The 56,890-nt window shown below is 63.5% G+C and carries 54 protein-coding genes, 1 other RNA gene and 1 pseudogene (1 of these 56 cut by a window edge); 26 read left to right on the top strand and 30 right to left on the bottom strand.

Annotated elements, in window-relative coordinates:
* Positions 1-162: 162 nt before the first annotated feature.
* The 4 genes from GRX03_RS08025 (at position 163) to GRX03_RS08040 (ending at position 2,950) form a co-directional block, all read left to right on the top strand.
* Complete coding sequence (locus GRX03_RS08025; RefSeq protein ID WP_159763704.1) at positions 163-1,422, top strand: tRNA (N(6)-L-threonylcarbamoyladenosine(37)-C(2))-methylthiotransferase; 1,260 nt, start codon at positions 163-165, stop codon at positions 1,420-1,422.
* A gap of 74 nt (positions 1,423-1,496) precedes the next feature.
* Positions 1,497-1,975, top strand: an RNA gene (rnpB, locus tag GRX03_RS08030) — RNase P RNA component.
* 114 nt (positions 1,976-2,089) lie between these two features.
* Positions 2,090-2,596, top strand: coding sequence for a halocyanin domain-containing protein (locus tag GRX03_RS08035; RefSeq protein ID WP_159763705.1), 507 nt, complete (start codon positions 2,090-2,092; stop codon positions 2,594-2,596).
* A 78-nt stretch (positions 2,597-2,674) separates the two neighbouring features.
* Entirely contained in the window at positions 2,675-2,950 is a 276-nt protein-coding gene (locus GRX03_RS08040; RefSeq protein ID WP_368278182.1) for a hypothetical protein, read from the top strand.
* Here GRX03_RS08040 and GRX03_RS08045 read toward each other — a convergent pair whose 3' ends face one another.
* Positions 2,951-3,871, bottom strand: coding sequence for a cobalamin-binding protein (locus tag GRX03_RS08045; protein ID WP_159763706.1), 921 nt, complete (start codon positions 3,869-3,871; stop codon positions 2,951-2,953). It abuts the gene before it with no gap.
* A 35-nt stretch (positions 3,872-3,906) separates the two neighbouring features.
* Positions 3,907-4,206 (bottom strand): DUF6432 family protein, encoded by a 300-nt coding sequence (locus tag GRX03_RS08050; protein WP_159763707.1) that lies wholly within the window; start codon positions 4,204-4,206, stop codon positions 3,907-3,909.
* A 123-nt stretch (positions 4,207-4,329) separates the two neighbouring features.
* Between GRX03_RS08050 and GRX03_RS08055 the strand changes: the two genes are divergently transcribed.
* Both GRX03_RS08055 and GRX03_RS08060 read left to right on the top strand, forming a co-directional pair.
* On the top strand, positions 4,330-5,358 hold the full coding sequence (locus tag GRX03_RS08055) for a phosphoribosylaminoimidazolesuccinocarboxamide synthase (protein ID WP_159763708.1): 1,029 nt from the start codon (positions 4,330-4,332) through the stop codon (positions 5,356-5,358).
* Positions 5,359-5,404: 46 nt separating this feature from the next.
* Positions 5,405-5,818 (top strand): DUF5518 domain-containing protein, encoded by a 414-nt coding sequence (locus GRX03_RS08060; protein WP_159763709.1) that lies wholly within the window; start codon positions 5,405-5,407, stop codon positions 5,816-5,818.
* Here GRX03_RS08060 and GRX03_RS08065 read toward each other — a convergent pair whose 3' ends face one another.
* From GRX03_RS08065 to GRX03_RS08080, 4 genes are all read right to left on the bottom strand, one after another.
* The gene (locus GRX03_RS08065) at positions 5,819-7,276 is read right to left on the bottom strand and encodes a DASH family cryptochrome (protein ID WP_159763710.1); all 1,458 of its coding nucleotides are present in this window, start codon (positions 7,274-7,276) and stop codon (positions 5,819-5,821) included.
* Between the two features lie 71 nt (positions 7,277-7,347).
* A complete protein-coding gene (locus tag GRX03_RS08070) occupies positions 7,348-7,584 on the bottom strand; it encodes a ribbon-helix-helix domain-containing protein (protein ID WP_159763711.1) in 237 nt (78 codons plus the stop codon).
* A 72-nt stretch (positions 7,585-7,656) separates the two neighbouring features.
* On the bottom strand, positions 7,657-8,001 hold the full coding sequence (locus tag GRX03_RS08075) for a hypothetical protein (RefSeq protein WP_159763712.1): 345 nt from the start codon (positions 7,999-8,001) through the stop codon (positions 7,657-7,659).
* A 79-nt stretch (positions 8,002-8,080) separates the two neighbouring features.
* Positions 8,081-8,659: a DNA-3-methyladenine glycosylase family protein gene (locus GRX03_RS08080; RefSeq protein WP_159763713.1), complete on the bottom strand. Its 579-nt coding sequence runs from the start codon at positions 8,657-8,659 to the stop codon at positions 8,081-8,083.
* Between the two features lie 102 nt (positions 8,660-8,761).
* Between GRX03_RS08080 and GRX03_RS08085 the strand changes: the two genes are divergently transcribed.
* From GRX03_RS08085 to GRX03_RS08095, 3 genes are all read left to right on the top strand, one after another.
* The gene (locus tag GRX03_RS08085; RefSeq protein ID WP_159763714.1) at positions 8,762-8,989 is read left to right on the top strand and encodes a hypothetical protein; all 228 of its coding nucleotides are present in this window, start codon (positions 8,762-8,764) and stop codon (positions 8,987-8,989) included.
* Between the two features lie 113 nt (positions 8,990-9,102).
* A complete protein-coding gene (locus GRX03_RS08090; RefSeq protein WP_159763715.1) occupies positions 9,103-10,170 on the top strand; it encodes an mRNA surveillance protein pelota in 1,068 nt (355 codons plus the stop codon).
* A 75-nt stretch (positions 10,171-10,245) separates the two neighbouring features.
* A complete protein-coding gene (locus tag GRX03_RS08095; protein WP_233739901.1) occupies positions 10,246-11,481 on the top strand; it encodes a sensor histidine kinase in 1,236 nt (411 codons plus the stop codon).
* Positions 11,482-11,487: 6 nt separating this feature from the next.
* On the opposite strand, the gene GRX03_RS08100 is transcribed toward GRX03_RS08095, so the two are convergent.
* Positions 11,488-11,697, bottom strand: coding sequence for a DUF7561 family protein (locus tag GRX03_RS08100; protein ID WP_159763716.1), 210 nt, complete (start codon positions 11,695-11,697; stop codon positions 11,488-11,490).
* 169 nt (positions 11,698-11,866) lie between these two features.
* Between GRX03_RS08100 and GRX03_RS08105 the strand changes: the two genes are divergently transcribed.
* Complete coding sequence (locus GRX03_RS08105; RefSeq protein WP_159763717.1) at positions 11,867-13,516, top strand: class I adenylate-forming enzyme family protein; 1,650 nt, start codon at positions 11,867-11,869, stop codon at positions 13,514-13,516.
* 27 nt (positions 13,517-13,543) lie between these two features.
* Here the strand turns inward: GRX03_RS08105 and GRX03_RS08110 are convergent, their stop codons facing one another.
* Together GRX03_RS08110 and hisI are read right to left on the bottom strand one after the other, a co-directional pair.
* A complete protein-coding gene (locus GRX03_RS08110; RefSeq protein ID WP_159763718.1) occupies positions 13,544-14,674 on the bottom strand; it encodes a DUF7118 family protein in 1,131 nt (376 codons plus the stop codon).
* Positions 14,661-15,029 (bottom strand): phosphoribosyl-AMP cyclohydrolase, encoded by a 369-nt coding sequence (gene hisI / locus GRX03_RS08115; protein WP_159763719.1) that lies wholly within the window; start codon positions 15,027-15,029, stop codon positions 14,661-14,663. Before hisI ends, GRX03_RS08110 begins: the two co-directional genes overlap by 14 nt.
* A 218-nt stretch (positions 15,030-15,247) precedes the next feature.
* Here hisI and thsB point away from each other — a divergent pair, with 218 nt between their 5' ends.
* A complete protein-coding gene (thsB, locus tag GRX03_RS08120; RefSeq protein WP_159763720.1) occupies positions 15,248-16,921 on the top strand; it encodes a thermosome subunit beta in 1,674 nt (557 codons plus the stop codon).
* 198 nt (positions 16,922-17,119) lie between these two features.
* Here the strand turns inward: thsB and GRX03_RS08125 are convergent, their stop codons facing one another.
* The 3 genes from GRX03_RS08125 to GRX03_RS08135 form a co-directional block, all read right to left on the bottom strand.
* Positions 17,120-17,797, bottom strand: coding sequence for a sensor domain-containing protein (locus GRX03_RS08125; protein WP_159763721.1), 678 nt, complete (start codon positions 17,795-17,797; stop codon positions 17,120-17,122).
* 119 nt (positions 17,798-17,916) lie between these two features.
* On the bottom strand, positions 17,917-18,531 hold the full coding sequence (locus GRX03_RS08130; protein ID WP_159763722.1) for a class I SAM-dependent methyltransferase: 615 nt from the start codon (positions 18,529-18,531) through the stop codon (positions 17,917-17,919).
* Between the two features lie 29 nt (positions 18,532-18,560).
* The gene (locus GRX03_RS08135; RefSeq protein ID WP_368278187.1) at positions 18,561-19,175 is read right to left on the bottom strand and encodes a class I SAM-dependent methyltransferase; all 615 of its coding nucleotides are present in this window, start codon (positions 19,173-19,175) and stop codon (positions 18,561-18,563) included.
* A gap of 95 nt (positions 19,176-19,270) precedes the next feature.
* On the opposite strand from GRX03_RS08135, the gene endA reads away from it, so the two are divergent.
* Together endA and GRX03_RS08145 are read left to right on the top strand one after the other, a co-directional pair.
* Positions 19,271-20,302 (top strand): tRNA-intron lyase, encoded by a 1,032-nt coding sequence (gene endA / locus GRX03_RS08140; RefSeq protein ID WP_159763723.1) that lies wholly within the window; start codon positions 19,271-19,273, stop codon positions 20,300-20,302.
* A 70-nt stretch (positions 20,303-20,372) separates the two neighbouring features.
* The gene (locus tag GRX03_RS08145) at positions 20,373-23,603 is read left to right on the top strand and encodes a hypothetical protein (protein ID WP_159763724.1); all 3,231 of its coding nucleotides are present in this window, start codon (positions 20,373-20,375) and stop codon (positions 23,601-23,603) included.
* A 33-nt stretch (positions 23,604-23,636) separates the two neighbouring features.
* Here the strand turns inward: GRX03_RS08145 and cobA are convergent, their stop codons facing one another.
* The 8 genes from cobA to GRX03_RS08185 all read right to left on the bottom strand — a co-directional run bounded on the left by cobA (position 23,637) and on the right by GRX03_RS08185 (position 34,969).
* Positions 23,637-24,467 carry a uroporphyrinogen-III C-methyltransferase gene (gene cobA / locus GRX03_RS08150; protein WP_159763725.1) on the bottom strand — a complete coding sequence of 277 codons (831 nt, stop codon included), beginning with the start codon at positions 24,465-24,467 and terminating at the stop codon, positions 23,637-23,639.
* A complete protein-coding gene (locus tag GRX03_RS08155; RefSeq protein ID WP_159763726.1) occupies positions 24,460-24,744 on the bottom strand; it encodes a DUF6360 family protein in 285 nt (94 codons plus the stop codon). Before GRX03_RS08155 ends, cobA begins: the two co-directional genes overlap by 8 nt.
* Positions 24,745-24,746: 2 nt before the next feature.
* Positions 24,747-26,510, bottom strand: coding sequence for a nitrite/sulfite reductase (locus GRX03_RS08160; protein WP_159763727.1), 1,764 nt, complete (start codon positions 26,508-26,510; stop codon positions 24,747-24,749).
* A gap of 321 nt (positions 26,511-26,831) precedes the next feature.
* On the bottom strand, positions 26,832-27,353 hold the full coding sequence (locus GRX03_RS08165) for an HPP family protein (RefSeq protein ID WP_368278190.1): 522 nt from the start codon (positions 27,351-27,353) through the stop codon (positions 26,832-26,834).
* A gap of 61 nt (positions 27,354-27,414) precedes the next feature.
* On the bottom strand, positions 27,415-28,737 hold the full coding sequence (locus GRX03_RS08170) for an MFS transporter (RefSeq protein ID WP_159763728.1): 1,323 nt from the start codon (positions 28,735-28,737) through the stop codon (positions 27,415-27,417).
* Between the two features lie 533 nt (positions 28,738-29,270).
* The gene (locus tag GRX03_RS08175) at positions 29,271-30,563 is read right to left on the bottom strand and encodes an MFS transporter (protein ID WP_233739903.1); all 1,293 of its coding nucleotides are present in this window, start codon (positions 30,561-30,563) and stop codon (positions 29,271-29,273) included.
* A 218-nt stretch (positions 30,564-30,781) separates the two neighbouring features.
* Positions 30,782-32,866 (bottom strand): assimilatory nitrate reductase NasA, encoded by a 2,085-nt coding sequence (gene nasA / locus GRX03_RS08180; protein WP_159764158.1) that lies wholly within the window; start codon positions 32,864-32,866, stop codon positions 30,782-30,784.
* A 522-nt stretch (positions 32,867-33,388) separates the two neighbouring features.
* A complete protein-coding gene (locus GRX03_RS08185) occupies positions 33,389-34,969 on the bottom strand; it encodes a tryptophan--tRNA ligase (protein WP_159763729.1) in 1,581 nt (526 codons plus the stop codon).
* A 110-nt stretch (positions 34,970-35,079) separates the two neighbouring features.
* Between GRX03_RS08185 and GRX03_RS08190 the strand changes: the two genes are divergently transcribed.
* Entirely contained in the window at positions 35,080-35,931 is an 852-nt protein-coding gene (locus GRX03_RS08190; RefSeq protein WP_159763730.1) for an aldo/keto reductase, read from the top strand.
* 20 nt (positions 35,932-35,951) lie between these two features.
* Here the strand turns inward: GRX03_RS08190 and GRX03_RS08195 are convergent, their stop codons facing one another.
* On the bottom strand, positions 35,952-36,446 hold the full coding sequence (locus tag GRX03_RS08195; protein WP_159763731.1) for an Lrp/AsnC family transcriptional regulator: 495 nt from the start codon (positions 36,444-36,446) through the stop codon (positions 35,952-35,954).
* 297 nt (positions 36,447-36,743) lie between these two features.
* Between GRX03_RS08195 and GRX03_RS08200 the strand changes: the two genes are divergently transcribed.
* Positions 36,744-38,939 (top strand): universal stress protein, encoded by a 2,196-nt coding sequence (locus GRX03_RS08200; RefSeq protein ID WP_159763732.1) that lies wholly within the window; start codon positions 36,744-36,746, stop codon positions 38,937-38,939.
* A gap of 11 nt (positions 38,940-38,950) precedes the next feature.
* Here the strand turns inward: GRX03_RS08200 and GRX03_RS08205 are convergent, their stop codons facing one another.
* Both GRX03_RS08205 and GRX03_RS08210 read right to left on the bottom strand, forming a co-directional pair.
* Complete coding sequence (locus GRX03_RS08205; RefSeq protein ID WP_159763733.1) at positions 38,951-39,349, bottom strand: DUF4440 domain-containing protein; 399 nt, start codon at positions 39,347-39,349, stop codon at positions 38,951-38,953.
* 27 nt (positions 39,350-39,376) lie between these two features.
* On the bottom strand, positions 39,377-39,922 hold the full coding sequence (locus GRX03_RS08210) for a CDP-2,3-bis-(O-geranylgeranyl)-sn-glycerol synthase (RefSeq protein ID WP_159763734.1): 546 nt from the start codon (positions 39,920-39,922) through the stop codon (positions 39,377-39,379).
* Between the two features lie 85 nt (positions 39,923-40,007).
* On the opposite strand from GRX03_RS08210, the gene GRX03_RS08215 reads away from it, so the two are divergent.
* From GRX03_RS08215 to GRX03_RS08230, 4 genes are all read left to right on the top strand, one after another.
* The gene (locus GRX03_RS08215) at positions 40,008-40,727 is read left to right on the top strand and encodes a DUF502 domain-containing protein (protein WP_159763735.1); all 720 of its coding nucleotides are present in this window, start codon (positions 40,008-40,010) and stop codon (positions 40,725-40,727) included.
* A gap of 130 nt (positions 40,728-40,857) precedes the next feature.
* The gene (locus tag GRX03_RS08220) at positions 40,858-41,556 is read left to right on the top strand and encodes a DUF120 domain-containing protein (RefSeq protein ID WP_159763736.1); all 699 of its coding nucleotides are present in this window, start codon (positions 40,858-40,860) and stop codon (positions 41,554-41,556) included.
* A complete protein-coding gene (gene ribB / locus GRX03_RS08225; RefSeq protein ID WP_159764159.1) occupies positions 41,540-42,220 on the top strand; it encodes a 3,4-dihydroxy-2-butanone-4-phosphate synthase in 681 nt (226 codons plus the stop codon). The genes GRX03_RS08220 and ribB overlap by 17 nt, the downstream gene beginning before the upstream one ends.
* A gap of 104 nt (positions 42,221-42,324) precedes the next feature.
* A complete protein-coding gene (locus tag GRX03_RS08230; protein WP_159763737.1) occupies positions 42,325-43,257 on the top strand; it encodes a branched-chain amino acid transaminase in 933 nt (310 codons plus the stop codon).
* Here the strand turns inward: GRX03_RS08230 and GRX03_RS08235 are convergent, their stop codons facing one another.
* Positions 43,258-44,028, bottom strand: coding sequence for an RNA methyltransferase (locus GRX03_RS08235; RefSeq protein ID WP_159763738.1), 771 nt, complete (start codon positions 44,026-44,028; stop codon positions 43,258-43,260). It lies immediately after the preceding gene.
* 381 nt (positions 44,029-44,409) lie between these two features.
* Entirely contained in the window at positions 44,410-44,799 is a 390-nt protein-coding gene (locus GRX03_RS08240; RefSeq protein ID WP_159763739.1) for a DUF7471 family protein, read from the bottom strand.
* Between the two features lie 139 nt (positions 44,800-44,938).
* Here GRX03_RS08240 and GRX03_RS08245 point away from each other — a divergent pair, with 139 nt between their 5' ends.
* From GRX03_RS08245 to GRX03_RS08265, 5 genes are all read left to right on the top strand, one after another.
* A complete protein-coding gene (locus tag GRX03_RS08245) occupies positions 44,939-45,457 on the top strand; it encodes a winged helix-turn-helix transcriptional regulator (RefSeq protein WP_368278196.1) in 519 nt (172 codons plus the stop codon).
* A 69-nt stretch (positions 45,458-45,526) separates the two neighbouring features.
* Positions 45,527-46,183 (top strand): nitrous oxide reductase accessory protein NosL, encoded by a 657-nt coding sequence (locus GRX03_RS08250; RefSeq protein WP_159763740.1) that lies wholly within the window; start codon positions 45,527-45,529, stop codon positions 46,181-46,183.
* A gap of 66 nt (positions 46,184-46,249) precedes the next feature.
* Entirely contained in the window at positions 46,250-48,139 is a 1,890-nt protein-coding gene (locus tag GRX03_RS08255) for a NosD domain-containing protein (RefSeq protein WP_233739912.1), read from the top strand.
* Positions 48,129-48,896: an ABC transporter ATP-binding protein gene (locus GRX03_RS08260; protein WP_159763742.1), complete on the top strand. Its 768-nt coding sequence runs from the start codon at positions 48,129-48,131 to the stop codon at positions 48,894-48,896. Before GRX03_RS08255 ends, GRX03_RS08260 begins: the two co-directional genes overlap by 11 nt.
* Positions 48,893-49,717, top strand: coding sequence for an ABC transporter permease (locus tag GRX03_RS08265; RefSeq protein WP_159763743.1), 825 nt, complete (start codon positions 48,893-48,895; stop codon positions 49,715-49,717). The genes GRX03_RS08260 and GRX03_RS08265 overlap by 4 nt, the downstream gene beginning before the upstream one ends.
* 285 nt (positions 49,718-50,002) lie before the next feature.
* Here GRX03_RS08265 and GRX03_RS08270 read toward each other — a convergent pair whose 3' ends face one another.
* From GRX03_RS08270 to GRX03_RS08285, 4 genes and pseudogenes are all read right to left on the bottom strand, one after another.
* Positions 50,003-50,917: an iron transporter gene (locus GRX03_RS08270; RefSeq protein WP_233739904.1), complete on the bottom strand. Its 915-nt coding sequence runs from the start codon at positions 50,915-50,917 to the stop codon at positions 50,003-50,005.
* Between the two features lie 259 nt (positions 50,918-51,176).
* Positions 51,177-52,481: a DUF7405 family protein gene (locus GRX03_RS08275; RefSeq protein WP_159764160.1), complete on the bottom strand. Its 1,305-nt coding sequence runs from the start codon at positions 52,479-52,481 to the stop codon at positions 51,177-51,179.
* A 1,046-nt stretch (positions 52,482-53,527) separates the two neighbouring features.
* Positions 53,528-53,878 (bottom strand): annotated as a pseudogene (locus GRX03_RS08280) (IS6 family transposase); the annotation flags it as partial.
* Positions 53,879-54,138: 260 nt separating this feature from the next.
* Positions 54,139-54,348, bottom strand: coding sequence for a hypothetical protein (locus GRX03_RS08285; RefSeq protein WP_159763745.1), 210 nt, complete (start codon positions 54,346-54,348; stop codon positions 54,139-54,141).
* 318 nt (positions 54,349-54,666) lie between these two features.
* Here GRX03_RS08285 and GRX03_RS08290 point away from each other — a divergent pair, with 318 nt between their 5' ends.
* Positions 54,667-55,845, top strand: coding sequence for a M24 family metallopeptidase (locus tag GRX03_RS08290; protein ID WP_159763746.1), 1,179 nt, complete (start codon positions 54,667-54,669; stop codon positions 55,843-55,845).
* A gap of 172 nt (positions 55,846-56,017) precedes the next feature.
* Entirely contained in the window at positions 56,018-56,167 is a 150-nt protein-coding gene (locus GRX03_RS08295; protein WP_159763747.1) for a hypothetical protein, read from the top strand.
* 50 nt (positions 56,168-56,217) lie between these two features.
* On the opposite strand, the gene GRX03_RS08300 is transcribed toward GRX03_RS08295, so the two are convergent.
* Positions 56,218-56,890: the end of a methyl-accepting chemotaxis protein gene (locus tag GRX03_RS08300; protein ID WP_159763748.1), read on the bottom strand. Its footprint extends 983 nt past the window's final position; 673 of the gene's 1,656 nt are visible here — the last part of the coding sequence; the start codon falls outside the window, past its right edge; the stop codon is at positions 56,218-56,220.

Raw genomic sequence — 56,890 nt, forward strand, 5'->3', positions numbered from 1 at the left:
ATCTATACGTAGTGAGGCCATCCCCATGGGAACCGTTGGCTGATACGAGGGTGGGTTTATATGCGATGGCGGAATTTCGGCGGAACATCTTCGGGAACGTGGTCGTCGACCGGAGTTCCGAAACGCCGTGTTTTAGTCTCCCCGCGCCCGAATACGGGTACGATGGCCCGCTATCACATCGAGACCTACGGGTGTACGTCCAACAGGGGTGAGAGCCGCCAGATCGAGCGGGCGCTCCGCGACGGCGGCCACCACCCTGCCGACGGACCGGAGCAAGCAGATGTCGCGATTCTGAACACCTGTACGGTCGTCGAGAAAACCGAGCACAACATGCTCCGACGGGCCGAGGAACTCGACGAGCAGACGCCGGCCGATCTCGTCATCACCGGCTGTATGGCCCTCGCACAGGGCGAACAGTTCCGTGAGGCGGACATCGACGCCGAGGTGCTCCACTGGGACGACGTGCCCGAACACGTCCGCAACGGCGAGTGTCCGACCGCGACGCCCGACACCGAACCCGTCGTCGATGGGGTGGTCGGCATCCTCCCCATCGCCCGGGGCTGTATGAGCGACTGCTCGTACTGCATCACGAAACACGCCACCGGCCGGATCGACTCTCCGCCCGTCGAGGAGAACGTCGAGAAGGCTCGTGCGCTCGTCCACGCGGGCGCGAAGGAGATCCGAATCACCGGTCAGGACACCGGCGTCTACGGCTGGGACAGCAACCAGGGCGAGAGCCTCCTACCCGAACTGCTCGACCGCATCTGCACGGAGATCGACGGCGAGTTCCGGGTCCGGGTCGGGATGGCAAATCCCAAAGGCGTCCACGGCGTCCGCGAGGAACTCGCGTCGGTGTTCGCCGAACACGACAAGCTATACAACTTCCTGCACGCCCCGGTCCAGTCCGGCAGCGACGATCTGCTCCGGGACATGCGCCGCCAGCACACCGTCTCCGAGTACGTCGAGGTCGTCGAGACCTTCGACGAGTATCTCGACGAGTGGACGCTGTCGACGGATTTCATCGTCGGCTTCCCGACCGAAACCGAACACGACCACGAGCAGTCGCTGGCGCTGCTGCGGGAGACCCGCCCGGAGAAGGTCAACGTCACGCGGTTCTCGAAGCGGCCCGGCACCGACGCCGCCGAGATGGACGGCCTGGGCGGCCAGGTCAAGAAGGACCGATCCTCGGAGATGACCGATCTCAAGATGGAGATCGTCGGCGACGCCTACGAGTCGATGGTCGGCACGGAACGGGAGGTCCTGTTCGTCGAAGACGGCACCGAGGACAGCCTCGTCGGCTACGACAGCGCGTACCGTCAGGTCGCCGTCCCGGGCGCGGAAGACGAGGCCGACCTCGGTGATATCGTCACCTGCGAGATCACCGGCCAAAACACGGTCTACGCCCTCGGCGAGATCTGTTGATCTCGTTTACGACGCCGCGCGGCGATGCTCCGCCGACCGAACGGCTTACACGCTCCGGTTTCGTAGATCCAGACGGCAGAGGGAGACCGGCTTCCGTGTCCCGGCCGCGAGAAGGGACATGAGGAAAGTCCCCCCACCAGTCGGGCAGGTGACCGGACGCAAGTCCGGGGCGGGAGACCGCCGGCTCTGGAACAGAAACGCGACCCCTCTCCCCGACCGATGAGGCGTGCGAACCCCGCGCAAAAGGCATCCGCCGACGAAGCAACGGGGAGTTAACCCGCCGAGGGCGCGGGACCCAGAAGGGTCCCGATTTGGCGAACGGGCGTTGCGAGGTGCGACAGCACCTCGAAGCCGCGGCGCGTAGCGCCGCGCTGTCCGTGAGCACCGAGGTCCAACGGACCTCGCAGGCTGCGTAGCAGCCTACAGACGGGAGAGAACGGCTGGAACGGCGAACCCTCACCGGTGCAAGCCCGGCCCGACAAGGTAGCCCGACGGCTGGGCCGGGTGCGTAGCCGAATGCCGGCGAACAGAAGGGGGCTTACTCCCCTCAGCCACGTGACCCACCGGAAGCAGTGCCAACGCTTCCGTCAGCGGCTGATCTGCTCTGTTCCCAGATTCTGGGACATATCGCGGGACTCTTACTTCCAGAGACGAAGGTTCTCCTGTTATGCAAAAACAGACAGACAGGCGGACGTTCCTCGCAGCGGCAGGTGCCACGGCAGCGACCGTCGCACTCGCGGGATGTAGCAGCGGCGGCGACAACGGCAGCAACGGAGACAACGGCGACAGCGGCCCGTCGGTCCCTGACGCGGTCGACAGCTATCTCAGCGATAACAGCGCCAACGGCTACAGCGGTCCGAGCGATGCGGTCGACGAGACCGGCAGCGGCTCGGTCACGATCAGCGTCGGCGCCGGTGAGAACGGACTCGCCTTCGACCCGGTGGCCGTGTTCGTCGACGCGGGCACAGAGGTCACCTGGGAGTGGACCGGCAACGGCGGCGCCCACAACGTCGTCTCCGCCGACAGCAGCGCCGCCAGTTTCGACAGCGGCGAAGCGGTCGCGGAGCAGGGAACGACGTTCTCCCAGACTTTCGACTCCGCCGGCAACCAACTGTACTACTGTACCCCACACCAGGCCGCGGGTATGCACGGTGCGGTCATCGTTCAGGAGTAACCGGTTTCGCAGTTCGATCTCCGATTTTTCTCGTCGGTCGCAGACAGATTAAAAAAGGGGCGAGCACATGGTACGTATGTGGACCGGGAACGCCTCGTCGAACGGCTGGAAGCCGAGTTCTGCGGGAGCGAACAGGCCCGGCGAGCGGTCTCTCGTCAGGCCCGCGATCTGTCCGACGCCGGACGGATCGAGGAGGAACTCGGCTACGAACTCACCGTCGAGACGGTCGTCTCGAATCTCGAGGACGCCCCGGCGGAGTACGGATTAGTCGAGCGCTGGAACTGGTGGATCGGTTCGCTCGAACTCTCCCACGGCAACTACCAGCGGTTTCGCGTCCGGCCGGACGTGGCCTGATCAGTTCGCCGCTCCGGTATCGACTCGCTGTTCTGACAGTTGGCTCACAGCCTCGGCTGGCGGGTCGACCGTCCCAGGGTGGACGGCGCTTGCGAGCGCGGCCAGCGAGTCGACGAGTCGCGGCCCCGGTCGGTTCATGTAGTGGTGGCCGTCGATGGCGTAGACTCGGCCGTTCTGGACGGCCGATAGCTCCGCCCACCCCTCCCGGTTGGTGAGGTCCGTGAGGTTCTCGCGAGTCTGCTCCAGCCCGAACCCGCAGGGAGCGACGACCAGTACCTCGGGATCGTACTCCCGGATCGCCGCCCACTCGCGGGGGCGCGAGCGAGCGCCGGGATCCGCCAGTCCGTACTCGCCGCCGACCCGCTCGACCATCCCCGGCACCCAGTGGCCGGCGACCATCACCGGATCGAGCCAGTCCAGCACGGCCACGCGTGGCCCCGCCTCCGGCGTCCGGTCGGTGATCCCCTCGATTCGGCGTTCCAGATCGGCGCTGACGGACTCGGCTCGCTCCGCCCGCCCGAGGCGCTGACCGAGTCGCTCTACGTCCGCGAGCACATCGTCGAGACTGTGTGGGTCGCTGGTCAGGACCTCCGCGTCCAGCCCCAACTCGGTGACGGCCGTCCGAATCTCCGTGTCGTCGACGGCACAGACGTCACAGATGCCCTGCGAGACGATCACGTCCGGGTCGAGATCGGCGAGCGTCTCGCGGTCGATCTCGTAGACGCCGCCGTCTTCGACGGCTTCCTGGACCTGTCTGTCGATCTCGCCGCTGTCGGCGGTCGCGTCGACACGGGATCTGTTGACCGCCGGGAGGTCGGCGGCCCGCGGCGGATAGTCACACTCGTGAGAGACGCCGACGGGTTCGATACCGAGGGCGAACAGCATCTCCGTTGCCGAGGGCAGCAGTGAGACGACGCGCATACACTCGATACGGCCGAGGGCCTGTTAACAGTTCCTCAGAACGGGAACCGCCGCCGGATCTCCTCGAGGAAGTCGGAGTCGTCCTCGTCGGGAGCCGTTCCGTTGCCGATCGCGTGCTCCTTGGCGAAGATGACCGTTCGTCCGTTCTTCTCGGTCACCTCGATGAGTCCGTCCTCGTTCAACTCGGCGAGGGCCTGTTCGAGGGTGTCGATGTCTTCCTCAACGAGCGCCCGGAGATCGAACACCGTGGTTCCGGTCTCCATCCGATCGGCAAGCGCATCGAGGACGGCCACCTCTGTCTCGTCGCGGTCACGGTACTGCTCCTTCGCTCGCATCAGTACTTGCTACGCAAGGATGGGTCTTATATATTTTCGCGCCCCCGGCGGGGCGGTTCGACACCCGGCCGTCGCGGCCCCAAACTGCAACTATCTTAACCACTGCCCGAGTACGAACGCTCGATGACGAGTGTCAAGAACTTCCGGATCGACGACGACCCGAGTCCGGACCAGTTGGGCCGGGGCGTCTTCGAGTTCACCGACGATTACTCCGTCTTCGACTGGGGGAAGATGCCCGACCAGATCCCGGACAAAGGCGCCTCGCTGTGCTCGATGGGAGCGTTCAACTTCGAGTTGCTCGAACGCGAGGGCGTTCCGACACACTACCGGGGTGTCGTCTCCGACGGCGAGGTGGTCGATCTGGAGACGGCGCTGGACCGCGGCGACGCGCCGACGGAGATGGCGATCGATCTGACGATGGTGCCGGACCTCCCCTTCGAGGGCGGTACCTACGACTACGACGCCTACTACGACGCCGTCGAGCGCCACTACCTGATCCCGCTGGAGATCGTCTTTCGGAACCGCGTCCCGGTCGGCTCCTCGCTTCGCGGCCGCTCCGAGCCCGCTGATCACGGTCTCTCGCTGTCGGAGTGGCCCGACGAACCGGTCGATCTGCCCGACCCGGTCGTGGAGTTCTCGACGAAATACGAGAAACAGGACCGGTATCTCGACCGCGCGGAGGCCGCCGAGATCGCCGGTCCCGCCGACATCGACGACCTCGACGCCCTCGCTCGCGAGGTGAACCGGATCGTCACCGACCGGGCGGCCGAGGCCGACCTCGACCACCAGGACGGCAAAATCGAGTGTCTCTACTACGACGGCGAGATCCGCGTCGCCGACGTGGTCGGAACTTTCGACGAGAACCGCTTCTCCCGGGACGGCCAGCAGATCTCGAAGGAGGTGATCCGACAGTACCACAAGCGGACGCAACCGGAGTGGGTCGAGGCCGTCGGCGCCGCGAAACAGCAGGCCGACGAGGAGGGGGTCGCGGACTGGAAGGCGCTGTGTGACCGCCAGCCGGAACCGCTCGACGACGAGGTGATTCAGACCGCTCGTGATCTCTACTGCGCCGGTACGAACGAGTACACCGGGACGAGCGTCTTCGAGGCTCCCGACCTGGCGACGGTGTTGGAGACGGTCCGAGAGCTCTGAGACGGCCGTCCGAACCGCTTTTGTCGTCGGCCTGACTCTCTCCGATATGGTCCCCACGAGACAGACGCCGACCCTGGACACTCCACCGGAACGGAAGGCGAGCGTTCTCCTCAGTGTCGCTGCCGGCATCCTCGCGAGCCTCGTTCTCTCCTTCATCCCGTTTTCGACCGTTCTCGGCGGATTCGTCGCCGGCTACCTCCGCGGCGGCACGGGAACCGACGGCGCGTTCGTCGGCGGCATCGTCGGGGTGGTCACCTTTGCGCCCTTTGCCGTCATCTTCTACCTGATTCTGGGGTTCGTCGCGCTGGGCGGCGCACCGTCGATTTTCAGCGCGGTCGTGCTCACGATGTTTCTGGCCGTCGGGCTATACACCGTCGGTGCTTCGGTCGCCGGGGGCTTTCTCGGCGCCTATCTGGCGGACGAACTCGACCGTTCGGTTCCCGTCCTCGACGACATCTGATCACCGCCGCCCGAGTTCCGCGTATCGCTGCTCGAAGTCGATCATCGGTCGGGGGTAGTCGATGCCGAGTTCGACCCCGTACTCCGCCCGTTCGGCGTCGTCTAACTGCCAGGGCCGGTGTGCGTACTCCGGCGGCAGATCGGCCAGTTCGGGCAACCACGTCCGGACGTACTCCGCGTTGCCGTCGTAGCGGTCGGCCTGCGAGAGGACGTTGAAGTGGTTGTCTCGGGAGTCGTTGCCGACGCCGGCCTGGTAGGCCCAGTTGCCCCAGTTCGAGGCCACGTCGTAATCGACCAGTTGCTGCTCGAAGTACGCCGCCCCCCATCGCCAGTCGATCTCCAGCGCGTCGACCAGAAACGAGGCGACGTTCTGCCGGCCCCGGTTGGACATGTAGCCCGTCCGGTTGAGTTCGCGCATGTTCGCGTCGACGAAGGGCAGGCCCGTCTCGCCGGCCGCCCACCGCTGGAACGCCTCGCGGTCGTGCTGCCACTCCTTGTCGACGCCGCGAATCCCGTCGGCGGTGAAGAAGTCCCCGCCGTGTTTGACGAACTGGAACTGGAAGAAGTCCCGCCAGGCCAACTCGAACAGCAGCCAGTAGGTGTCCTCGTTCGAGACGCGTTCGTCCTCGTACCGCCGGACCTCGCGGTGGATCCACCGGGGCGAGAGACAGCCAGCGGCGAGATACGCCGAGAACTTCGAGGAGTAATCGGCCCCGAGCATCCCGTTGCGGGTCTGTTTGTACTCCCGGAGATGATCTCCCTCCCAGAAGTACGCCTCCAGACGCCCCTTCCCGGCGGTCTCGCCGCCCTCGAACGGCAGCACCGCACGGTCGTCGGGACCGTCGTCCCGGGAGTCGTCTCCGCCGGTGCGGTCGTCGCCTGCGAGCGCGTCGACGGTCGGAATCTCACCGGCTTCGATGTCGTCCGGAACTGTGATCTCCGCGGGTGCCGGGACCGGATCCCTGACCTCCGTGCTCTGCTCGACCTCCTTTCGCCAGGGCGTGAACGTGTCGTCGATACTGTCGTACGGCGTCGGCAGGTCGTTGATGTGATAGAGCGTGTGCGTCCACCGGCGCTCGAAGTCGACACCGGCGGGCAGCCCGTCCCGAACCGCGTGTTCGCGTTCGATTTCCTCGGTCGCGGGCTTGGTCTGTGCGAAGACGGCGTTGGCGTCGGATGCGGCGGCCAGTTCCGGGACGACGGTCTCGACGGTTCCGTCCCGGAGGAGTAGTTCACCGCCGCTGTCCCGGAGCGAGGCCCGGAGATCCTGCAGCGACTCGCGGCGAAACCGGGCGCGGTGGCGGCCGCGCTTGGCCGGTCCGTACTCGGAGTCGCCGCGTCGCCGCGGATCGGTGACGTACACCGGCACAACCGTCTCGGCGCGGTCGACTGCGTCGGCGAGCACTGGGTTGTCGGTCACTCGGAGGTCGTCCCGAAACCAGACGACAGCAGTGTCCATACCCGCCATTCGACCACAGCGACAAATACTGCTCGGTGCGCTCGACCCGGCGGTACCCGCGGATCGATACGCTACTCCTGTGCGCTCCGGCCGCCCCCGCCACCGCGGCCGGGTGGGCTGTCGTCTGCCGGCGGCTTCTCCACCTCCAGCGGCGTGTCTGCCCTCGCCTCCTCGCGGACGACCAGCCGGGCGCCGTACCGCAACGCCTCGGCCCGGGACTCGAACACGTCGGCCTCGACGAGCGTATCCAGTCGGGCGGCGAGCGCGTCCGGCAGCGGTACAGAGACGGTTTCGTGCTCCCCGCTCATATCCGAGGACAACGAGCCCGCCCACTATACAGTTTCGCCGTTCATGTGCGTTCGGCGCTTCTAGTCGCACCCTCAGGCGACGCCGCTGTCGAGGTTCTCCAGTAGCTTCCCGACGAACAGCCCGAGCCGCGGCGAGATGTCGTCCTCGGCGGCCTCGGCGGGCTGGGCGGACAGCGTCTCGACGAACTGCTCGGAGTGTGTCATCGCGTTGATCATGTCGGCCACGTCGACGGTGAGCCCCTCGTCGGAGGTGTCGATCTCCGGGTGTCGCTCCTTGAGATCCTCGGAGTAAGTGATCGTCCAGGACGGGCCGCCGACGACCTCGATTGCGGTATCGAGCCCGCCGACCTCCAGCGGGCCGTCCGGACTCCCGACGTAGATCGTTCCGTCCTCGATGAAAGTCTCGTACCTGCTCATACTCACAGTCCTGGCGACGGCACGGCTGTCTGTCCCTCATCGTCGCCGGGGTATCAAGGTTTGGTCATCGCTCCCGTCCTCACCCCTCGTACGCCCGCCAGAGATACAGCGAGGCGTACGAGCGGTACGGAGCCCACTCCGCCGCCCGGTCGCGCATCTCGCCGCGGCTCATCTCCCGGTCACAGACGAGTTCGATCCCGCGGCGGATCCCCAGGTCTTCGACCGGAAACACGTCGGGCCGACCCAGTGCGAACATGAGAAACATCTTGGCCGTCCACGGTCCCACGCCCCTGATCTCGGTGAGTTCGTCGGCCACCGCCTCGTCGTCCAGTCCCTCGAAGTACGCCCGGTCGTACCCCTCGCGCTGGTAGGCTTCGGCGACGGCGCGGACGTAGCCGGTCTTCGCCTCCGACAGGCCGGCGTCCCGCAGCGTCGCCTCGTCGGCCGCGAGGATCCCGCTCGGCGTCACCTCGACGGCGTCGAACAGTCGTTCGCGGATCGCGGCGGCGGCGTCGGTCGACACCTGCTGGCGGAGCAGCGAGACCACCAGCCGCTCGAACGTGTCCTCGGCGGGGTCGAGTTCGAGCGGACCGTGCTCCTCGACGTGGGGCTGTAGGGCCGGGTCCGCGGCCAGCGCCGTGGCTGCCTCCTCGTGCATCACCTGCACACTGGGGTCGGACGTGTTTCAGCACACCGCCTCGCGTTTCTGTCAGAGAAACGTATCGACACGCGTTTCACCCCCGGTGGTCCACGTCCAGACGTGATCCTGCTGATCGGCGAGTTACTGCTCGATGCGTTCGTCGAGGCCACGAGCAGTCTGGTGTCCCGGCGGGTCGTCGGAGTCGTATTCGGTGCCGTGACAGTGCTCTGTGTAGCCGCATGGGCGGCGACCGGCGACATCTTCTACGGCTACGCCGCCGGCCTCTCAGTGCTGCTCGTCGCCGCCGTCGCCGTGAGCGCCTCCCGCGACCGGTCGACGGCCGACTGACGCGGGTGCGGACTCGCCGCCGTGGCTGTCCGGCTCGTCGCCACTCTCGGTGGTGAGCGGCCGCGGTCCGCGAAATCACCAGCCACTTACCGTCCGCCGCCCGAACTGCGGGTATGCGCATTGCCGATTCGGAGCAGGTCGAGGGCGGTCGGGAGCGGCTGACGCTGGTGCCCGAGAGCCTCGACGACCTCTGGCATCTCTCACACGTCATCGAGCCGGGTGACACCGTCTCGGGGGATACGACCCGCCGGATCCAGCGAAACGACGAACAGCTCCGGGACACCGGCGGCGAACGGGAACACATCTGGGTCGCGATCGACGTCGAGACGGTCGAGTTCGCCCGCTTCGCCAACCGGCTCCGCGTCGGCGGCGAGATTGTCGACTGCTCGCGGGAGGACCAACTCGGCCACCACCACACGCTCAACGTCGAGGAACACACGGAACTCGACGTGACCAAGCGCTGGAAGCTCGACCAGCGCGACCGCATCGAGGAGGCCGTCGAGGCGACGGACAACCCCGACATCGCCATCGCGACCGTCGAGGAGGGGCAGGCATACGTCCACACGGTCGCCCAGTACGGCACCGAGGAGCGGGCGTCGATCACCGCCCCGACCGGCAAAGGCGAGTACGCCCGCCCCCGGTCGGAGTTGTTCGAGGAACTGACGGAGATTCTCAAACGACAGGACGTCGAGGCGGTCATCCTCGCCGGCCCCGGATTCACGAAGCAGGACGCCCTGGAGTACATCGAGGAGAACAGCCAGGATCTGGCCGAGCGGATCACGACCGTGGACACGTCCAGCGTCGGCGACCGCGGAGTCCACGAGGTGCTCAAGCGAGGTGCCGTCGAGGACGTACAGAAAGAGACCCGGATCGCGGAGGAATCGGATTATATCGACGAACTGATGGACCGCATCGCGGAGGGATCGAAGGTGGCGTACGGCCCCGAAGAAGTCGCGAAAGCGGCCGACTACGGGGCTATCGAGCAACTGCTCGTCCTCGACAGCGACCTCCGCGAACAGCGGGCCGGGGAGGGCGACTGGGAGATCGACGTCGATCACGTCATCGAGACGACTGAACAGCAGGGCGGGGAGGTCACCGTCTTTTCGAGCGAGTTCGACCCGGGCCAGCAGCTCGCCAACCTCGGCGGGATCGCCGCACTGCTCCGGTATCGGCTGCAGTGATCGCGGCGTCTCGTCCGGCGAAACCATTTTTTGTGTCCACTGCGACTACCAATCAGGACTGGGACTCACGGGATAATGGCACCTGACCAACAATCCGACGACCGGACGGCCCGCGAGCGGACGGTGAAGACCGCCGGACGCATTGTCAAATACAGCCGGGAGATCTACCACCTCGAATCCGTCGAGGAGGTCGCCAACATGACTCTGGAGGCGGCCCCGCATTTCATCGACGGTCACCCGTCCCCGACGGTCGTCGAGATCCGCCGCGACGACGACCTCCGCGTGCTCGGCAGTATGCGGTCGGGCTCGGAGATCGGTGACGATCCGGGAGCGCTCGCCCGGGCGGCCTACGAGACCGATACCGTCACGATCTGTGCGACCGGGGAGACGGAGGTCGTCTACACCGAACACGTCCAGGTCGTCGATCCCGAGGCGTACGACTGCGACGGCGGCGTGACAATCGCCGCGCCGACGGTCTACTCGGACGAAATGGGGGATTCCGGCGCGATCTTACTGCTGCACTGGGCGTCGCTCGACCGCATCGAGGAGTACCACGTCCGACCGGTCGATTACCTCGCCGAACACGTCGCGACCGCAATCGTCAACATCCGTTCGCGTGAGCGCCTGGAGCGAGCGCGCAACGACCTGGCCAAGCGCAAGGAGATGGTCGAGGTCTACGACCGACTCCTCCGACACGACCTCGGCAACGACCTCCAGGTGATTACGGGCTTTTCCGAGGCCCTCGCTTCGATGGTCGACGACGACCAGGCGGGCGAGTACGCGGAGAAGATCCACCAGACAGCCCGCAGCGCCGCCGACCTCATCGACAACGTCGGCGACACGGTGAAGATGCTCGAAGAGGAGGAAGGCCAGCCCGAGGCCCGGGATATCGAGCCGATCCTCACCGAAGTCGTCGAGGACGTAGAGCGGAAATTCGAGCAGTTGACCGTCGAGTACGACCCCGAGGAGTTCGAGTACGAGGCCTACACCGGCGATCTGATCGACTCCGTGTTCACGAATATTCTCTCGAACGCCGCCGTCCACAACGACGGACCGGTCACCGTCCGCCTGTACGCCGAGGAACCGACCCCGGAGACCGTCGTCGTCGGGATGGCCGACGACGGCAGCGGCGTCGCGCCCGCGGTCCGCGACGAGATTTTCGAGATGGGCCAGAAAGGACCGGACAGCGAGGGCACCGGCTTCGGCCTCGGACTCGCCCGGACCCTGGTCGAATCCTACGGCGGGGAGATAACCCTCCGCGACAGCGACGCCGGCGGCGCTGATTTTCGAATTACGCTCGACCGCGCCTGAGTGCCGTTACCGTTCGAGCGCGTCGATATCCTCGGCGGTCACGTCACGGTCGTCCGGCAAGTCTTCCATGCAGTCGTAGCAGAGAAAGTGCTCGGTCCCGTCGGCGAGTTCGACCGTCATCCCCTCCGTCGGAGTGGTTTCGAGCGTCCAGATGTTGGCAATCCCGCCGCCGATGTTGACCGGCCGGCCGCAGCCATCGCACGGTTCTTTCGCCATATCACACCGTAGGGAAGACGACACAAACGCCTTTCGCGCCGGCTCGGCGACCGCCGGACCTGTCTCGCTGTCGTCTCGGCTCCCTTCGGCCTATCCCGACCGATGTTCGTACTACCGCCGATCTCACATCAAAGTTTATGTCAGATTGCATGGTATGTGCATCCAGACCATGGAGTACTACGAGGGAGACCGGATCGAACACATGGGGTTGGTGCCGCGGATGGCCGCGGACCGGTACGGAGACAAGACGGCGTTTACGTTCATGGACCAGGAGACGACGTTCGACGAACTCGAGAAGCAGTCAAACAGGGTCGCGAACGTGCTCCTCGACCACGGGGTGCAACCGGGGGACCGGGTGGGGCTGTTCATCCCGAACACGCCGCAGTTCCCGGCCGCGTACTTCGGGACGATCAAAGCCGGAGGGGTCGCGACGCCGCTGAACCTGCGGATGGATCCGGAGACGCTGGGCTACGTCGTCCAGGACGCCGGAATCGACGTGCTCGTCGGATCGCCGTACGTCGCGGAGGAGGTCCAGAATCTCGCCGAGGCGGCCGGGGTCGAGACGCTGCTTCTCCCGGGGGTGAGCGACGAGGAGAGCGGTATCGTCAACTACTCACACGCCCTCGAGGCCGCCGACAGCGAGTTCGACCTCGTCGACCGCGAGTTCGGAGACATCGCGGCCCAGCCGTACACCAGCGGGACGACCGGCAAGCCGAAGGGGGTGATGCTCTCGCACAGAAACCTGCTCTCGACACAGGAGAGCTACGACAAGAGCGGGCTGGGGATCGATCCCGACGACACGCTCGTGCTGGTCCTGCCGATGTTCCACATCTACGCGCTGAACGCGCTGATGAGCACGTACGTGATGACGGGCGCGGAACTGAATCTCCAGCCCCAGCCCGAACCCGACGCGTTGCTCGACGCCATCGACGAACACGACGCGACGACATTCGCCGGCGTCCCGGCGCTGTACACCCAGATGTTTCGGGTCTACCGGGAGAACCCGGAGGAGTACGACCTGTCCTCGCTTTCGTACGTCGTCTGTGCGGCCGCGCCGCTGCCGGAGGACACCCGCCAGACGATCATGCGCGAGTGGGACGTGCCGATGGTCGAGGGCTGGGGGATGACCGAAACCTCGCCGGCGGGGACGGTCGAACCGGTCGCCGGCGTCAGCAAGGAGGCCGGCTGTGTCGGACCTGCGCTGCCCGGTATCGAACTCAAGATCGTCGACCCGGACACCCGCGAGACGATCGTCCACGCGGACGACGTCCGACCGGTTCCCGACGAGTCGATCGACTTCGCAGACGAGGAGGCGACGACCGGAGAGTTGGCGATTCGCGGTCCCCAGGTCTTCGAGGGCTACTACAACAAGCCAGACAAGACCGCCGCAGTGAAAGACGACGAGGGCTGGTTCTACACCGAGGATGTCGCCCGCATCGACGAGGACGGCTACATCTGGATCGTCGACCGGGCCGACGACATGATCATCTCCGGCGGCGAGAACATCTACCCCGCCGAGGTCGAGGACGCCTTATACGAACACCCCGAGGTAGCCGAGGCCGGCGTCGCCGCCGCGCCCCACGAGGTGAAAGGTGAAGCGCCGGTGGCGTTCGTCGTTCTGGAGGAGGGCGCGGACGTGACCGAACGGGAACTCCGGGAGTTCACGCTCGATCACGTCGCCACGTACGCCCACCCGCGACGGATCTTCTTCGTCGACGAACTGCCCCGCAGCGCCACCGAGAAAGTCCAGCGCTACGCCCTCGAAGAGATGGCCGAGGAGCGCCTCGACGAACCGCTCGACTCGTCGGACACGCTGTAACCGCCGTCAATCGGGCCGTCGCGGTCGTTACCGTTCGGGGTAGGACTCCAGCGCCTCCATCAGCCGATCACGTTCGGCCCGCAGTTCGGCGAGTTCGTCCTCGATTGCCTCCGACTGCAGTCGCTCGCGCTCCTCCTCGCTGAGTTCCTGGCGGACAACGGCGCTGTTTCGGAGTCGCTCGTACTCGGTCTCCCGCGGCAGTGCCGCCACGGTCCGTAGCTGTTCGACGACCGCGGGGTCGATCCGGTTGACCGCCGCGGTCAACTCTCGACACCGGTACCGGAGTGCCTCGGCTTGCGGCGGCGGCCAACTCACCGTCAGCGGCTCGCCGTCCAGCGCCTCCAGATACGCGCGGTGGCCCTCGACGGCGTGTTTGAGCTTGTTCGGTTCGTCGACGTAGTGTTCGAGTTTCGATCGGGAGTAGTCGGCGTAGTCGAGAATCGTCGCAATCGGCTCCTCGCCCGGCGGGTTGGTCTCGATGTACTCGACGACATCCCGGGGCGGAGAGGTGAAATCGACGAGCGGGTACGCCTCCATCTCGTCTAAAAACGCCATCACCTCCCGGGCCGGTGCCGACCGCTTGAACTCCCGAAACGCTTCCCGGGCGGCCTCGTTGTACGCGCGAATCGGCTCTTCGAGCCGTTCGATCGGGGCGTCGAGGTCGGCCTCGGCGAGTTCCGAGAGCCGTTCGAGTTCCTCGATCTCGTCTCTGCACTCGCGCAGTCGCGTCTCGACGTCTCTGCGGGCTTTTCGATAGCCTTCGAGGGCCTCGTCTCGGTCCTCGATTCGGTCGGCGAGATCCGCGACCGGTTCGAGTCGCTCGTAGACGTGCTCGAAATCGGAGTCGCTGAACCACTTCTGCTGGAGGTACTCGTCGCACTCCTCGAAGATGTCGGCGTGCAGCACGTCGTCGGGGATGTCGCTCATCACCCGTTCGATCTCGCCCTGGAACTCGACAATCGTCTGGATGTCACCGTCGTCGCCGGTGACCTGATCCTGATAGATATCGAGCACGCGGTAGAAGGACTCGTAGGCGTCGGTCATCGCCGCGAGTTCCGCCTCGCCGTACTCCTCGACGCGGCGCTGTCTCCGGTCGAGTTCCGCCTCCCGGCGGTCGAGCGCGGCGATCAACTCGTGGCGGGAGTCACTCGTAGACATCGTCTGGGTCGAAGACCTTCTCGCCGCGCAGTTCGCCGTCGATCGTCCGGTGGAAACAGGAGTGATAGCCGGTGTGGCAGGCCCCGCCCTCCTGCTCGACCAGGTACAGCAGCGCGTCCCCGTCGCAGTCGACGCGGATCTCCTCGACTTCCTGGACGTGTCCGCTGGTCCCGCCTTTCTTCCAGAGTTCCTCCCGACTGCGGGAGTAGTAGTGTGCGAGTCCGGTCTCGCGGGTCTGTTCGACTGCCTCCTCGGAGGCGTATGCGAGCATCACCACGTCGCCGGTCTCGACATCCTGAGCGACGACCGGAAGGAGCGGCTGCTCGTCGAACGCGAGGTCTGGAACGTCGGCCATGTCTCACCGGTTGCCCCTCACCCGCATAGATCTTGTCTTGTCGCTATCTGACACGTAACGGTATAAAAACCGTCGTCGGCTCGCGAAATCCATGGTAGCTCCTCTCATGAATTCTCCCTTGATTCGGCCGTTCCCGACGACTCTCGGTGACGAATCCGGACCGGGTCCGCTTCGAACACACACATTTATATAGAACCGTATGCAAACTTTCGCTTGATATGAGTCAGCAGCAGATGCAGGGCCAGCCCATGATCGTTCTGGGTGAGGACGCACAGCGGATGAAAGACGAGAGCGCACAGGAACACAACATTTCGGCCGCGCGCGCGGTCGCGGAATCCGTACGTTCCACACTCGGACCGAAGGGGATGGACAAGATGCTCGTCACGTCGCTGGGGGACATTGTCGTCACGAACGACGGCGTGACGATTCTCGAGGAGATGGACATCGACAACCCGACGGCGGAGATGATCGTCGAAGTCGCCGAGACCCAGGAGAGCGAGGCCGGCGACGGGACGACCACCGCCGTCTCGATCGCGGGCGAGCTGCTGAAAAACGCCGAGGAGCTGCTCGAACAGGACATCCACCCGACGGCCATCATCAAGGGCTTCAACATGGCCGCCGACAAGGCCCGCGAGGAACTCGACGACATCGCCGTCGAGATCGAGAGCGACGACACCGAGGTCCTGCGCCAGATCGCCGAAACGTCGATGACCGGCAAGGGCGCTGAACAGCACAAAGAACACCTCGCACAGCTGGTCGTCGACGCCGCACAGGCGGTCACCGTCGAGGCCGACGACGGCTCGACGATCGTCGATCTCGCCTTCCTGAAAATCGAGACCCAGACCGGCCGCTCGGCGGGCGACTCCGAGCTGCTCAACGGCGCGGTCATCGACAAGGACCCGGTCCACGAGGACATGCCGACCGACCTCGAAGACGCCAGCGCGCTGATCATCGACGAGCCGCTGGAACTCGACGAGGCCGAGGCCGACACGCAGGTCAGCGTCACCGACCCGAACCAGATCCAGGACTTCCTCGACCAGGAGGAGAAACAGCTCCGCGAGATGGTCGATCAGATCGTCGACCTCGGTGCCGACGTGGTCTTCTGTCAGAAGGGCATCGACGACATGGTCCAGCACTACCTCGCCAAGGAGGGTATCCTCGCCATCCGACGCGTCAAGCGCTCGGACATGGAGTTCCTCCGCGAGGTGCTCGGCGCGGACATCGTCTCGGATCTCGACACCGCGACCGAGGAGTACCTCGGCACCGGCAACGTCACCTGGGACGACGAAGAGGAACTGTTCTACGTCGAGGGCACCGGCGACGAGGTCCACGGCGTGACCCTGCTGCTGCGGGGCTCGACCGAACACGTCGTCGACGAGATCGAACGCGGCGTCCAGGACGCCCTGGATATGGTCGGCAACGCCGCCGGAACCGGACAGGCCCTGCCCGGTGGCGGCGCGCCCGAGGTCGAACTCGCCCGCCGACTCGACGAGTACGCAGACGGCGTTAGCGGCCGCGAACAGCTCGCTATCGAGGCCTTCGCGGACTCGCTGGAGATCGTCCCGCGCGTGCTCGCCGAGAACGCCGGGCTGGACAGCATCGACACGCTCGTCGACCTGCGCGCGGCCCACCAGAACGGCGAACAGCGCGCCGGTCTGAACGTCTTCAGCGGCGAGATCGAGGACACCTTCGAGTCCGGTGTCGTCGAGACCGCGAGCGCGAAGAAGCAGGCCGTCTCCTCCGCCAGCGAGGCCGCGAACCTCGTCCTCAAGATCGACGACATCATCTCCGCCGGCGACCTCTCCACCGAGGGCGACGACGACGACGCGCCCGGCGGTGGCATGGGCGGCGGTATGGGCGGTATGGGCGGCGGTATGGGCGGCATGATGTAAGCGTGGTCGAACGAACAGAGGCCACGTTCTAGCGAGCGGGGAACGAACTGACCCGTGAGCAGCGAGGCCGAACGAAGAGCGACCTCGCTTACGGTGAGCGGCCCTGCTGGACAGCATCGAGCGGAGTGTGGCTGTGAACGGCGCTGCCGCTCTCCGCCCGAGCACAGACACACGATCGCCGCAGACAGCGTTCTGCTCTCACCCTCGATTTTCGTCGAGCCGCCGGGCCGAGCCGTCCGGTCCCAGCAGTGCCTCGGCCACGATGGCGTTCACGCGGGCGAAACTGTTGAGAACCGGCAGAGCGACGATCGCGAGAACCGACCCGACGGGAACCGCGAGCAACCGTTGTGTCTCCGTCCGGAACGTATCCGCGGCCTCCCAGCCGAACACCTGCACGTTGAGGGCGCCGTCGGGGTAGACCGGCAGCAAGAGTAGTTCGACAGCGGTGCCGAACAGCGCGACGAGCAACACGAACGCACCGATCCCGAGCCAGAATTTCAACAGCACGAAGCCGAGGCTCCGCCACGTCGAAGCGGCACGGACGTACGCCATCGCCGTGCCGACGGCCCCCGATCCGCCGCGGTCGATATCGTCCGGCGCGGCGATGTCTGTGCCGAGCAGCGAGTTCGCCAGCCTGCGCTCGAACCCGGCGATTGCCTGGACCGCGAGCAGCGTGCCGAAGAGAATCCCGATCCCGACGACTAACACCGACAGACCGAGACCGAGCGCGACCCCGGTCACGACCGCGACGAAGTACGCGAGTCCGAGCGGGAAAGACAGGAACAGATAGAGGAGGTTTCTGTAGGTCTGTCCGTCCGTGACCGACCGGCCGCTGATCGACCGTCCGCCGGAGTTCGTCGCCGATCTGGTCCCCATACGTGACACTCGGTGGGTGCGGACAAAAAGCCACGAACAGCGGTTCTCTCCGCGAAACGCTCGCTACAGGGCGTCCTCAAAATCGGTGGCGGGCCCCTTCGTGTCCCGTCCGATCCGGCTCACCTATCGGCGTCGGCAACGAGTACGCCGACCTGTTCGGCGACCATCTCGACGGCGGTCAGGGCGTATCCCTCGTCGGTGAACGCGTCCGCGAGGACGCCGACGGTCGCGGGGTCGTCGACCTCGGGGCTGTAGAACGGCTCGTCGGGGTCCGGCCCGGCGAAAAACATCACGTCCCCGAGGACGATCCGTCGCGGGTCGAGCGCGGCGAGGGTGCTGATCGCCTCCCGCTTCTCCTCGTCGCCGAGGTGGTGCATGGCGAAGTTCGAGGTGACGATATCGACGTCGGCGTCGTCGGGCACCGCCGGATCGCGGAACCGTCCCTCACCGAACTCGACGGTTTCGACGCCGCGGTCGGCGGCTTTCTCTCGTGCCCGTTCGAGCATCCCCTCGCTGATGTCCCGCCCGATCACGCGGCCCGCTTCCTCGGCAACACCGAACGCAATCGCTCCCGTACCTGTCCCGAGGTCCAGCACGGTCTCGTCGGGGTCCGCGTCGGCGTGGCCGACGACCAGATCCGCCGCCCGGCGGTACTCCGGCGAGTCCTGGTTCTCGTCGTAGTCGGCGGCGTGCTCCGAGAAGCGTTCGGCGTGTTCGTCGATGGATTTCTTCATGTCTGAGCGTCGGTCCCGAGGGCAAAAACTCACTCGCCAGGAGACCGTCCGACGACGGCGTAAAACGGGTCGGTCCCCGGCTGATCGACCACCCGAGTCGTCTCCCCGATCCCGCCGGCCGTAACATACCGCTCGACCAGCGCCGCGCGTCCGTCCATCGAACGCTCCCGCCAGCCCCGAACGGCCTTCGTCGGAAACATCCGGTCGGTGAAGCTCACGACGGCGACCCCGTCGGGAGCGAGCACACGCCCGAACTCCTCGAACACCGGAGCGGGATACTGGAGATACTGCACGGACAGCGCACAACAGAGCACGTCGAAACCACCCGCGTCGAGCGGGAGCGTCTGCTCTGTGTTGAAATCCTGGAGGAAGTACTCGTCGAGCCGGTCGTTTTCCGCGAGTTCCGCCTCGTTGAGACCGTGACCGACGACCCGTTCGTAGTCGTACGCCGGCAGGAACGACCGCCAGCTACTCATCGCGTCGAAGATTCGGTCCCCCGGCGCGGTCAGTTCCGCGTACAGTTCCGTGAGCCTGGACAGAAACGGCTCGTCTGCGTGCGTGACGAACCGCGGCGACCGATAGAACGCCCCGTCGTCGCCGTCGTCGAGTTTCTGTCGTTCGGCGTCTGAGAGGATTCCCGACACAGATTCGCTAGGGCATCCGACACAAAGAGTCCTGTCGTGAGGCGAGGCGGTGCGGAGATCACAGACGCTTTGTCGTCGGCGCCGAACCGGTAGATATGGACGTTACGTTCGACGGCGACCGCGCCCACGGCGGCCGACAGGCCCGCGAGCAGTTCTACGACTCGCGGGGCTACGGCCGGCCGAGCGACGGTGCACTCGAACTCGCCGCGGTGGAAGCCGCACATCTGCTCTACCGCGGCGATCTCGACGCCGTCCGGGATACCCGAGACGGCGCTCGTCTGGACTTCGAGGCGTTTCTGGCTCTCGATGCCGTCTCCGAGGTCGATTTCTTCGTCTACAAGGATCTCCGGGACCGCGGCTTCTACCTCTCGACGCTCACAGACGCCACCGACGGGGCGGATTTCGTCGTCTATCCCCGGGGACACGGCCCGTGGGACGACGAGGTGGCGTACCGGGTCCGCACGGTCAGCGAGCGGGCCGACGTGGGCGCGGCCGCCGTGCAGGCGCTGGCGAGACGGCAGGAGACCGGCGTCCTCGCCGTCGTCGACGAGGAGAGCGAGGTGAGTTACTTCGAGGTCGCCGAGCCGACTGTCGACGGCTCGACTGACCACGACCTCTCGGAGGTTTCCGGCGAACTGCTCGCAGACCGCGTTCTCGTCTCCGACCCGCCCGCAACAGTTCACCAGCAGGCCTTCTACGGCCAACCGCTCGACGGCGAGGGCAGTGCCGTCCAACTCTCGCTGGTCGAGGCCGCATACCTCGCTGGCGAGGGTGCCCTGGCTCTCACGGAGGGTGACCGACAGGCCGTCGTCGACCGCGGCCGGGCCGTCGAGGGCGAACGGTTCGACCGCCGGCTTCGGGTCTACGAACTGCTGCGGGAGTCGGGTGTCGTCCCGAAGACGGGGTTCAAGTTCGGGGCCGATTTTCGGACCTACGCGAACGTCGAGTCGGTCGACGACCTCGGCCACTCCGAGTATCTGGTTCGGGTACTTCCGGCCGACCACGACTTCGAACCGCGGGATCTCGCACTGGACGTGCGACTCGCACACGGGGTCCGCAAGGAGATGCGTTTCGCGCTCGTCGGCGACGACATCGAGTGGCTCGGCCTCACGCGGTTGACTCCCTGACGGGTACTCCGTTTATTTTCCCCCACAGCAGAAAATATTTACCGCCGTGCTGTTAGTCGAGAAGATACTGATGCCGCCACAGAACCCAGTCCGCCGACAGTCGGTCCGGGCCGGACTCGCTGTCGTTGCCCTCGTCTGTGCGGTCGCCCTGGTCGCGTCGGCACCAGCGCTCGCTCAAGAGACCAGTGACGAGTCGGTAGAGCTAGCCGGGAACGGAACGGCGGAGAGCCCGTACGAAGTCTCGAATCTCTCGGAGCTACGAGCAATCGAGAACGACCTCGGTGCCCACTACGTGTTGACAGATGATATCGACGGAGAAGCTACTCGAACGGGGGAACGTGTGTCTCTCGGGAACGCCAGAAGATGGGATAACGGCCGACCGTTTACGGGAGTACTCGACGGCCAGGGACACACGATCCGTCACGATGTGGGGCCGTTGTTTCACACGAACGACGGCACCATCAGACAACTCCGCGTCGAACGTGTTGCGATCGTAGGCGCCTATCGGGAGCGGATGATCCCGGGCAGGCCACAGGGGGTGGTCGCAGCGGCGAATACGGGGAATATCACGAACGTCGTCGTTGCCAATGCAAGCGTAACTGAGGGGCGATTCGCCGGTAGCATCGTCGGCGTGAACCGCGGCGGCAGGATCACGGACAGCAGGGTTACGGGAACGACAGTCCAGGGTGGAATCGTCGGCGGAATCGTCGGCCGAACTGTTGGCGGAACAGTCGAAGCCACCGCAGTCGACGGGGCGGTCAGCGGACGGTCTGCCGGCGGGGTTGCCGGGGAATCGAACGAAACGACGATTCGAGAGACGAGATCATCTGCGACGGTCAGCGGCGACGAACGGCTGGGTCGAGCGGGTGGTCTCGTCGGGGATGCGACAGCCACGCGCATCGAAGATTCGCTGGTGACTGGTGAGGCTGATGGGTCAGTAGCAGGTGCAATCCTCGGACGCACCGGCAACGAGACGACAGTTGAAGCGACCTACTGGGCGCAGACAGCAGGTCGACAGGGGGCGGCGAATGGGTCGGTGGCCGCGACAGCGGTGCCGACGGCGCAGTTGACCGGGGCTACGGCCCGACGCACACTCCCGTTCCGGTTTCCCGAACAGTGGCTCGTCACCGACTCCTACCCCGTTCCGTCGGGCGTGATCGGTAACGGGACGCTCTCGACACTCGGTGGGGAGACCGTCGTGGGGGCGGGAACCGAGTCGAATCCGTACGTGATCACGACCGTCGAGCAGTTACAGGCGATGAACGCCGATCTCGACGGCCACTACGTACTCGGGAGCGATATCGACGCGAGTGCTACCGCGGGCTGGGGCGGTCCCGACGAACGCGGGTGGGTCCCAATCGGAGGTCAAGACCTCGCAGATGTCGGGCGTCTCGCGGACTCGGAGGTGTTTACCGGAACGTTCGACGGCCGGAATCACACGATTCGAGGCCTCACTATCGACCGACCGGATCCGGGCTACATGGGTCTGTTCGGGGTGAACCGCGGCACGATCGAGAACGTCGAACTGCGTCACACAGATATTTCGACCTACTACGGGCGAACTGCGGTATTTGTTATGCCCGGTGGTATCCTCGTCGGGGCAAACCAGGGGCGGATCTCCGCTGTCACTGTGACCGACGGAGCAATCTCTAACGACGTAGCTACTGGCATCATTGGAAGGCACGACGACGGGGCTGTCTCCGATATTACCGTGCGGAACGTGACGATCCGGACGAACGCAGCGACTGGTGGTGTCGTCGGAATCCAATCCGGAGGAATCGTCGAACGGGTGAACGTAACGGGGCTGACAACGGACCCGTGGTTTGGAACCGTCGGCGGGATTGTCGGTGAGCTAACCAACGGGACCGTTCGAACAGCCGCAGTCTCCGGTACGGTGTCCGGGGGAACCGTCGGCGGTATCGTCGGTGAGGCAGACAATGGAACCGTCACGCAGGTACGCTCGACCGCTCGCGTCGACGGAGAGGACGCCGCCGGTGGTCTCGTCGGCAACGCCACCGAAACGACCGTCTCAGAGGGGTACGCCGCTGGTCCAGTCACGCTCCAGACTCCTCCCAGCCGGAGTCCTCCCGACGGGATCGCTGGGGGGGTCCTCGCCACGGACGACAACAGCACGATCGCTCGGGTCTATTGGGACCGGAAGCGGACAGGCCGAGCGAGCGCAGTGGGACGCGGACCCGGCACAGCAGTCGCGCTCTCGACGCCCGAGATGCTCGGATACCGAGCGGCAAATTCGATGACTGGCCTCGACTTCCAAGATGTCTGGACAATAACCGATTCCTACCCGGCAGTCCGGGCGATAGACAACCCGCCCGTCAGAGACGTTCGGGTGCTGAACGTGACGCTCTCGAAGCGGGCGGTGACCCTCGGCGAGGAGATGGGCGTTCGATTCACCGTCGAGAATCCCGCCGACGAGCCGGTGCTGTACGCCCCTCGTCCTCCCGAACTCGGCGGGATTCCTGCCCCGCCGCACCGGGTCCTCTCCCCCGGCGAGCAACAGACGGTCCGGACGAACTGGACCACGGCTGCCGTCGGTACTCGGACGGTCACGATTGGCCAGCACCCACCGAAGCGATTCGACGTTCTCACGGAGCACAACCCCGTTCTCGTCGATGTCGACACGCCAGCGGCCGTCGTCCGGGGAGAGCGATACAACGTGACGGCGACGCTGAAAAATAACGCGTCGGTCGAACTGCACGCGACAGTCGTCCACAGATCGCCGGGCGAGCAGACGAACCGGTCGGTCTCCGTCGACGGGGGCGGCAATCGCACTGTCACCTTCGAGACTGTCGCCGATACGGCTGGACAGCGAAACCACACCATCACGGTCCACGACAGGACCCGACGCGGGAGTACCGAGATCCGGGCCCCGGAAGCGTTTCGCGTCGATTCCGTCCAGGTCCCGGGGCAGCCTACCCGAGGTGAGGAGTTCGAGGTTCGGGTCACAGTGAGCAACACCGGTGGACGCGACGGGGCAGTTCCGGTCGCCATCAAGGCCGGCGACCGAGTGCTCGTCAACGAGACGGTGACTGTCCCTGCCGGCGAGACGGCGACGGTATCGGCGACGCGGACGGCCAACAGCACGGGCTCGCTCGAACTGCGGGCCACGACCCCTGACGGGGAGCGCTCGACGACGCTCGTCGTCGGAGAGCAGAGCAGTGCCGCCAACGAATCGAGTACCGAGAGCACAGACGGAAGTGGTCCCGGATTCGGGATCGCACCGGGGGTGCTCGCGGTGGTCGCGGCCCTGTTGATCGCTCGATCCGCGGCGAAGGCTCGCTGACTAGCGGCAACGAACAGAACTATGCTTGTGCTCTCAGTCGCCCTCGATCTGGGAGTACTGGCCGGTCGTGACCAACTGCCGCCCGAGCGACTGCACGCAGGCGTCGATAGCCTCCCGGACCTCGACGACATCGCCCACGAGCGTCACCGCCGGCGGGGAGATGTCCGCCCGCTCGGCCCGGTCGACGATCGTTCCGACCGTTCCGGTGACGACGGTCTCGTCCTCGTAGGTGGCGCGTTCGATCATCGCGACCGGCGTCTCGGGATCGAGTCCGGCGGCCCGGAGCGCGGCCATGTTCTCCGGGAGTTTCCCGACGCCCATCAGAATCGAGAGCGTCCCGCCGGCCGCGACCGTCTCCGCGAGTGCCTCCCAGTCCAGCGCGCTCTCCGGCTTCGTCGGGTCCTCGTGGCCGGTGACGACCGTCAGCGCGGAGGCGTGTTCGCGGTGGGTCACCGGGATCCCCGCGACGCCCGGCGCGGCGATGGCGCTGGTCACGCCCGGGACGATCTCGCAGTCGACGCCGGCCTCCGCCAGCGCCTCGGCCTCCTCGCCGCCGCGGGCGAACACCGTCGGATCGCCGCATTTCAACCGCACCACACTCGCCGGTTCGTTGGCGGCCTCGACCAGCAGGTCGTGGATCTCCTCCTGTGTCGTTCGCTCGCCGTTCTCGGGTCGCTTGCCCACGTCGACCAGCCGCGTCGACTCCGGGACCGACCCGAGCAGGTCGTCGTGGACGAGCGAATCGTGCATCACGACGTCGGCGCTGTCGAGCAGCCGTCGGGCCCGGACAGTCAGCAGTTCGGGGTTACCCGGCCCGGCGCCGACCAGGTAGACCGTCCCGGGAGCCGCTTGCGTCTCACTCATCGTCGACCTCCTCCTCGACGCGGTCGGCGGCCTCCCGGAGCGTCGAGGCGAGCGTCCGCGCCTGATCGGGGAACAGTTCGACGTGATCGGCGTGCTGGTCCAGCCGCTGTACGTCGGTCGGGTCGAGTTCGGTCGAGAGCCGGACGACTCCCTCCTCCTCGTCGCTTTCGACGTTGAGGACGACGATCCCGTCTTCGTCCCAGTCGAGCCCCGAGGCTCCGCCCTGCAGGTAGTCGAAGGTCGTGTACGCCGTCACGTCCAGCACTCGGTGGCTCATGGTCAGTCATCCGCCGAGATCGGCGTCCCGTCCGGATCGGTCGGTGCGGGGCTGTCTCCTTCGGCGAAGGGATACCACGCCTGCTTCGCATCGGTGAGAGTGGCATCCTCGTAGTCGCTCTCGGCCGGGTCCGTCATGTCGGTCAGCGGCTCGACGCCGAACTCCTCGACCCACTCCCGGAACGTCTGACCCTCCTCGCGGTGTGCCGCGAAGGCCTCGACGATCTCTTTGATCAGCACCGGCACCTCGTCGGCCGGGACGCGCTGGTGGACCCACTCGATAAAGCTCGGATCGGCGCCGATTCCGCCGCCGACGCCCACATCGAGGGCTTCGACCATCTCGCCGTCCTTCCGGGCGCGCATCCCCTGCAGTCCGATGTCGGCAGTCATCGCCTGCCCGCAGTCGGCCGTACAGCCCGAGTAGTGGATCTTGATGCGGTTGACGTCGTCGGGGAGGTCCGTGTTGTTGCGCAGCCAGCGCAGCATCCGTGCCATCCGGACCTTGGTCTCGGTCAGCGCGATCGAGCAGAACTCCGTCCCGGTACAGGCCTGTGCGCCCCGGACGAACGGGCTCGGCTCCGGCGTGTGCTCCTCCAGCAGCGGCTCCGAGAGCAGCGGCGCGACGTTGTCGTCGGGCACGTCCATGATGATCGGGTTCTGGCGGCGAGTCAGTCGGACCTCGCCGGAGCCGTACTCGCCGGCGAGATTCGCCAGCGCGATGGTCTCCTTGGCGGTGAGTCGGCCGACCGGCACGCTCAGTCCGACGTAGTTCAGCCCGTCTCGCTGTTCGTAGACGCCGACGTGGTCGTGCGGCCCCTCCTCCGGCGGCTTTCCGGCGTTGTATGTGTACTCCTCGCGGAAGTGCGTGCCGGCGGGCTCGAACTCGAACTCCAGGCGGTCGTTCAGGTCCTCGCGGATCGTCTCGGTGCCGTGTTCGTCGACGAAAAACCGCGCGCGGTTCTTCGAGCGGTTCTGTCGGTTACCGTGCTCGTGGTAGTACTCGACGAACTCACGGACCGTCTCGACGGCCTTCTCCGGCGGGATGAACAGATCGAGCGGCCGAGCGCGCCGCGGTTCGCGCCCGCCGAGACCGCCGCCGACCCGGACGTTGAATCCCTTGCGCATCTCCCCGTCTTCTCTCTTGTACGCCGGCTCCAGCCCGATATCGTTGATCGAGTCCTGGGCACAGCCCTGCTTGCAGCCCGACACCGAGATGTTGAACTTCCGGGGCATGTTCGATAGCTCGTCGTCGTCCCGAATCGTCTCCTGGATCTCGTCGAGGATCGGTCGGGACTCGATGAACTCCTCGGCCTTGCCTGCGACCGGACAGCCCGAAATGTTCCGCATCGTATCGCCGCCGGCAGAGCGGGAACTCACGCCGACGGACTCGAGTTTCTCCCAGATCTCCGGGATATCTTCGAGGTTCAGCCAGTGCAGTTGGATCGACTGCCGCGTGGTCAGATCGATCCAGCCGTTGCCCCACTCCGGGTTCTCGGCGGGCCCAGTCGCGTACTCCCGGGCGACCTCCCCGATTGCGCGGAGCTGATCGGGCTTCAACACACCACCGCAGTTCGTCAGCCGCATCATGAAATACGACTCCTGACCCGAGCGCTGGTGGAACACGCCCCAGAACTTGAACCGGGTAAACCACTCCTCGCGTTCCTCCTCGGGGATCGAATCCCAGCCGCGCTCCGCGAACTCCTCGATTTTCTCTCTGACTGCGTCACCGTACAGCTCGTCTTTGATCTCCTCTTTCTTGTGTGGCATAAATACTCACCTGCGTACTAAGTGTCCAATTTTACTGCAATCCGCTTGGGCTTCGGACTGTAATTCACGTCTAAGTATCGGGTATTGAAAGTATAAAACACTAACCGTTGAAACCTTCAAAAATGAAGGCAACTCGATGCACGACTGTCCGATATAAGGACGTGTCCAATGAATATTAGGGGATTCCATCTCGAATTTTCCGCCCGAGAATTCCGAATCTGTCCAATTTTCTCTCTAGCAGTTGAAACTACGGCCGACCGACGGTCGGGGGCTCCCGAGAGTCGGGCGCGCGCGAACCGGCGGCGAGCACCGACGTGGTGGTCACTCGGTGGCCGTCCGGATCGAGGGGTGTGACTCCCCGACGATCCGCTCGAAGACGTAGAGCACACCGGCGTGAAACTCGACGAGAATCGTCACGCTGAGGACGATGATGGCGACCTGTCGTGGCGTCGAGAGCAGACCGAGCGAGACGATCAGCGTCGTCGCACAGGCCGGGGCGTGGATCGTATCCGTCGCGATCATCGCCCAACTGGTCGCCATGATCGAGACCGTCGCGCTCGTCGCGAGACGTAACCCCGCGAGGGAGAGCGACGGCGGCGTCGCGGTGATCGACACGCCGCCGGCCACCAGCGTCCACGCCAGAAATCCCGCGACCCCACCGATGAGGTGGCTGCCGACGACCCGGTAGGTCTGTGTTCGCTCGCTTCGGCGGTCGAAGGAGAGAATAAACGCAGACGGGCCGAGACTCGGGAAGATGAACGGCTGTCCGCTGAGCCAGGCAATCGCTCCGAGCACCGTGAAGAGAACGCCAGCGTACAGGCTGGTCCCGAGTTCCCGTCGCACGGCGGGCACTCATCGCTCCGGCCTAAAATGGGTCTCGGTCGCGCTGACCGCTCGCCCTCGCTCAGTCGTCGGCCGTCACGGTGGTCGTCGAATCCGGTCTCTCGTCGGTGACGAGCCAGCCTTTCTCCGTGGCCACCTCGGAGATGTGCGGCTGGAACACCCAGGCCGCGAGTACCAGGATCGGAATCATCGTCACCGCCGCGACGGCATAGCCCAGATGCAGGTTCGGCAACAGCGCCGAGGAGAAGATCAGCGGATAGAAGACTCCGCCTGAGGAACCGATTCCCCCGACGATGCCGGCGACGCTGCCGGAGTCGTCCGGGAACATCGAGGGCACCTGAGCGAAGATGGCTCCCTCGGCGAAGGCACAGCCGAGACCGACGCCGAACGCCGCCACGACGGCGACGATGATGTTCCCCGTCAACCCGGCGAGCGTCATCACGAACATCGAGATGACCACGTAGGTGAGCGCGATGAACGTCCACTGGTTGCGATGTTCGCCCTCGAACCGCGAGATCACGTCCCACTCCTCGCGCTGGAACACGTCGCTCATGTAGCCGCCGATCGGACGGAGCAGCCCCGCGGCGATGGAGAAGGTCGCCGCGAAGCCCGCCGCGATCCGGAGTCGTCCCTCGCCGAAGGCCTCGCGGTAGTACGTCGACAGCCAGCCGTTCATCGCCAACTCGAGCCCGAAGGTCATGACGTACGCTACTGCCAGCACGACCGCGCCGTATCTGGTCGCGACCCACAGCCACTTCTCGACGGTGACGCCTTCCTTTGTCGCCTGTCGCTTCTCCTCGCTGCGAGCGGCCTCGGCGGCGAAGTAGTAGACGACGCCGGTCACGATGGCGGCCGCACCCGTGTAAAAGAACGCCGCTCGCCAGTTCGTGTCGAACAGTGGGCCGCTGTACCCCGCACCGAACAGCGTCGGCAGGATCAACAGCGATCCGAGACCGGCGCCGGCGTTGCCAATGCCCGCGTAGATCCCCTCCGCGAGTCCGAGGTTCTCCTCGTCGAACCACTCCGAGACGTGTGCGATCCCGATCACGAAGGTGATCCCGGCCAGCGAGGCGACGATCCGGGCGGCGATGAACACCTCGTAGGTCTGGGTGAACGCGGAGGTGATCGCGGCCCCGCCGACGATGAGCATCGTCCAGAAGACGGTGGTCGGTGCGCCGTACTTGTCGGTCAAGGGACCGATCACGATCCGACCCAGCGGCACCGCGATGATCGCCGCGCTCGCGACGATCCCTAACTCCGCAACGGAGAGCCCGAACTCGTCGGCGATCTCACCCGTGTACGGCGCGAACGAAAACCAGATCGTAAACCCGAGATAAAACATCAACGTCGCGAGTATAAGGTTCTTCCACTTCCCGGAGATCATGGCTCGCTCACCTCCGTCGAGCAACTGTATCCGTACGGGCCGCGTTCATATATCTTGACTTCCGGTCCATGATCGATCATAATTATCCCACTCTCAAATACGTTCGTCTGCATTTCTGTCTTATTCTGTTGTATCTATCCATAAAACTGTTCGCGTTGACGAATATTCAGGATTCGGGACGAGGAGTGCAAAATCGAGCAATATTGGATCGACGTTATACTGTTTAAGGACGTTCCGTGTTGTAGAATCATCTCTGTTTTTGACTGAATGTTTGGTTTGGGGCGATATGTGTGGTGGGTTCGACTATCTCCGACGAGTGCGTAGCGTCAGTCGCGCGTGCGAGTTTCCACCTCACACGCGCTGTACGGGGCAGTTCGGGGTGTTGGGACTTCCTGTTGTTGCGCACGAACCGTTTGGCCCCCGGGGTCAGTCGCTCGCCGGAGGGTCGACTCAGCAGGGGACGGGTGCGTTCGGGCGCTGGTAGTAGTACCACGTGAGAGCCCCACAGCTCAGATAAAACAGCAGGAAGGCGGTCATCGCGGCGGTCGTCGTCCCGGCCACCCCGACGGAGAGGCTGAACGCCTGCGGGATGAAAAACCCGCCGTAGGCACCGATTCCGCCGCTGAACCCGATACGCTTCCGGCCTCCATCTTCGCGCGTGACAGCGCCCGCTCGCGCTCTTCTGCATCGGACTCGTCGACGCGGGCGAGGTGGCGTTTCCGGAAGATGACCGGGACCATCTTGAACGTCGAGCCGTTGCCGATCCCACTGGTGAGAAACAACAGCAGGAAGGCGGCGAAAAAGCCCCAGAACTGTCCGATCACCATCGTGTAGATCACCAGCGCGGTGCCGGCGATCATGACTCCGAACACCCACAGCGTGACCCGAGCACCGCCGAGACGGTCCGAGAGCCACCCGCCGAGCGGCCGGATACTGGCCCCGAGCAGCGGTCCGACGAACGCGAACAGCGATACGTCTCTGGCCGGGAACTGGATGCTCGTCAGCAGCGGGAACGCGACCGCGTAGCCGATGAACGAACCGAACGTACCCAGATAGAGATAACACAGCAGCCAGTTGTGTTTCCGTCGGAGAATCGACAGCTGTTCGCTGATGTCGGCGTCGACGTCCGGCAGGTCGTTCATCCAGAGATAGGAGGCAACGACGCCGACGAGGACGAACGGAACCCACACGAACCCCGCATTCTGCAGCCACATCGCTCGCGCTCCGGCGGAGCCACCGAGATACGTCTGTGCCGGGCCGGTGATCCTGCCGAACGCGTCGACGAAGATGACGACCGGAACCAGAAACTGCGCGGCGCTCACGCCGACATTGCTCACTCCACCGTTGATCCCGAGGGCGATCCCCTCCTCGCGTTCGGGGAAGAAGTAGCTGATGTGGTCCATGCTAGACGAGAAGTTCGCCCCACCGAATCTCGCGGTGACGGCAAAAAACGCCATCAGCCAGAACGGTGTCTCCGGGTTCTGGACCGCGAATCCGAGTCCGAGGGTCGGAATCACGAGCGTCGCGGTGGCGAAGGTGTTCCACCGCCGCCCGCCGAAGACGGGAACCACAAACGAGTACGCTAACCGCCCGGTCGCGCCGGCAAGCGACGGGAGTGCGGTCAGCAAGAAGAGTTCGCTCTCCGAGTACTCGAACCCGGCCGCCGGAAGATACACGACGACGAGACTCCACAGCGTCCAGACCACGAACCCGAGAAACAGCGTAAACACCGACACGAGGAGGTTCCGCCAGGCGATCCGCCTGCCTCGCTGTTCCCAGAACGCCTCGTCCTCGGGCTCCCAAGTGTCGAGGCGTCTGTCACGCATACCAACGAGGCTGAGCGGCGATTGCTGAGGAAGTCTGTCCAACGCGTGTCCTGGTCCGTCGAGATCCTGCCGTACGCGACACGGTTTCTGTCCCCGTGTTTCTCTCGGCAATATATAAACGCATTCGTTTTGTCTCGTCGTCTATTGATTGATATTGGCGGACTAGTTTGCTCAAAGAGTTGGTATTCGACAAAAATTGGGTCGACGAACGCTCGGCGTCAGTTCTGGGGTTGCTCGAACCGCACGGCACACTGCTTGAAGTGTGGTTCGTCGGACTGGGGATCGCAGTCGGGTAAGGTCAGTCGGTTCGTCGCGGGGTGGTGGATCGGCAGCCAGACCATCCCCTCGGGGACCCCTTCGTCACGGTCGATTTCGACCGTCGCGCTCGCCCGCCGCGAGGCGACCGTGACCGTGTTCTCGGTGACGAGGTCGCCGTGGGCCTCGACCGTTTCCGGGTGGATCCGGGCGACGACCCGGCCCGGATCGTCGACGGGCCGCGAACGGATCCCGGTGTTGTAGCCGTCCTCCTCCCGGGCGGTCGTCAGCGTGAGCGGATACTCCTCGTCGGTCGGTTCGGGGAGGTCGCCCTGCCGACCGGTCGAGAACTGCGCGTTCCCCGTCGCGGTCGGGAACTCCCAGGACGGACTCGCCGTACCCCCGTCGGTGACGGCGCCGTCCGTGCTCCCGTCGGTCGCGCCGGGGTCGGCGGCCTCGTAGTAGCGGTAGCCGCCGGCCGAGTCCTCGGTCGGCGCGGGCCACCGGACGGCGAGGTCGTCTTCAAGTCGCTCGTAGCTGATCCCCGAACAGTCCGCCGGCGTCCCCTCGGTGAGGGCGGCGAACTCCTCGAAGACCGCGGCTGGCTCCGGCCGGGGGGTCTCGATCAACTCGGGAAACAGCCGATTGCCGATGGTGGCGACGATGTCGAGGTCGGTCCTGACGCTGCTCGGTGCCTCCGTGGCCGCCCGCACTCGCGAGACCGTCCGCTCCATGTTGATCGCCGTCCCCTCGGACTCGCCCCAGGTGGCCGCCGGCAGGACGACATCTGCCAGTTCGGTCGTCTCGGTGTGGAACGCGTCCTGGGCGATGACGAAGGCGTCTTCGAGTCGCTCGGTCGCCAGGTCGGCCTGGGGCATCCCGACGACGGGGTTCGTCGCGACCGCCCAGATCACGTCCAGGTCGTCGTCGACGGCGTCGAGCATCTCGACGGGTCCCGGTCCGGTGTCGTCGGGGAGCCGATCGACCGGAACGCCCCACTCGTCGGCGACGAACTGCCGCTCGTTGGGATCACCGAACGGGCGATGTCCGGGCCAGGTTCCCTTCGAGGAACAGACTCGCGTCCCCATCGAGTTCGCCTGTCCGGTCAGCGAGAACGGCCCGCTCCCGGGTGTGAGGTTGCCCGTCGCGAGACAGAGATCGATCAGCCCGCGGGCGGTCTCTGTCCCCTGGACGTGCTGGTTGATCCCCATCCCCCAGTAGATGAGAGCGTCCTCCTCCAACGCCTCCGCGAGCAGTTCGAGGTCGGCCTCGGACACCTCCGCCTCTCGACGGGCCGTCTCCGCGTCCGGGAGCGACGCGAGGAGTTCGTCGAAGCCGTCGGTCGCCTGTTCGATGAACGCCTCGTCGATCCGGTCGGTCTCGACGAGTCTGGCGAGCACCGCCCGAGCGAGCGCGAGATCCTTGCCCGGCGCGAGCGAGACGTGGTGGTCGGAGTTCTCGGCGGTCTCCGACCGGACCGGATCGACCGCGATCAACTCGGTGCCGTCCTCGTCGGCGTCCTGCTTGATCCAGCGGAACATGACCGGGTGCGCGACGGCGGGATTGGCTCCCCAGACGACGTGGCGATCCGCCCCGGAGATGTCGTCGTAGCTACACGGCGGGGCGTCGCTGCCGAAGGCCTGGTAGTAGGCGGTGACGGCGCTCGCCATACACAGCGTCGTGTTCGCGTCGTAGTATCTCGTCCCGAAGCCGCCTCTGGCGAGCTTTCCGAGGAGATACGCGGCTTCGTTGGTCTGCTGGCCGCTCCCGAGGATCCCGACGGCGTCCGGGTCGCTCTCGTGGGCATCTCGCAGCGCCTCCAGGGCCGTGTTGAGCGCGACGTCCCAGGTCGTTCGGACGAGTTCGCCGTCGCGGCGTACCATCGGCTTGGTGAGCCAGTCCCCGTCGGGGTCCTGACTCTCCTCGATGCCGCGCGAACACGCCAGCCCGCGGTTGACCGGGTGGCTCACGTCTCCCCGGGCGACGTCGATTCCGACGCCGAGATCCGGCGACTGGTGGAGGTGGCCACAGCCGACGGCACACCGCATACAGGTCGTCGGCACCCACTCGCTCACGACCGGTCACCTCCGTTTCGGCCGCCCAGATGCGTCGATTTCGGGAAGCAACTGTGCGAGAACTGCCAACATCGACAGCTGAGGACTCCGATCATGTATCGATTTCTATCTATACGGGTACCTGTTGTCCATTCGTGTAAATGTTTCTCTCCGGAGTTCCATACTGCCCTACGACGGTTCAGATTCTAACAGGAGTCCAATACAGTTCGGCGTATAGCTGGACAATCAGTCAAATTTCTCCGGTGAGGTGGAGACACTGTGCTCCCGATACCGGCTCCGGCCGACTCTCTCGGTCGGGTGTATGCGCGGTGCGCGCCGGCTCCGCGGTCCGGCCCCGGGCCGAGACGCTGATCGGTTCGCACCTGCGGGTGAACTGCAACCGTCACGGGCGTCGGCGGACGCGACGACCGCCGACCCGACGACGAGTACGGTACCGCAGGGAGCGCTGTCCGGGATCGTTCGGTCCGAACCGTTCGCGCTCGCGGTCAGGACGGGCTATCGGTCGGAGTCGAACTCGATGTCGAGTTCGTCGAGTTTGTCGGCCCACTCCTCGCGTTTCTCCTGGTGGTCTTCGAGGAACTCCTCGATCAGTTCGGCGGCCTGTTCCTTGCAGCCACCACAGAGGCGGTCACCGTTTGCACACTCCTCGTAGACTTCCATCGCGAACTCGTCGTCGTCGCCGGCCAGCAGATAGGTGTACAGTTCGTAGACCGGACACTCGTCGGGTTTTCCGCCGAGTTCGCGCTGTTCCTCCGCGGACTGACGGCCGCCGGTCGTCGCGGCTTTGACCTTGTCGTAGCCGTCCTCGGGGTCGTCGAGCAGGCTGATGTGCGAGGCGGGGATCGAGGAGGACATCTTGCCGCCGGTCAGTCCCGTCATGAAGCGGTGATAGATCGACGACGGCGGGAGGAAGCCGTAGCCGTCGTACTCCAGTTCGACCTCCCGAGCCAACTCCTCGGCGGCATCCCAGGCGAGGTCGAAGGCGTCGATGTGTTCGTCGTAGACGCGCTTCTCGCCGTCGATGGCCTCGATCAGCCCCTCGAAGGCCTCCTCGGTCGCGTTGCGGTCGACGAACCGGACCCGCGGCCGGAGCGGTTCCTTCCCGGCCTCGTTGAGCATCGTGACGAGGCTATCGATGGTCGTCGCGGTCACGTCGGTCGCACCGGCCTCTCGCTCGCTTTCCAGATACGCCGCGGCGTCTCTACAGCGGATCGTCTCCTCGGGGTTCCGGTCGGTGAGCGTCTCGTAGGCCTCGGCGAGTAGCTCCCGCTCGTCGGCGGTCACCTCGAAGCTAGCGTAGGCCTCGGTGACCCCGAAATACCGGACGCGCGCGGCCAGATCCCGGGCGAGCCGGACGTGCGGATCCTGGTCCGGGCCGACGGGGATCACCGTCGGTTTCGGCTCGTCGAGCTGTGGATAGAGGATGTCGGCCATCTGGGTGACGACCGACTGCATGTGGCTCACGTCGGTCTCGCCGTCGAAGTCGTAGATCGCTTCGAGTTCGGAGAAGTTCGCTTCGATCCCCAACTCGAAGGCGAGGTCCTGCACCTCTCGATTGGTCGACTGGCGGTACAGCGTTCCCTCCTCTGGATCGAAGCCGAGCGCCAGCAGCGAGAGGACGTAGTTGCGGGCGTGCTCGTCGATCTCGTCCCAGGAGAGCCCGCGGGCGCTGTGGGCTTCGAGATCCGCGATCAGCCCGTAGGCGTCTCCGCCCTGCTGCTGGTGCCAGATGATCTCGTCGAAGACGAGTTTGTGGCCGATGTGGGGGTCGCCGGTCGGCATGAACCCCGACAGCACCGCGAACGGATCGTCGTCGTGCATCGCGTCGAGCACCCGGCGGTAATCGCGGTGGCCGAAGATGACGCTGCGGCGCATCAGGTAATGCGGCGCCGGCACGTCCCCGAGAATCTGCTCGAACTCCTCGATGCCGAACTGCTCGAAGAGCTTGCGGTAATCAGACACGGCGGCCGAACCCCACGGATCAAGCGCAACGTCCTCGACGCCGCCGTCGGTGACGGCTTCCTCCGACTCGACACCGTGCTCGCTCGTGGAGTGGTCCGCAGATTCGCGTGTCATCGATTACGCGTATTTCTGCCGAGACGGGCAAAAAGCGTTCGCCTTCCGCCGTGGACTCGCCGTCGCTCCAACGTCACGGGTTTTTTGACCGTTCCGCTCGCTGTATGCCCATGGTCTCAAACGAGAGCGATACCTTCGAGCTGAACGGCGAGGTACCGATCCACCGACTCGGCTACGGCGCGATGCGCATCACGGGCGAGGACATCATCGGCCGCCCGGACGACGAGGAGGCGGCACACGAAGTCCTCCAACACGCCGTCGATCTCGGCGTCGATTTCATCGACACTGCGGACTCGTACGGCCCCGGCGTCAGCGAGCGACTCATCCGCGAGGCCCTCGATACCGACGAGGTCGTCGTCGCCACGAAGGCGGGGCTGCTCCGCAACCGCGAAGGCGAGTGGCTCCCCCACGGCGACCCCGATTACATCCGCAATCAGGCCCTGGTCAGCCGTGACCGCCTCGGCGTCGACTCCATCGATCTCTACCAGTTCCACCGTCCGGACCCGGACACGCCCTTCGAGGACAGCGTCGTGGCTTTCGCCGAGTGTAAAGACGAGGGACTGGTCGATCACGTCGGCCTCTCGAACGTCTCCGTCGACCAACTGGAGACCGCACGCGATCACGTCGAGGTCGCGACCGTCCAGAACCAGTACAACGTCGGCAACCGCGAGGACGAAGCCGTCCTCCAGGCCTGCGAGGAGTACGACATCGGATTCATGCCGTGGTTCCCGCTGGCGGCCGGCGACCTCGGCGGCGTCGAGGAGGTGCTCGAAGACGTCGCGGCCAACCACGACGCGACGCGGTACCAGATCGCACTGGCGTGGCTGCTCGAACACTCGGACGTGACGCTGCCGATTCCCGGCACCTCGAGCCTCGATCACCTCGAAGAGAACGTCGCCGCCTCGGGGATCGAACTCGAAGACGAGGAGTACACGCGCCTGACCGAGGCCGGCGCGCCGTAGGCCGCGACGGTAGCGTCGCTTTACACCGACGGGTCATCGGCTTCCTCGTCCCCTCGGTCGAGAAAGCCGTGGTACGGGCAGACGAACTCGTCGCGGATCAACTGTTCGTCGACGATGTGGAGGCCGAGATTGTCGATCTCTGCGCTGATCCGGTTGAGGTCGTCGTGGCTCTTCCCGATAGCGTTGACGTAGACGTTTCGCTCGCCGGTCATGATCTCCCGAACCGCGGTCACGCCGCGTATCTTCCGCGCCCGATTCGCCAGTTCGTCCCGCTCGGGAACGGGCGCCGTACAGATGATCTTCGTGTACAGCGGATAGCCCGCCAGGTCGTAATCGATGTCGACGTGATACCCGCGGATGATCCCGCTCCGTTCGAGTTTGTCGATCCGCGTCCGGATCGTACTCGGCGAGAGATCGAGTTTCTCGGCGATATCGCTCGAAGACGTTCCCCGGGCGTCCTGCTGGAGATAGTAGAGGATGTGCCTATCGATCTCGTCGAGTTGTTCCTCGTGCATCTCTCCGTGAGTTCTGAGAGGCCGCTATTCAGTCTTGTCCCGGGCGTTCGCTGCCGACCGGACGGTTCCCGAGACGACCGTGGGGCTCTGTACCGCAGCTGTTTTGACGATAACTGTATATAATGATCTTTATTTCGTCGAACCGTGGACAAAATCCGCTAGTTTATACGGTTCCGTCACCAACATCCGAGTAGTTCCGCTGAACTCGACAGTTCCCCCGGGGGTGTCGGGCGAAGCGATCGGTGCCCGAGACAGACCGGCGGCCACACACCCCCCGATGCAGCAGTACTCGACAGTATGAAAGAGCTAGAACGTGACCTCGGCCTTCCGTCGGTGCTCGCAATTAGTATCGGTGCGATGGTCGGCAGCGGCATCTTTATTCTGCCCGGCCTGGCGATGAAGATGGCCGGCCCGGCAGTCGTCTTCGCGTACTTCCTCGCGGCGGTGTTGGTGTTGCCGGCCGCACTGAGTAAATCCGAGATGGCGACGGCGATGCCCGAAGCGGGCGGCACGTACCTGTACATCGAGCGCGCGATGGGGCCCCTGTTCGGGACCATCGCGGGCGTCGGGACGTGGTTTTCGCTCACGTTCAAGGGCGCGCTCGCGCTGGTCGGTGGCGCTCCCTATCTGGTGTTGCTGTTGGATCTGCCGGTCACCCCGCTGGCGATTGGCGTCGCGGTGCTGTTGATCGTGCTCAACGTCGTCGGCGCGAAACAGACCGGACAGATGCAGGTCGCCATCGTCGGGATCATGCTCGCGGTCCTGCTCTGGTTCATCGTCGGCGGCGCGCCGACAGTCGAGACCGCCCGCTTCGACGGCTTTTTCGACAGCGGAATCGACGGCATTCTCGGCGCGACCGGCTTCGTTTTCGTCTCCTACGCGGGGGTCACGAAGGTCGCGAGCGTCGCCGAGGAGGTCGAGAACCCGGGCCGAAACCTCCCGCTCGGCATCCTCGGTTCGCTCGTCATCACCGCCGGTATCTACGTCGCCATCGTGACCGTGATGGTCGGCGTCGCCGACAAGGCGTCGCTCACCACGACGGAGACGCCGATGCAGGTCGCGGCCGGCAACGCCTTACCCGCCTTCGGCGTTCTCGCAGTCATCGCCGCGGCCCTGCTCGCGCTGATCAGCACCGCGAACGCGGGTATTCTCTCCTCCTCGCGGTACCCGTTTGCGATGAGCAGAGACGGCCTCGCGCCGGATCTGTTCGAGACGATCAGCGACCGGTTCGAGACGCCGGTCAACGCGATTACGATCACCGGTCTGGTCCTGCTCGTGCTCATCGCGTTCGTTCCCATCGAGGACATCGCCAAACTCGCCAGCGCGTTCAAGATCCTCGTCTTCATCCTGATCAACGTCGCGCTGATCGCCTTCCGACAGGGATCGATCGAGAGCTACGACCCGAGTTTCGAGTCGCCGCTGTACCCCCTGCCACAGGTGGTCGGGATCGTCGGCGGGATCGTTCTGCTTCGGTACATCGGATTCGTTCCGCTGGTCGGCGCCGTCGTCATCACGGCCGGATCGATGGTGTGGTACTACCTGTTCGTCTACCGCCGGGGCGGGGTCAATCGCGAGGGGGCGATGACCGACGCTCTCCGGCGGAGCGTCGGCCGGGATGTCGTCGAACAGACCGAATCCGAGGTCGACACCGACGGGCACGAGGTGCTCGTGGCGGTCACCGACCAGACCCCGCCAGCGGTCGAGCAGTCGCTGATCGACCTCGCGACCGATCTGGCACGAACCCGCGAGGGCGGTGTCCGCGTCGCACAGTTCGACGAGGTACCGGACCAGACGCCGCTCCCGCAGTCGGCGGATACGCTCACCGAGGCCGATCAGGCCTTCGAGACGCGGTTGGCTGACCGGGCGACCGACTCCGAGATCCCGATCCGCTACGGCGAGGTCGTCAGCCACGACACCCGACACGCCGTCGTCAACTACGCCTCCGAGGTCGGTGCCGACACGCTTCTCATCGACCGCTCGACGGGATCGGATACGCTTCTCGGTAGCGACTCCGACTGGATCGAACGCCACGCCCCGTGTGACGTGATCGAGGTCTCCGGCCTCGACCACGAGACTGTCCGGCGAATCGCCGTCGTCACCGACGAGGGCCCGTTCGATCCCTCGAAGGTCGGACTGGCCGACGCGCTGGCGAGTGCCGTCGACGCGACCATCACGTTTTATTTCCCCGTCGGCGTGGATCCGGCCGAGAGCCGCCGGAACACGACCGCGGATTATCTCACGGAGCTAGCCGAGCTCTGTGAGGCTCCGGTCGAGACCGAAATCGTCGAAGCCGACTCCGACAGCGCAATCGCACGCGCGACCGAACAGTCCGACGTGCTCATCGTCAGCGGCGTCCAGCGAAACCTCACCGAGCGACTGTTCAGCCGCGGTTCGGACATCATCACGACCGGACGAAAACACGCCACGCTGGTCGTCTACGGCGCCAACAAGCCGGGGCGACTCCGGCGGGCAGTCGAACAGCGATTGTTCTGAGCGACCGGGGCTCACTCACTCGATCCGCGTCTCGTGGAGATGCCGCCACTCGGCGGGCGCTCGTCCCCCGTCTGCCGCCGGCCGAACACGCCGTGCTGTGTCGACCTGTCGTGTCTCTCGCCCTCAGACTCCTCGTAGCGAACCAGCGCCCGCTCTTCCCCGCGTTCGATCATCTCGACGTTTCCGATCTCGATATCGAACTCGCCGGGGTCGTACTGTCCCTCGCTCTCTCGAACTCCCTCCAGTCCGGTCGATCGGTCCGCGACGAACCCACTTGGTCGTACCAAGCTAAACTCGGGGTGGAGCGCACTCTCGACGCGCTCGAAATCCTCCCGCTTTGTGGTGTAGTCGCCGGCGACAAAATCGTGAAGCTCCCGAATCTCGCGCTCGCAGTCAGCGGTCGCGGTCATACGGCCGCTACGTCCGTCGGACAGCCGTTACCACGGTTCGTCTTTGACGCCGATAACGTAGGCGATGGCGTTGGTGAGCACGTGCAAAAGCGGCGTCACGACGAGGATAATCCCGAGTACGGTGGCCGAGAAGGCGTCGAGAAACCAGTTCGGCGCGGCGAGCAGCGCGAGCGCGAGCGCTCCGACGACGAAATCCAACTGGTCGACCCCGGGGAACGGCGCACCGCGCTCGCGGCCGCTTCGGCGTTTCAGAAACGAGGCGCCGATGTCACCGAGCATCGCCCCCAGCGGGAGCGCGACGAGCACCGACAGCGGGAACGCCGGGAGCGTCACACCGAGCAGTTCGGCGGCGCTGGCGTTCAGTCGGTTGAGCGCGACCGCCACGAGCGCGCCGGCCGTCGTGCCGACCGCGGTACCGCGCCAGGTCTTGCCGTCACCGAGCAGTCGTCGGCCGCCGAGCGACCGGCCGCCGTCGATCGGTCGGCCGCCGCCGGCGAGCACTGCCGCATTGTTCGGGATGTACGCGGGCAGCATGAGCCAAATCGCCGTCACGAGCGAAGCGAAGAGATCCATACCCGAGTGCAGACAGGGGGCGCGTTTAGTTGTCACGGAGAACAAAAGCAAGAACTCATTAGCCAGCCGCAATGATAAGACGATAATGGCCTCCTGGAAGCGCGATTTTGCGAGCGGACTCATCATTCTCGTGCCCCTGCTGGTCACCGTCGTCGTCCTCGCGTGGATCTACAACCGCCTCACACAGGTCCCGATCCCCGTCGACAACGACCCGACGCGGGCGTTGCTCTCCATCATCATCTTCATCCTGCTCGTGTTCTCTGTCGGGTACCTGATGCGGACCGCGGTCGGGTCCGTCCTCGAACGGGCCCTCGACGACCTTATCAATCAGTTGCCCGGGCTGCGAGTCATCTACAACGCCTCGAAGATGGCGGTCGAAACCGCCCTCTCGGGCACGGGTGATCTGCAAGCGCCAGTCCGCCTGGAAGTCTGGGACGGACTTCGGATGACTGCGTTCAAGACCGGAAAAACGACCACAGATGGACGGGACATTCTCTTTTTACCGACGGCCCCGAACATCACGTCAGGATTCGTCATCGAGGTCGAAGAGGACCGGTACGAGGAAATCGACGACTCGGTCGAACGCGCCCTGACGCGGATCCTGAGCGCCGGATTCGGCGAGCAGAACGACGAGCGCGGCCAGCGCTCGGTCAGGGACATCCTCGACGTCGGCGGCGAGTCGCCGGCCGAACGGGCCGCCAGCAACGCCACCCTCGACAGCATCGAGGAGACGGCCGCCGAGAGGGGCGCTGGCGACGACACCGCCCAACCCGGCGACTCCGCGGAGGCCGGCGGCGACGCCTGACCGCAGGAGGACCGACGACGTTAATCCGCTGAGTTCCCTCCTCTCTCGTTGCCCGACGACGCGCCGTTCCAATTTTGGGATGTGTAACGGATGCGTTATGCTTAAGGGGAGCGCATCCCCAGGTCATAGTATGGCAGAGACACAGCAGGCCCTCGGAAGCGACGAGGTCACGACGCTGAAGGAGCTGGCGCTGGCCGGCGCGCTGGACGGGGAGGAGAAACTCTCCTGTTCGGCGCTCGCGGATCGACTGGACGCCTCGAACCAGACCGCATCCCGTCGGCTCCAGCAACTCGACGAAGCCGGCCACATCGACAGAGAAATCGTCGGCGACGGCCAGTGGATCGAGATCACCGCCACGGGCGAACAGCGCCTGCAGGCGGAGTACGCGAGCTATCAGCAGATCTTCGAGGGCGAGCAGACCGTCGACCTCCACGGGACCGTCACAAGCGGTATGGGCGAGGGTCGACACTACATCAGCCTCTCCGGCTACATGGAGCAGTTCCGCGAGCGCCTCGGCTACGAACCGTTCGCCGGGACGCTGAACGTCGATCTGACCGGCGACAGCATTCGCTCGCGCGCTCGCCTGGACGCCTTCGAACCGATCACCATCGAGGGCTGGGAGTCGGACGAGCGGACCTACGGCCCCGCCTACTGCTACCCGGCGACGATCACCCTCGACGGTGCCGAGTACGAGGAGGCACACGTCATCTCGCCGGAGCGCACCCACCACGACGACGACCATCTCGAGATCATCGCGCCGGACGAACTGCGGACCGAACTCGGTCTCGAAGACGGAACGGAGGTGACCGTCTCTGTCTCACAGCAGTGACGCCACGGCGGTCGCGAGCGGTGTCGAGGCCGCAATCGAGGCCTTCCGGCGCGGCGAGCCGGTCTGTATCCACGACGCCGCCGACCGCGAGGGCGAGACCGATCTGATCTACCCGGCCGGCGCGGTCACGCCCGAGGCGGTCGCTCGCCTGCGCAACGACGCCGGCGGGCTGATCTGTGTCGCGCTCGGAGACGCCGTCGCGGAGGCCTTCGATCTCCCCTTCCTCCAGTCCGAACTCGATCACCCGACGGCGGCCGACCACGACCTCGCGTACGACGACCGCTCGTCGTTCTCGCTGCCCGTCAATCACCGCGACACACGCACGGGCATCACCGACGAGGACCGTTCGCTTACCATCCGCGAACTCGCCCGGGCCGCCGAGACGCCCGAACGGGTCGATTTCGCCGCCGAGTTCCGCTCGCCGGGCCACGTCCACATCCTCCGGGGCGCGCCGAACCTGCTCGCGGATCGACAGGGCCACACCGAACTCGGGCTGGCGCTCGCCGAACTCGCGGGCGTCGCCCCCGCCGTCGTGGTCTGTGAGATGCTGGACGACCACACCAACGAGGCGATGACGCCCGGAGACGCCGCCGCCTACGCCGACTCCCACGGGATCCCGTACATCGAAGGCTCCGCGCTGGTCGAGCGGGCGAACTCGCTCTGATCGACGGCTTTTTATTCGGCTGATCCACCGGAACGCGACCCCGCGGCCCACCCTCGCTCAACGAATCGTGAAGCTACTTAACGATGGGGACAGAGTATGGGCGTATGAGCTTCGACGAGATGGATGTCGACACCATCTGGATGGACGGTGAGTTCATGCCGTGGGACGACGCGGAGATTCACGTCCTCTCACACGGCCTGCACTACGGGACCGGCGTCTTCGAGGGGGTGCGCTGTTACGACACCGAGAAGGGTCCGGCGATTTTCCGCTGGGAGGACCATCTCGACCGCTTTTACGAGTCCGCCAAGCCGTACGAACTGGAGATCCCCTTCGACAGAGACGAACTGACGGAGGCGACAATCGAGTTGATCCAGCGCCAGGAACTGGACTCCTGTTACATCCGCCCCATCGCCTTCTACGGCTACGAGATGCTCGGGCTGAACCCCTCCGACTGCCCCGAACGGGTCGCCATCGCCGCCTGGCCGTGGGGCGCGTATCTCGGCGAGGAGGCGCTCAAGGAAGGCGTCGACGTAGCCGTCTCCTCCTGGCGGAAACACTCCTCCAGCCAGATTCCGACCAACTCCAAGACGACCGGCGCCTACGTCAACAGCGTGCTGGCTTCCCTGGAGGCGAAACGCAACGACTACGTCGAGGGAATCGTCCTCAACAAGGAGGGCAACGTCGCCGAGGGTCCCGGCGAGAACATCTTCCTCGTCCGCGACGGCGAAATCTACACGACCGGCCTCGCGGAGAGCATCCTCAACGGCATCACCCGCCAGTCGGTCATCACCGTCGCCGAGGATCTGGGCTACACCGTCCACGACGACGCGACCATCTCCCGCGGCGAACTCTACACCGCCGACGAACTGTTCTTCACCGGCACGGCGGCCGAGGTGACCCCGATCAAATCCGTCGACGACAAACAGATCGGCTCCGGCAGTAAGGGTCCCGTGACCGACGAACTCCAGACGAAGTTCTTCGAGATCGTCGAGGAACAGCCGGCCGAGTACAGCGAGTGGTTCACGCCCATCGAATAGCTACTTCTCGCGGCGCTCCCGTTCGTCCGACGCGCGGTCGAGACGCTGTGTTCCGTCCCGGAAGACGCCTTGCAGCGTCCGCGCCTCCCGCGGCGTCAGTTGCGCCCGGCCGAGCACGCGGCGGAACATCCGCTCGGTTTTCGCCCGCTTCTCCTCGGGGTGGCCGACGGCATCGAGATACTCGCCGAAGTACTCCTGGACGCGCTCGACTTCCGATTTCTCGGCGAGTTCGTGGATCTGGTCGGGGTGTTGGGTCCGCTCGACGGTCACCTGCCGGAGTTCGTAGAAGACGATCGTGGCGGCCTGTGCGAGGTTCAGGACCGGATACGAGTCGTCGGCGGGGATCGAACAGATCACGTCGAGCGCCGCGAGTTCGTCGTTCGTCAGTCCGACCCGCTCGCGGCCGAAGACGACGGCCACGTCGCCGTCGACTCCCGCCAGGTGATCCGGCAGGTCGGCGGCGGTCACCGCGGGGTAGCGAACGTGATTCGCCGGGTCCTCGTTCGTCGTCGCGGTGCAGGCGACGGTGTGATACCGCTCGGCCAACTGCTCGAAGGTGAGTTCGGTCGCGTTCGGCAGGATGTCCTCGCGGGCCTGTCCGGCGAAGCCGTAGGCCTCCCCGTCGGGGTCGAGTTCCGGCGGATCGACCAGCAGTAGCTCCGACAGCCCGAAGTTTTTCATCGAGCGGGCGATCGACCCGACGTTGCCCGGCGTCTCCGCGTCGACGACGGCAACGGCGATCTCCGGTCCGGCGCGCTGGTCGCTGGCCATGCTTGGATCTGCTACGGGGACAGGTGAAATAAGCGGTCGGAAACGGATCGATGTCGGGAAGGTTCTCGCCCGATCTGGTATACCGACAGACACCCTGCTGGCACCGCTACCAGCCAACGTGCGAGACTCAAAGGACGAATACAACAATCCGATTGCGCCTGTTCCAAGCAATCTACCTGGGTTAGCCGATTAGTAGACCTGCGTATTGACCGCTGAGGATCTTGGCAGCGTTCGTATGTTTTGTGAAGGCCGTGTAAGATGGAGTGCGCCAGTCTTGCACGGCATTCTTCTCAAATATCGGGTGAGAAAACCGGTCAGTACAGGTGTCATGCATATTATCTCAAGGAATATATTCGGGGTCCGATACCAACCTGTGTGAACTTATTTCAGTCGAGTGTTTCCACCGTCAGTCGACAGGGAATCGTCCTCAGTCTCGCCCGTCGATGGTCCACTCCGAATAACGATGTATAGGATCAGGGCCGCGATCAAGAAATCGAACGTGTGCTCGATGAGATGATGAAGTACCATTGGTGTGTATCCCATCACGGTTCCAGCACCGATGACCGAACGCATAAACAGCGCTCCGACCGCCACCGCGATCAGCAAATACCGTCTTGACTGCCGCTGACGGTAAGCGAACAGCGCTATCACAAATAAGAGTCCAGTCCCGAGGCTGGCCAGTAGTATGATCCCAAGGAGAAGCGGTGAGGCTTCACCTGCCCACCCGTGGTGCGCATACAACAGTGTAACGACCCTGTCCGCTGGGATCATCGTACGCTTCGTTGTTGCTCTGCCGTTATGAATGTCGAGGTACGCTACTCGAAATCAAGCGATTCGACGCTCTCCAACACAAACCGAATCGCGTAGTTTAGATATCCTAAGAGCATAGCTGTAGGTAGGTGACTAACCAGTGACCAATACACGGTCGCGCATCCGCGACTGCATTAGCCGAAACCCCGGGATCCATTTCAACGATATCACCCGGGAACTCGACATTGCGACCGGTCAGACACAGTACCACCTCCGGAAGCTCACCCGAGCAGGTCACTTAGACAAGGAATCTATTGCAGGCCGCACGCACTACTATCCGCCCACGTATTCCGCATGGGAGCGAGAAGTGATTGCGCTGCTTCGCCGAGAAACGACACGCGAACTCGTATTGTTTCTGTTGCGCAACGACGCGACACCACCAGAAGAACTCGCAGCGCAACTCGACCTCGCACGGAGTACTGTCGAGTGGCATCTCTCACGACTTACAGAACATGATATCGTCCGCAAAGAGCCGATGGATGCCGACGACACCCGGATTGTCGTCACGCTCCCGGAGAAGGAAGCAATCTATCGACTGCTCAGAGAGATCGAACCGCACCTGCTTGATCGTCTTGTCGACCGGTTCTCGCGGCTCACTGACGATCTTCTTGATGAGTAATCACGCTTTTCTGGTTTTTCGAGACGAATACCAGATTTGGTTTGATGCCGAAGTGCAAACGTTTTGCTGATGAACCGACGAACAGTCCTCCAGACCTCCGCTGCAGTCGGCGTCGCCTCGGTAGCTGGTTGTTTGGGTGCGAGTGGCTCGAACGCTGAGGACCGACCCGATCCAGTCGATCTCTCAGGGACGAAATTCGACTACCAGGGTGGGATGGAGATCGGGACTCACGGCGGACCGAACGGTCAGATCTTCTACCGTGACAACCAGCCCAAGCCAGTCGCAGGCGCCGCGAGCCTGCGACTCACCCACGAGGGCCACGGTGATGAGGGTAGCGAATCCGGTGACCAGGCGAATCTAGCGTGGTTTCACACACTAGTCCACGGACTCTTTCCGTACCACTTTGAACGGCTGGATCGTGGCTGGGATGCTCAGGTGATCTACGTCACAGATTACAGTACCGTCGAGTGGGAACTCCCCGAGGACAGTTCTCGGCCGACCATGCCGTCGCCGACGGGTGCAGAGACTTTCGCCGACGCGGAAACGCTCTATTATGTGGGTGAGAGCACCGTGATGGGCGGGATGGGGCCCGCACTGCACCCGTTCTCCGAGGAGTCCGATGCTCGCTCCTTCGCAGAGCAGTACGACGGGACGGTTTACGAGTTCGGCGATATCGACCGAACGCTGATCGACGGTCTGCGGCGGGGCGCCGGCATGAACTCCTAACTCGATTCGGGAGACACACCAACGAAGCTAAATTCGGCTATATCTCAACTCTCTTTCGTGACCTCGATGTTCGGCTCGGCAATCGACAGAGCCATTCCGCTACGACTGGTCGGCATCGTGGGTTTTGTACTCGTCACCCTCTCAGTTGGCGTGTTTGTTATTGGCGCGGAGGGGACGGCTCCGGAACCAGTTCCGTTCGACGAGACGGTTGAGACGGGGATGGCTGCGGAAAACGAGCAGACGCTACGGGCGGCGGACGCAACCCTCCCCAAAGCCGAGGTCTTTCACTCGCAGTATCAGTTTGTTGTTGGCTACCGCGGCGTCGGATACATGATCGACGAATTACAGCAGTCGGGCCACACCCAGCAGTTTGGCCAACCCGTTGCGATCTACGTCTCCGATTATGCAGGAACGGACCCAACGCTGACGGAGGAAAGGTATCCGCAGACTGAAACTGAAGTCGACTGGGTCCGCGCTCGGGATGCGACATTCGTCGTCGACAGCGCGGCCCGGACCCCAGCTGGCGATGCGATTATTCCGTTCAGTTCGACCGGAGATGCTGCACAGTTCGCCGAGCAGCACGGCGGTGACCTGCTCGATTGGGAGGAACTCCGGAGCAAGAACATTGATCTCGATCACGCTGGCCTCGTCCGTGAGGGTGTCGAGACGAAACAAGCGAGTGCAAATGACAGCGTCGCTGCCGCCGAACCTCTGATCAACCGCTCAACGTCGGTTATCGTCGGTGAGGGCGCCCCGACGATCCAGGCGGCGATCGACGCCACAACCCCAGGAACAACGATCCGCGTTCCCCCGGGGACGTACACGGAAACGCTTCAGGTCAACCGACCAGTGACTATCCGAGGCCACAACGCGACGATACGTGGCGACGGCAACGGGTCCGTTATCACGATTGCCAGCGATGATGTTACACTCAGCGGACTCAGTATCGAGGGTGTCGGCCAATCGACCGAACCCGAGGAGGGTGAAGTTAATACCCAGCAGTGGGATTCGTTCGTCGAGTCCGGATACGGCCACAGCGACGCAGCCATCGAGGCAGAAAACGTCTCCAATCTGTTCGTCCACGAAGTCAGTATCACGACTCCGACCAGCGGCATTGTACTCCGTGATGTCAACGGTACTGTCGTCGATGGAATCTCCGTTGTTGGGTCCGAGGACCACAGAGATGGGTTCATGGGTGTTCTCTCGATCCGGTCACCGGTCGTCGTCCAGCATAGCACCTTCGAGGACGGCCGTGATGGGGTGTATCTCCACCGGGCCGATGGGTCAGTGGTCCGGGACAACCGTTTTGTCTCGAACCGATACGGCATCCATCTGATGTACACCTCCGACGCGCTGCTGGCCGACAACGTCGCCCGACGGGAGGCCTTCGCTGGAATCACGATTATGACTGAACCCGCCAGCAATGCCGTCGTCGGAAACGACGTTCGAAACTCAACTTCTGGACTCGATATTAGTGGCACACACACGTACGTTGGGGAGAATATCATCGCTAACAACGACCGCGCCATCTTGGGCGGCACCGACCAATCGCTGTACGAACGTAACGTTCTCTACGGCAACGAACTCGGCTTCCGAACCGGAACAATCCGCCCTTCGAACCGGGTCGTGAGAAATGACTTTGTCGACAACGAGCAATCGGTACAGGTCGGCTCTGGGCCCCTTCGGATCTGGACACACGACAGCAACGGCAACTACTGGTCGAAGCGACCGACAGCGTTCAGCGACGGTTTGTACTCCCCGACAGCCCGGCTTGATTCCAACCTTCGAGAGCCGGGAGTCGGCGCACTCTCCCGATCACCGGCAGCGACGATACTCGAAACCGTCAGAGAAACAGTGGCTGGCTCCCGGGAGAGCCAGGTTGTCGATACCGCGCCACGCTCAGAGCCCGTTCGCCCACAGACAATCACAGCACTTGAAGAAACTCATGACGACTAACCAGACAACAGCATCCCGTTCGAACGGTGCCTCAGACGACGAGACTGCTCTCGTTGCCGATGGAGTTACGCGAGAGTTTGGCTCGGTGACCGTCGTTAAAGATGTCTCGCTGACAGTCCGCCGCGGCGAACTTCACGCCCTGATCGGCCCAAACGGTTCTGGAAAAACAACTCTGTTAGAACTGCTAGCTGGCATCCGACAACCGACCACTGGAACAGTTCGCGTTGAAGCCGAGACACAGCCCCGCACAATCGGGTATCTCCCGCAGCGCCCCGAGTTCCGGCCGTCGTTTACTGCCCTTGAGACGCTCACATTCTACGCGTCATTGGTCGATGACGACCCCGAGGCCCTACTCTCACGCGTTGGGCTGAGCGATGCGGCCAACCGTCGTGTCGAGGACCTCTCTGGCGGGATGACTCGACTGTTGGCGCTGGGGCAAGCACTGGCCGGTGATCCCCCGATCGTGTTGCTCGACGAACCGGGAAGCGGTCTCGATCCGGGAATGCGCGCGCGAATGATCGACATCGCCCGGTCGCTGGCAGCGGAGGGTGCTGCTGTCCTCTACAGCACTCACGACCTCGCGCTCGCTGAACAGCACTGCGACCGGATCAGCCTCGTTGACGCCGGTCACGTTGTCGAGACAGCGCCACCGGAGGCGCTGCTCACAGACCACGACACGACGACCCTCAGGGGTGTCTTCGAGGGAGTGGCGGGCGGATCGGACGACGCTGTCACTGTACTGGGGGCCGACCGATGACCGACACTCCTGCAGTGTCGCCGGCACAGTCGGTACAGTCAGTTGCGGTCCGCGAACTGTTCACCGTCGGTCGTGCTCGAAGTCTGCTAGCGCTGTTCGCGGGACTGGTGGCAGTCGTGGTCGGCATCGGTGTTCTCGGCGGCGCACCGCGATACCTCCCGACTGTCGCAGATCTGCTCTTACCAATGGAGTTGCTCGTCCCAACGGTCGCGTTCGCCCTTGGCTATCGGCCGATTGCCTCCGACGCAGAACGTGGTGAGTTGGCTGTGCTCAAAACGTACCCGCTCCGTGTTCGAGACTACGTCTTCGGCGTCTTTCTGGGCCGTGCGATCGCACTGGTGGTAATGCTCCTTGTGCCGCTGGTCTGCCTCGGCGGGTATCTTGCGGTGACCAGTACCGAGACACCCTCGTTACTCGCAACGCAGCAAGGCGCTGATTCGCCAATCATCTACGCCCGGTTTCTTCTGTTGACAGTTCTGTTCGGACTGACAATTCTCGCCCTCTCGCTTGCGGTGTCGGCGGTGGCCCGTTCGCGCCGGACGGCGCTCGTTCTCGCCGGTGCGGCGCTGCTCTTTGTTGTCGTGGTCGTCGATCTGTTGATTCTTCGTGGGTTCGCTGCCGGACGGATCGGCAGTGATCTGTTGTTGGTCGTCCTCGCGGTTTCGCCGACCAGCGCGTACCGTGGCCTCGTCTTCGAGACTGCTCTCGACACGCCAGGACTTGCTGTTGCACAGGCGTCGGTCCCGCTCAGCCTCGCTGGCCTCGTCCTCTGGCTAGTTGGTTCGCTACTCGTCACCGCCGCTGCACTCAGCCGCGAGTGAAGATCTCCAAACATCCACCTTTCTCAGTAGCTCTGTCGATACCCAATTCGGCAGACCGACACACGGTTCGTGAATTCAGTGTCGAGCAGTGACCGAACTGCAGGTGTTCGTTGAGTTCAACACGAACGCTGCTGGGGTTCGACAGAAGGCGATCTGCAGATCAGCAAAAGTTGTCTGTTTAATCATGAACTCAGTTCCGGCGTCTACAATTGCTTTATGACCCGTCTAACATTTGCGACGGGTATCAGAACTGATTCGATTCGAACGAGCTTGGCAACGGCTATTCTATTCGACAGCGAGAGTCACGTCGTTCATACCGCCCATGAGTCCGCCAAATGCCGTCTCGTAGCCTTCGTGTCGTGCGGTCTGTGGCTGGGTTGTTACCTGTAATGTGAGCTCGTCACCAGATTCAACGCTATCCACCACTGCACCGTAGTGGTAGTTTAGTTCTGGATCCAGGGTTCGGGTAAACTCACCATCATAGACTGTCTCGTCTCCCCGCAACAATGTGCCTTCTATACCCATCGCAGGGATGACCATCTGATTATATCGTGTCCGTGAGGAGACAGCGATGTACTGGCCATCTCCATCAATACCGGCTGGAGGCGATTCTATAACAGTGACGACAAACTGTGCATCGTTGCTCATTCCAGTGCCGATCACCCTCCCGGGAAGGGTACTCTCCGAGGGTGCACGTGAGTCTGGCATCATCTCCATCTCCCTCGGGTCGACAGCACCATTCGTTCCGGCCTCAGTATCGAAGCGTTCGAATGAAATCTCGTTTCGCTCCTGTTCACTGTACTCGAATGGAATGTCAGCAGTTGTCGGTTCAGAGAAACGATCCTGAAACGACCCAGTTCGTCGGGTTGTCATGGCACCAACATTCAGCCTGACCGTATACGCACCATCGCCGCTGAGACCAAAGTTCGCACCATAATGGAACCCCATTGGCTGTGAGAGCATCGGATAGATCGTTTCCTGTGACACCAGTGAGTCATCCTGGTAGATTTCAACAGACAGTCCAGTGTCGGGGAGGACAGTCCCCGTTTCAGGATCCCACACATTCGCCATCAAATGGATAGCGTCATCATCCTCGATCTCAGTGAGAGTAGTTGAGTCACCGTTGACGTTCCAGAATCGGTGAGCGTAACTGTACATAAGCCCGAAAGCGTAGTCGCCTTGCTCGGCTGTTCCTGACATCTTCATCCCCTCGATGTGGCTTGGAATGTAGATGCCATCAGGTCGGTTCTCAACAATAGATGGGACACCGCTAGATTGTGTCTGAGAATTGGACGGTTCATCGTCTGACCCAGCCGAGCCAAGACAGCCGGCAACTGCGGCTGACACCGTGAAAGCTGACGCAGTCTGAAGAAATCGACGGCGATCCATGTATCGTGGTTAGTCAAAGAGAGAAAGACAATTTTGGTATGTCCGTCGAATCGCGAATAAAACGCTGTCGTTAGGACGACGATTCGGGCTGAGGCATCGGTACCGATCGGTGTCGTCGCGGTGGAATGAGGAAATATCCACGACGGCGAACGAAAATATACTCCAGAATGCCATTATTGACGCGCTGGCGAATCGCCGGCGTGACCTGCGTCAAATCCGTGCCGTTCATCGCACGACGAACCTCCTCAAAATCAGAAACTCGACGCTGGAGAGACGGGAAATGAAGGCTCGCAACGCTCTGATCAGACCCGATATCGTCGGTCGATTCAAAATGGCGACGGAGGAGCTTTACATTCCCCTCTGCGTCTCGGTTCGCGCGGGCGGCCTTCTGTGCGTGACCGACTCGCCCATGCGTTTCCGCATCTGCTTCGATGTTGTCGACGAACTCATCAATACCACTGTTGTCTTCCAGGTTCGACCCAATTCCCTCAACAAGATCGTTCTCAGCATGCCCCGGACTGAACATCTCCATCACGCGCTCATCGAAGGACTGTTCTTCGTACCAGTCATCAAGACGCTGGCGGAGATTTGAGAGTGCCATCGTCGTACCCCCCGAAAACGGGCCTTCTTCTATTGTGACGTAGTCTTCAGTCGCCTGGTTTCCTTTGAAGCCGGCCTCAAATCCCATGAACAGTGGTGAGTCTTCCGGAACTGGATTTGAATCGGGGATGCCTTCAGCGTCTTGGCGCTCGGCAGGAAGTCCAGCGCCAACGAACCCGGTTCGGCGTGAGTCAATCGTTGCCACGTCGGTTAGTTGGGCTTCAACGGACTCGCCATTTGCCGTGTCACGTTCGCCACGGAGTGCCTGCTCAGCTTCAAGGACAACATCGGCACGGTCGCTTGCGAGGTGGAGTACTGCATCTTGGGTATCGAATGTCGGGGACTCAAACGGGGAGAGGGCCCTCGGTTGTGGGAGTGTCACCTGCTCAGGAAGTGATTGGTCGAACCGCTCAAAGTACGACGCCGAGTAGGCGATCGTATGCAACAATCCCTCGTTACTCCACTCGTAGCCTCTATCCAATACAGTCAGAGATTCCTCAAGTGTTGATCGGGTTTCGGGAGACGGTCGGCCCTCTTCGTCGAAGTTGACATAGAGCAGGATCTGATGCTTTGGGAGCTGTGAATTATCGTACTTATCATGTCTGATATACTCACGCCAAGCGTGTTGACGCGGTGGCTTGGCGGCTGGATCACCGGATGGGATTGGCTCAGAGCCGCCATTGTTCAGACAGGCGCTCAGTGCACTCGCACCGCCAATCGCCACAGCTGTTTTGAGAATTTGTCTGCGTGACGGATTGCCATCAAACGAGTCCATTGATATCCTAACTATGAGAGCCAACAGCAAGCAATATTTTGGTCCAGTTCTCGAATAGGCAAATTGATTTTTCATTCAATACGTCCTAAGCACTCAGTGCAGAGGGCTCAATCTACCAGTACTCGACTGAATAGGTGGAAATTCACATATGAAGAAAGAGCCAGACCAACAATAACCCCAACCCCACCAATTAGCCAATATAATTTGCTAATTATGGTCATACTCACCAGTATAGCAACACCAAGAAGGGTGACCTGAGTTAGCACACCTAATGATAGTTGGTACCCATATTAAAAACTCAGCTTTGGGAATTTTCACGCAATTACTAGAAAACTGAGCGGTTATAAATGATTGTTTGACACGCTAAACAAGTACCGTTGTGGACCGTTGGCCGCCGATGGTGCGGGGGCGGCAGCCTGGGCAGCCCTGAGTACCTGATCCTGAGCTTCCTTCTATTCCGAGCCGGCTCCCGAGCTGTTAGTACTTGTAGTTGGGGACTGGAAATCGGAGCTGCGTTGTCGCTGTTCTTTGATCGCGTTTCGTGGCTCGGAACTCTCCCCAGCATCCCAATTATGATTGTTCTAACACGCATGGTCCCGAGTCGACTCGTTGACCTCAGTGTCGTTATGACAACCGAAGAAAGTGAGAACTCATGGTCGGGTGGCATCAGGACGACACGCACACTGATCTCGGGAAGTGCCACTTCCAAATCGACACCCAGGGAGAAACGGTTCAACGAGAGACGGCGACGTTTCTTGATTCGCATCCGTTGAACGTGTTCGACCAGCGAATCGACGATTTTGTGTACATCCTCACCGCACTAACGTGGGAAAATACCATCCCAGAAGTCCCCCAATGAGCGATTCGGTGATCGGCGGTACCCCCCGAATCGACTGACTGTTTCGCCCCTCCTCTCGTTCTGGTTTTCAAATTGCAATTGGGGTGAGGGTGGCCTCACAGTATATGATCCCCGGTACTGGCGTCGGTTGCATCATATTTGCCGGTTGCTCACGGGCTTGCCCCAGACCGTAGTTTTGATCGCTATTTGTTGTCGGCTCAAGCTGTGTATGTAGTAATTCGTTTGTTTCTGGATCGACGGCAGCGTACAGCCAGTATTGTTCATCATCGAGTTGGATCACGGTCTCGTCGACGGCAACGTGATTCGGATTGTGTCCATTTGTGGGCTGTAAATCAGCCTTGTGAACCCAATTATGGACGGTGGATCGTGCGCGTTGAACACCAAATATTTCGAGAATTGAAACAGTATTAGATAATGATAAGCCAGCAAGATGGAGTTGAATACTGAGCTTCATCAACAGTCGTGGTGTTGCTTCTCGCTCCACAAAATCTAAGTCACACTGGGCGATACTACCGCTGAGGCGTGTGTTTTCGGGCATGGACACTTTGAAAACACTACGCCTCACTCTTCAATCCTTATCTGAACACCGCCGTTGAAATCAGTCGGCGTACATAGGTACAGGAGAGGGTGTTGGCACGCGTCGTACCCGATGTTGCTGGCTTGGATTGCATTCTATTTAGGCACATACTGCGGATAGCACACCAGTCGTCTCTGGATTCTATCAAGACGTGCCGTGCAAGATGGACGGCGCATATCTTGCACGGCTGAATGAACAGGGAGTGTCTCTTTGCCGGAGGGTTAGTCGGATCCGGCGACGGGGAGTGGCACGCTCTTGACGACGTGTAGATAAAGAATCGTTACGACAAGTCCGACAAGCACAAAACTTCCAACTGACACCAGAAGGCCGGCGAACGGGACCGGGAAGCCCCGAACAGCGAGCATTCCCAGCGCGACAAAGACGATACCTGCAAACAGTGCCTGCATCAGCGACGCGCCGTTCGCAGTCATGTCACGCCGTTCATCTGCCTATCGGATAAGTCCCCCTCCTCTCACGACGACGGGTACCGCTGTGCTGAATAGATACTCTGCATCTTGCAAGGCATTTCTGATATATTCCTGATATACAGTATTCCTCAGCGGTCACTGTCTCACCTGTATTGACCGCTCGATTCCCCTTGCTGTTCAAGAATCAAAGGATGCTGCATATTCGCCTTCCATCTTGCACGGCACATCCTGACAAAATCAAAAAGAACTGTTTCGTTATCTCCGGCACGAACCCCTGCGGAAAGCGGGGAGATTGAAGTGTGGCCCCTCCCTTGCTCGGGTATGGAACCCGACCTCACTCAATTGGACGAGTATCTCGACGAGGCCGGTGTCGACGGCTATCTCGTCGACGCCGACTCCGAAGACGCAGACCAGTACTACCTCTCCGGCTTCGACGCCCCCGACCCGTTCGTCACGCTGTACGACGGCGACGTACGACTGCTGTTCACCCGCAGTCTGGAGTACGGCCGCGCAAAGAAGGAGGCCCGAGCCGAGACGGTCGAGCGCGGGGCCGATTTCGGCTACGCCGAGAAGGCCCAGGAGTACGGCCCCCAGGAGGCCCGGAGTCGCGTCATCGCGGCGTTTCTCGACAGCCACGGCGTCGGCTCGGTCGCCACCCCACCCCGGTTTCCCCTCCAGACTGCCGACGGCCTGCGGGAGCAGGGCATCGAGGTGACGGCGGACGATTCGGGCGCAGTGACCGAGGTCCGGGCGACGAAGACCGACGAGGAAATCGAGTACATCCGCGAGGCTCAGCGCGCCAACGAGGCCGCGATGGCCCGCGCCGAGGAACTGATCAGTGCTGCCGAGACCAACGCCGACGGCGAACTCGTCCTCGACGGGGCGGTGTTGACCAGCGAGCGCGTCACCGAGGAGATCGAAGTCACGCTGTTGCGCCACGGCTGTGCGCTGGACGAGACCATCGTCGCCTGCGGCGCGGACGCCGCTGACCCACACGACCGCGGGAGCGGTCCGTTGCTCACCGACGAACCGATCATCATCGACATCTTCCCGCGCAACAAACGCTCGCGGTACCACGCCGACATGACGCGGACCTTCTGTCACGGCGACCCGAGCGAGGCCCTCCGGGAGTGGTTCGAGTTGACCGACCGCGCGCGCGAGGCCGCTATCGAGGCCGTCGAACCGGGCGTCGAAACCGACGTGGTCCACGGCGCCGCCTGTGACGTGTACGAGGACGCCGGCCTCCCGACGCTGCGAAGCGACCCGACGACCGAGACTGGCTTCATCCACAGCACCGGCCACGGCCTCGGCCTCGATGTCCACGAGATGCCGAGCGTCGCCGAGAGCGGCGAGACGCTGCAACCCGGCCACGTCATCACCATCGAACCGGGCCTGTACGACCCCGAGGTCGGCGGGGTCCGGATCGAGGATCTACTCGTCGTCACCGAAGACGGTTACGAGAATCTGACGGAGTACGACATCGAACTCGCGGTCGCCTGAGCGGGTGTGCGGACGGTTCTCATTGGCGGGATTACATCATGAACATTTATTATGGATGGGCGTCCATGTAGTGATACCATGATCGCGCTCGGGGTACGTGTACGTTGCCTTGCCCACCAGTAGACGACAGATCAGCCCGTTGACTATTTCGCCGACACACCACACCCAAATCATGAGCACAAAATCGACCCCGAACGCAGCAGAGATTCGCACCGACCGAACGACACTGACCGTCCGCAACGCGCCGCGAACCTTCGACCCGTACAACACGAACGACGCGCCGCGGATGTTCGCGGACAAGTGGCAGGATATCGAGAACTGAGCTTCTTTAGCCGGAGACGGTGACTGCTCCCGATTACTTTGCCAGAGCCGTCAGTCCCGACTGCCGGTGAGCCGTTCGAGATGTCCGTCGACGCGGTCCGCCAGGTCGACGTGTTCGTCGTTCTGCTCGGCGATGTCGCTGATGTTGTCCGTGATCTCCTCGGCGGCTTCGACGGTGTCGTTGATCATCGAGGCGACTTCCTCGGCGCTGGCCGCCTGATCGTCGGTCACCGTCGCGACCTGTTCGATCCCGTCCGCCGTCTCGTCGATCGCGGCGGTGACTCCCTCGATACTGCCCTGGACCTGACTGACGGTGTCCCTGCCGTCGTGAATCTGTTCGTTGACCGACCGAAGGCTGTTGACGGTCGCGTCGGTGTCCGCCTGGATCGACTGCACCATCTCCTCGATCCTGTCGGCGTGGGTCTGTGACTCGCCCGCAAGTTGTTTGATTTCGTCGGCGACGACCCCGAATCCCTCGCCGGCCTCGCCCGCCCGCGCGGCCTCGATAGAGGCGTTGAGCGCCAGCATGTTCGTCTGTTCGGCGATGTTGTCGATCATCTCGACGATCTCGTCGATCTCCTCGACCCGACTCTGGAGTTCTTGGATGTCGTCGACGACGCTGTCGGTCGCGTCGGCAATCTCGCCCATCGTCTCCTCGGCGTGGTTCGCGGCCTCGCTGCCGGTGCGTGCCTCCTCGACGGCGTCGGCGGCGGTGTTGCTCACG

The organism is Halovenus carboxidivorans (assembly GCF_009831575.1).
GTDB lineage: Archaea > Halobacteriota > Halobacteria > Halobacteriales > Haloarculaceae > Halovenus > Halovenus carboxidivorans.

Bases quoted from the DNA above. Each gene is read 5' to 3' on its own strand.
- GRX03_RS08025 (WP_159763704.1), top strand. From the start codon at position 163: ATGGCCCGCTATCACATCGAGACCTACGGGTGTACGTCCAACAGGGGT.
- GRX03_RS08035 (WP_159763705.1), top strand. From the start codon at position 2,090: ATGCAAAAACAGACAGACAGGCGGACGTTCCTCGCAGCGGCAGGTGCC.
- GRX03_RS08045 (WP_159763706.1), bottom strand. From the start codon at position 3,871: ATGCGCGTCGTCTCACTGCTGCCCTCGGCAACGGAGATGCTGTTCGCC.
- GRX03_RS08050 (WP_159763707.1), bottom strand. From the start codon at position 4,206: ATGCGAGCGAAGGAGCAGTACCGTGACCGCGACGAGACAGAGGTGGCC.
- GRX03_RS08055 (WP_159763708.1), top strand. From the start codon at position 4,330: ATGACGAGTGTCAAGAACTTCCGGATCGACGACGACCCGAGTCCGGAC.
- GRX03_RS08060 (WP_159763709.1), top strand. From the start codon at position 5,405: ATGGTCCCCACGAGACAGACGCCGACCCTGGACACTCCACCGGAACGG.
- GRX03_RS08065 (WP_159763710.1), bottom strand. From the start codon at position 7,276: ATGGACACTGCTGTCGTCTGGTTTCGGGACGACCTCCGAGTGACCGAC.
- GRX03_RS08070 (WP_159763711.1), bottom strand. From the start codon at position 7,584: ATGAGCGGGGAGCACGAAACCGTCTCTGTACCGCTGCCGGACGCGCTC.
- GRX03_RS08075 (WP_159763712.1), bottom strand. From the start codon at position 8,001: ATGAGCAGGTACGAGACTTTCATCGAGGACGGAACGATCTACGTCGGG.
- GRX03_RS08080 (WP_159763713.1), bottom strand. From the start codon at position 8,659: ATGCACGAGGAGGCAGCCACGGCGCTGGCCGCGGACCCGGCCCTACAG.
- GRX03_RS08090 (WP_159763715.1), top strand. From the start codon at position 9,103: ATGCGCATTGCCGATTCGGAGCAGGTCGAGGGCGGTCGGGAGCGGCTG.
- GRX03_RS08095 (WP_233739901.1), top strand. From the start codon at position 10,246: ATGGCACCTGACCAACAATCCGACGACCGGACGGCCCGCGAGCGGACG.
- GRX03_RS08100 (WP_159763716.1), bottom strand. From the start codon at position 11,697: ATGGCGAAAGAACCGTGCGATGGCTGCGGCCGGCCGGTCAACATCGGC.
- GRX03_RS08105 (WP_159763717.1), top strand. From the start codon at position 11,867: ATGGAGTACTACGAGGGAGACCGGATCGAACACATGGGGTTGGTGCCG.
- GRX03_RS08110 (WP_159763718.1), bottom strand. From the start codon at position 14,674: ATGTCTACGAGTGACTCCCGCCACGAGTTGATCGCCGCGCTCGACCGC.
- hisI (WP_159763719.1), bottom strand. From the start codon at position 15,029: ATGGCCGACGTTCCAGACCTCGCGTTCGACGAGCAGCCGCTCCTTCCG.
- thsB (WP_159763720.1), top strand. From the start codon at position 15,248: ATGAGTCAGCAGCAGATGCAGGGCCAGCCCATGATCGTTCTGGGTGAG.
- GRX03_RS08125 (WP_159763721.1), bottom strand. From the start codon at position 17,797: ATGGGGACCAGATCGGCGACGAACTCCGGCGGACGGTCGATCAGCGGC.
- GRX03_RS08130 (WP_159763722.1), bottom strand. From the start codon at position 18,531: ATGAAGAAATCCATCGACGAACACGCCGAACGCTTCTCGGAGCACGCC.
- endA (WP_159763723.1), top strand. From the start codon at position 19,271: ATGGACGTTACGTTCGACGGCGACCGCGCCCACGGCGGCCGACAGGCC.
- GRX03_RS08145 (WP_159763724.1), top strand. From the start codon at position 20,373: ATGCCGCCACAGAACCCAGTCCGCCGACAGTCGGTCCGGGCCGGACTC.
- cobA (WP_159763725.1), bottom strand. From the start codon at position 24,467: ATGAGTGAGACGCAAGCGGCTCCCGGGACGGTCTACCTGGTCGGCGCC.
- GRX03_RS08155 (WP_159763726.1), bottom strand. From the start codon at position 24,744: ATGAGCCACCGAGTGCTGGACGTGACGGCGTACACGACCTTCGACTAC.
- GRX03_RS08160 (WP_159763727.1), bottom strand. From the start codon at position 26,510: ATGCCACACAAGAAAGAGGAGATCAAAGACGAGCTGTACGGTGACGCA.
- GRX03_RS08170 (WP_159763728.1), bottom strand. From the start codon at position 28,737: ATGATCTCCGGGAAGTGGAAGAACCTTATACTCGCGACGTTGATGTTT.
- GRX03_RS08175 (WP_233739903.1), bottom strand. From the start codon at position 30,563: ATGCGTGACAGACGCCTCGACACTTGGGAGCCCGAGGACGAGGCGTTC.
- nasA (WP_159764158.1), bottom strand. From the start codon at position 32,866: ATGCGGTGTGCCGTCGGCTGTGGCCACCTCCACCAGTCGCCGGATCTC.
- GRX03_RS08185 (WP_159763729.1), bottom strand. From the start codon at position 34,969: ATGACACGCGAATCTGCGGACCACTCCACGAGCGAGCACGGTGTCGAG.
- GRX03_RS08190 (WP_159763730.1), top strand. From the start codon at position 35,080: ATGGTCTCAAACGAGAGCGATACCTTCGAGCTGAACGGCGAGGTACCG.
- GRX03_RS08195 (WP_159763731.1), bottom strand. From the start codon at position 36,446: ATGCACGAGGAACAACTCGACGAGATCGATAGGCACATCCTCTACTAT.
- GRX03_RS08200 (WP_159763732.1), top strand. From the start codon at position 36,744: ATGAAAGAGCTAGAACGTGACCTCGGCCTTCCGTCGGTGCTCGCAATT.
- GRX03_RS08205 (WP_159763733.1), bottom strand. From the start codon at position 39,349: ATGACCGCGACCGCTGACTGCGAGCGCGAGATTCGGGAGCTTCACGAT.
- GRX03_RS08210 (WP_159763734.1), bottom strand. From the start codon at position 39,922: ATGGATCTCTTCGCTTCGCTCGTGACGGCGATTTGGCTCATGCTGCCC.
- GRX03_RS08215 (WP_159763735.1), top strand. From the start codon at position 40,008: ATGGCCTCCTGGAAGCGCGATTTTGCGAGCGGACTCATCATTCTCGTG.
- GRX03_RS08220 (WP_159763736.1), top strand. From the start codon at position 40,858: ATGGCAGAGACACAGCAGGCCCTCGGAAGCGACGAGGTCACGACGCTG.
- GRX03_RS08230 (WP_159763737.1), top strand. From the start codon at position 42,325: ATGAGCTTCGACGAGATGGATGTCGACACCATCTGGATGGACGGTGAG.
- GRX03_RS08235 (WP_159763738.1), bottom strand. From the start codon at position 44,028: ATGGCCAGCGACCAGCGCGCCGGACCGGAGATCGCCGTTGCCGTCGTC.
- GRX03_RS08240 (WP_159763739.1), bottom strand. From the start codon at position 44,799: ATGATCCCAGCGGACAGGGTCGTTACACTGTTGTATGCGCACCACGGG.
- GRX03_RS08250 (WP_159763740.1), top strand. From the start codon at position 45,527: ATGAACCGACGAACAGTCCTCCAGACCTCCGCTGCAGTCGGCGTCGCC.
- GRX03_RS08255 (WP_233739912.1), top strand. From the start codon at position 46,250: ATGTTCGGCTCGGCAATCGACAGAGCCATTCCGCTACGACTGGTCGGC.
- GRX03_RS08260 (WP_159763742.1), top strand. From the start codon at position 48,129: ATGACGACTAACCAGACAACAGCATCCCGTTCGAACGGTGCCTCAGAC.
- GRX03_RS08265 (WP_159763743.1), top strand. From the start codon at position 48,893: ATGACCGACACTCCTGCAGTGTCGCCGGCACAGTCGGTACAGTCAGTT.
- GRX03_RS08270 (WP_233739904.1), bottom strand. From the start codon at position 50,917: ATGTCAGGAACAGCCGAGCAAGGCGACTACGCTTTCGGGCTTATGTAC.
- GRX03_RS08275 (WP_159764160.1), bottom strand. From the start codon at position 52,481: ATGGACTCGTTTGATGGCAATCCGTCACGCAGACAAATTCTCAAAACA.
- GRX03_RS08285 (WP_159763745.1), bottom strand. From the start codon at position 54,348: ATGACTGCGAACGGCGCGTCGCTGATGCAGGCACTGTTTGCAGGTATC.
- GRX03_RS08290 (WP_159763746.1), top strand. From the start codon at position 54,667: ATGGAACCCGACCTCACTCAATTGGACGAGTATCTCGACGAGGCCGGT.
- GRX03_RS08295 (WP_159763747.1), top strand. From the start codon at position 56,018: ATGAGCACAAAATCGACCCCGAACGCAGCAGAGATTCGCACCGACCGA.